Origin of the sequence: Novipirellula artificiosorum, assembly GCF_007860135.1 — a bacterium.
GTDB classification, from domain to species: domain Bacteria; phylum Planctomycetota; class Planctomycetia; order Pirellulales; family Pirellulaceae; genus Novipirellula_A; species Novipirellula_A artificiosorum.
Window position 1 is genome coordinate 167,875 of the sequence record NZ_SJPV01000011.1, and the last position, 57,671, is coordinate 225,545.

At 55.8% G+C, this 57,671-nt stretch carries 55 protein-coding genes (1 of these 55 running past the window's edge); 33 read left to right on the forward strand and 22 right to left on the reverse strand.

Translation table 11 applies throughout. From position 1 onward, the window contains the following. Positions 1–337: 337 nt before the first annotated feature. Positions 338–766, reverse strand: a complete 429-nt coding sequence (locus Poly41_RS25025) for a DUF2752 domain-containing protein (protein WP_146530070.1) — start codon at positions 764–766, stop codon at positions 338–340. A 225-nt stretch (positions 767–991) separates the two neighbouring features. On the opposite strand from Poly41_RS25025, the gene rpsJ reads away from it, so the two are divergent. The 22 genes from rpsJ to cls all read left to right on the forward strand — a co-directional run bounded on the left by rpsJ (position 992) and on the right by cls (position 15,721). Next, positions 992–1,318: a 30S ribosomal protein S10 gene (gene rpsJ, locus Poly41_RS25030; protein ID WP_146530072.1), complete on the forward strand. Its 327-nt coding sequence runs from the start codon at positions 992–994 to the stop codon at positions 1,316–1,318. Between the two features lie 319 nt (positions 1,319–1,637). Further along, complete coding sequence (gene rplC, locus Poly41_RS25035) at positions 1,638–2,291, forward strand: 50S ribosomal protein L3 (protein WP_231615928.1); 654 nt, start codon at positions 1,638–1,640, stop codon at positions 2,289–2,291. A gap of 6 nt (positions 2,292–2,297) precedes the next feature. Next, the gene (rplD, locus tag Poly41_RS25040) at positions 2,298–2,954 is read left to right on the forward strand and encodes a 50S ribosomal protein L4 (RefSeq protein WP_146530074.1); all 657 of its coding nucleotides are present in this window, start codon (positions 2,298–2,300) and stop codon (positions 2,952–2,954) included. Between the two features lie 60 nt (positions 2,955–3,014). Further along, a complete protein-coding gene (gene rplW / locus Poly41_RS25045) occupies positions 3,015–3,338 on the forward strand; it encodes a 50S ribosomal protein L23 (protein WP_146530076.1) in 324 nt (107 codons plus the stop codon). A gap of 76 nt (positions 3,339–3,414) precedes the next feature. Beyond that, positions 3,415–4,275: a 50S ribosomal protein L2 gene (gene rplB / locus Poly41_RS25050; RefSeq protein WP_146530077.1), complete on the forward strand. Its 861-nt coding sequence runs from the start codon at positions 3,415–3,417 to the stop codon at positions 4,273–4,275. Positions 4,276–4,303: 28 nt separating this feature from the next. After that, positions 4,304–4,576: a 30S ribosomal protein S19 gene (rpsS, locus tag Poly41_RS25055; protein WP_146530079.1), complete on the forward strand. Its 273-nt coding sequence runs from the start codon at positions 4,304–4,306 to the stop codon at positions 4,574–4,576. Between the two features lie 89 nt (positions 4,577–4,665). Next, on the forward strand, positions 4,666–5,025 hold the full coding sequence (gene rplV, locus Poly41_RS25060; protein WP_146530081.1) for a 50S ribosomal protein L22: 360 nt from the start codon (positions 4,666–4,668) through the stop codon (positions 5,023–5,025). 71 nt (positions 5,026–5,096) lie between these two features. Beyond that, a complete protein-coding gene (gene rpsC, locus Poly41_RS25065) occupies positions 5,097–5,807 on the forward strand; it encodes a 30S ribosomal protein S3 (RefSeq protein ID WP_146530083.1) in 711 nt (236 codons plus the stop codon). Further along, positions 5,746–6,162, forward strand: coding sequence for a 50S ribosomal protein L16 (gene rplP / locus Poly41_RS25070; protein WP_146530085.1), 417 nt, complete (start codon positions 5,746–5,748; stop codon positions 6,160–6,162). Before rpsC ends, rplP begins: the two co-directional genes overlap by 62 nt. 30 nt (positions 6,163–6,192) lie before the next feature. Next, positions 6,193–6,393, forward strand: coding sequence for a 50S ribosomal protein L29 (gene rpmC, locus Poly41_RS25075; protein ID WP_146530087.1), 201 nt, complete (start codon positions 6,193–6,195; stop codon positions 6,391–6,393). A gap of 44 nt (positions 6,394–6,437) precedes the next feature. Continuing rightward, a complete protein-coding gene (gene rpsQ, locus Poly41_RS25080; protein WP_146530089.1) occupies positions 6,438–6,773 on the forward strand; it encodes a 30S ribosomal protein S17 in 336 nt (111 codons plus the stop codon). A 95-nt stretch (positions 6,774–6,868) separates the two neighbouring features. Continuing rightward, positions 6,869–7,237, forward strand: coding sequence for a 50S ribosomal protein L14 (gene rplN / locus Poly41_RS25085; protein WP_146530090.1), 369 nt, complete (start codon positions 6,869–6,871; stop codon positions 7,235–7,237). A gap of 71 nt (positions 7,238–7,308) precedes the next feature. Then, complete coding sequence (rplX, locus tag Poly41_RS25090) at positions 7,309–7,659, forward strand: 50S ribosomal protein L24 (RefSeq protein WP_146530092.1); 351 nt, start codon at positions 7,309–7,311, stop codon at positions 7,657–7,659. Positions 7,660–7,708: 49 nt separating this feature from the next. After that, positions 7,709–8,287, forward strand: a complete 579-nt coding sequence (rplE, locus tag Poly41_RS25095) for a 50S ribosomal protein L5 (RefSeq protein ID WP_146530094.1) — start codon at positions 7,709–7,711, stop codon at positions 8,285–8,287. A gap of 74 nt (positions 8,288–8,361) precedes the next feature. Further along, positions 8,362–8,547, forward strand: a complete 186-nt coding sequence (locus Poly41_RS25100; RefSeq protein ID WP_146530096.1) for a type Z 30S ribosomal protein S14 — start codon at positions 8,362–8,364, stop codon at positions 8,545–8,547. Between the two features lie 28 nt (positions 8,548–8,575). Continuing rightward, positions 8,576–8,974: a 30S ribosomal protein S8 gene (gene rpsH / locus Poly41_RS25105; RefSeq protein WP_146400995.1), complete on the forward strand. Its 399-nt coding sequence runs from the start codon at positions 8,576–8,578 to the stop codon at positions 8,972–8,974. Positions 8,975–9,070: 96 nt separating this feature from the next. Continuing rightward, the gene (rplF, locus tag Poly41_RS25110; RefSeq protein WP_146530098.1) at positions 9,071–9,616 is read left to right on the forward strand and encodes a 50S ribosomal protein L6; all 546 of its coding nucleotides are present in this window, start codon (positions 9,071–9,073) and stop codon (positions 9,614–9,616) included. Positions 9,617–9,739: 123 nt separating this feature from the next. Further along, positions 9,740–10,108, forward strand: coding sequence for a 50S ribosomal protein L18 (gene rplR / locus Poly41_RS25115; RefSeq protein WP_146530100.1), 369 nt, complete (start codon positions 9,740–9,742; stop codon positions 10,106–10,108). Between the two features lie 65 nt (positions 10,109–10,173). Further along, positions 10,174–10,707 (forward strand): 30S ribosomal protein S5, encoded by a 534-nt coding sequence (gene rpsE, locus Poly41_RS25120; protein WP_146530102.1) that lies wholly within the window; start codon positions 10,174–10,176, stop codon positions 10,705–10,707. Between the two features lie 66 nt (positions 10,708–10,773). Next, a complete protein-coding gene (gene rplO, locus Poly41_RS25125; RefSeq protein WP_146530104.1) occupies positions 10,774–11,283 on the forward strand; it encodes a 50S ribosomal protein L15 in 510 nt (169 codons plus the stop codon). Between the two features lie 348 nt (positions 11,284–11,631). Continuing rightward, complete coding sequence (gene secY / locus Poly41_RS25130; protein WP_146530106.1) at positions 11,632–13,032, forward strand: preprotein translocase subunit SecY; 1,401 nt, start codon at positions 11,632–11,634, stop codon at positions 13,030–13,032. Between the two features lie 1,210 nt (positions 13,033–14,242). After that, positions 14,243–15,721, forward strand: a complete 1,479-nt coding sequence (gene cls, locus Poly41_RS25135) for a cardiolipin synthase (RefSeq protein WP_146530108.1) — start codon at positions 14,243–14,245, stop codon at positions 15,719–15,721. A 7-nt stretch (positions 15,722–15,728) separates the two neighbouring features. Here cls and serS read toward each other — a convergent pair whose 3' ends face one another. Both serS and Poly41_RS25145 read right to left on the reverse strand, forming a co-directional pair. Then, the gene (serS, locus tag Poly41_RS25140; RefSeq protein ID WP_146530110.1) at positions 15,729–17,006 is read right to left on the reverse strand and encodes a serine--tRNA ligase; all 1,278 of its coding nucleotides are present in this window, start codon (positions 17,004–17,006) and stop codon (positions 15,729–15,731) included. A 2-nt stretch (positions 17,007–17,008) separates the two neighbouring features. After that, positions 17,009–18,388 carry a dipeptidase gene (locus Poly41_RS25145; protein WP_146530112.1) on the reverse strand — a complete coding sequence of 460 codons (1,380 nt, stop codon included), beginning with the start codon at positions 18,386–18,388 and terminating at the stop codon, positions 17,009–17,011. Positions 18,389–18,646: 258 nt separating this feature from the next. On the opposite strand from Poly41_RS25145, the gene Poly41_RS25150 reads away from it, so the two are divergent. Together Poly41_RS25150 and mtaB are read left to right on the forward strand one after the other, a co-directional pair. Further along, positions 18,647–19,015: an ATP-dependent Clp protease adaptor ClpS gene (locus tag Poly41_RS25150; RefSeq protein WP_146530114.1), complete on the forward strand. Its 369-nt coding sequence runs from the start codon at positions 18,647–18,649 to the stop codon at positions 19,013–19,015. A gap of 112 nt (positions 19,016–19,127) precedes the next feature. After that, the gene (mtaB, locus tag Poly41_RS25155; RefSeq protein WP_146530116.1) at positions 19,128–20,450 is read left to right on the forward strand and encodes a tRNA (N(6)-L-threonylcarbamoyladenosine(37)-C(2))-methylthiotransferase MtaB; all 1,323 of its coding nucleotides are present in this window, start codon (positions 19,128–19,130) and stop codon (positions 20,448–20,450) included. Here mtaB and Poly41_RS25160 read toward each other — a convergent pair. Continuing rightward, positions 20,447–21,031, reverse strand: a complete 585-nt coding sequence (locus Poly41_RS25160; protein WP_146530118.1) for an RNA polymerase sigma factor — start codon at positions 21,029–21,031, stop codon at positions 20,447–20,449. The two genes, mtaB and Poly41_RS25160, sit on opposite strands and share 4 nt — an antisense overlap. A 542-nt stretch (positions 21,032–21,573) precedes the next feature. Here Poly41_RS25160 and Poly41_RS25165 point away from each other — a divergent pair. Beyond that, entirely contained in the window at positions 21,574–23,811 is a 2,238-nt protein-coding gene (locus Poly41_RS25165; RefSeq protein ID WP_146530120.1) for a sensor domain-containing diguanylate cyclase/phosphohydrolase, read from the forward strand. A gap of 26 nt (positions 23,812–23,837) precedes the next feature. On the opposite strand, the gene Poly41_RS25170 is transcribed toward Poly41_RS25165, so the two are convergent. The 8 genes from Poly41_RS25170 to Poly41_RS34355 form a co-directional block, all read right to left on the reverse strand. Beyond that, the gene (locus tag Poly41_RS25170) at positions 23,838–25,268 is read right to left on the reverse strand and encodes a phytoene desaturase family protein (protein WP_146530122.1); all 1,431 of its coding nucleotides are present in this window, start codon (positions 25,266–25,268) and stop codon (positions 23,838–23,840) included. Positions 25,269–25,328: 60 nt separating this feature from the next. Then, positions 25,329–26,021 (reverse strand): hypothetical protein, encoded by a 693-nt coding sequence (locus Poly41_RS25175; protein ID WP_146530124.1) that lies wholly within the window; start codon positions 26,019–26,021, stop codon positions 25,329–25,331. Positions 26,022–26,335: 314 nt separating this feature from the next. Continuing rightward, positions 26,336–26,536, reverse strand: a complete 201-nt coding sequence (locus Poly41_RS25180) for a hypothetical protein (protein ID WP_146530126.1) — start codon at positions 26,534–26,536, stop codon at positions 26,336–26,338. A gap of 12 nt (positions 26,537–26,548) precedes the next feature. Beyond that, a complete protein-coding gene (locus Poly41_RS25185) occupies positions 26,549–27,949 on the reverse strand; it encodes a purine-cytosine permease family protein (RefSeq protein WP_146530127.1) in 1,401 nt (466 codons plus the stop codon). Positions 27,950–28,083: 134 nt separating this feature from the next. Next, positions 28,084–29,361, reverse strand: a complete 1,278-nt coding sequence (locus Poly41_RS25190; RefSeq protein ID WP_146530129.1) for an L-rhamnose isomerase — start codon at positions 29,359–29,361, stop codon at positions 28,084–28,086. Between the two features lie 184 nt (positions 29,362–29,545). Next, positions 29,546–30,976 carry a pyruvate kinase gene (gene pyk / locus Poly41_RS25195; protein WP_146530130.1) on the reverse strand — a complete coding sequence of 477 codons (1,431 nt, stop codon included), beginning with the start codon at positions 30,974–30,976 and terminating at the stop codon, positions 29,546–29,548. 344 nt (positions 30,977–31,320) lie between these two features. Further along, positions 31,321–33,612 (reverse strand): tetratricopeptide repeat protein, encoded by a 2,292-nt coding sequence (locus tag Poly41_RS25200; protein ID WP_315853745.1) that lies wholly within the window; start codon positions 33,610–33,612, stop codon positions 31,321–31,323. A gap of 329 nt (positions 33,613–33,941) precedes the next feature. Then, positions 33,942–34,274 carry a hypothetical protein gene (locus Poly41_RS34355; protein WP_197231614.1) on the reverse strand — a complete coding sequence of 111 codons (333 nt, stop codon included), beginning with the start codon at positions 34,272–34,274 and terminating at the stop codon, positions 33,942–33,944. Between the two features lie 22 nt (positions 34,275–34,296). Here Poly41_RS34355 and Poly41_RS34360 point away from each other — a divergent pair, with 22 nt between their 5' ends. Further along, positions 34,297–34,512, forward strand: coding sequence for a hypothetical protein (locus Poly41_RS34360; protein ID WP_197231615.1), 216 nt, complete (start codon positions 34,297–34,299; stop codon positions 34,510–34,512). Positions 34,513–34,603: 91 nt separating this feature from the next. Here Poly41_RS34360 and Poly41_RS25210 read toward each other — a convergent pair whose 3' ends face one another. From Poly41_RS25210 to Poly41_RS25225, 4 genes are read right to left on the reverse strand one after another with little or no spacing between them, the layout of a single operon-like run. Further along, positions 34,604–35,401: a MotA/TolQ/ExbB proton channel family protein gene (locus tag Poly41_RS25210; RefSeq protein ID WP_231615917.1), complete on the reverse strand. Its 798-nt coding sequence runs from the start codon at positions 35,399–35,401 to the stop codon at positions 34,604–34,606. A gap of 2 nt (positions 35,402–35,403) precedes the next feature. After that, positions 35,404–37,275, reverse strand: coding sequence for a hypothetical protein (locus tag Poly41_RS25215; protein ID WP_231615918.1), 1,872 nt, complete (start codon positions 37,273–37,275; stop codon positions 35,404–35,406). Then, entirely contained in the window at positions 37,265–39,385 is a 2,121-nt protein-coding gene (locus Poly41_RS25220) for a hypothetical protein (protein WP_146530136.1), read from the reverse strand. The genes Poly41_RS25215 and Poly41_RS25220 overlap by 11 nt, the downstream gene beginning before the upstream one ends. 42 nt (positions 39,386–39,427) lie before the next feature. Next, the gene (locus Poly41_RS25225; protein ID WP_197231616.1) at positions 39,428–41,380 is read right to left on the reverse strand and encodes a serine/threonine-protein kinase; all 1,953 of its coding nucleotides are present in this window, start codon (positions 41,378–41,380) and stop codon (positions 39,428–39,430) included. A 344-nt stretch (positions 41,381–41,724) separates the two neighbouring features. On the opposite strand from Poly41_RS25225, the gene Poly41_RS25230 reads away from it, so the two are divergent. Then, positions 41,725–42,495 carry a PIG-L family deacetylase gene (locus Poly41_RS25230; RefSeq protein ID WP_146530140.1) on the forward strand — a complete coding sequence of 257 codons (771 nt, stop codon included), beginning with the start codon at positions 41,725–41,727 and terminating at the stop codon, positions 42,493–42,495. A gap of 15 nt (positions 42,496–42,510) precedes the next feature. On the opposite strand, the gene Poly41_RS25235 is transcribed toward Poly41_RS25230, so the two are convergent. The 3 genes from Poly41_RS25235 to Poly41_RS25245 form a co-directional block, all read right to left on the reverse strand. Then, positions 42,511–43,860 (reverse strand): sigma-54-dependent transcriptional regulator, encoded by a 1,350-nt coding sequence (locus Poly41_RS25235; protein WP_146530220.1) that lies wholly within the window; start codon positions 43,858–43,860, stop codon positions 42,511–42,513. 10 nt (positions 43,861–43,870) lie between these two features. Beyond that, the gene (locus Poly41_RS25240) at positions 43,871–45,544 is read right to left on the reverse strand and encodes a sensor histidine kinase (RefSeq protein WP_197231617.1); all 1,674 of its coding nucleotides are present in this window, start codon (positions 45,542–45,544) and stop codon (positions 43,871–43,873) included. 111 nt (positions 45,545–45,655) lie between these two features. Next, positions 45,656–45,958, reverse strand: coding sequence for a P-II family nitrogen regulator (locus tag Poly41_RS25245; RefSeq protein WP_146530143.1), 303 nt, complete (start codon positions 45,956–45,958; stop codon positions 45,656–45,658). A 280-nt stretch (positions 45,959–46,238) separates the two neighbouring features. On the opposite strand from Poly41_RS25245, the gene Poly41_RS25250 reads away from it, so the two are divergent. From Poly41_RS25250 to Poly41_RS25265, 4 genes are all read left to right on the forward strand, one after another. Continuing rightward, complete coding sequence (locus tag Poly41_RS25250) at positions 46,239–48,440, forward strand: NfeD family protein (RefSeq protein ID WP_197231619.1); 2,202 nt, start codon at positions 46,239–46,241, stop codon at positions 48,438–48,440. After that, on the forward strand, positions 48,440–49,030 hold the full coding sequence (locus tag Poly41_RS25255; protein ID WP_146530146.1) for an NfeD family protein: 591 nt from the start codon (positions 48,440–48,442) through the stop codon (positions 49,028–49,030). The genes Poly41_RS25250 and Poly41_RS25255 overlap by 1 nt, the downstream gene beginning before the upstream one ends. A 243-nt stretch (positions 49,031–49,273) precedes the next feature. Next, the gene (gene floA / locus Poly41_RS25260; RefSeq protein ID WP_197231620.1) at positions 49,274–50,341 is read left to right on the forward strand and encodes a flotillin-like protein FloA; all 1,068 of its coding nucleotides are present in this window, start codon (positions 49,274–49,276) and stop codon (positions 50,339–50,341) included. A gap of 18 nt (positions 50,342–50,359) precedes the next feature. Next, positions 50,360–50,818, forward strand: a complete 459-nt coding sequence (locus Poly41_RS25265; protein ID WP_146530147.1) for a hypothetical protein — start codon at positions 50,360–50,362, stop codon at positions 50,816–50,818. A gap of 226 nt (positions 50,819–51,044) precedes the next feature. Here Poly41_RS25265 and Poly41_RS25270 read toward each other — a convergent pair whose 3' ends face one another. Beyond that, a complete protein-coding gene (locus Poly41_RS25270) occupies positions 51,045–51,869 on the reverse strand; it encodes a FecR family protein (RefSeq protein WP_146530148.1) in 825 nt (274 codons plus the stop codon). 221 nt (positions 51,870–52,090) lie between these two features. Between Poly41_RS25270 and Poly41_RS25275 the strand changes: the two genes are divergently transcribed. Continuing rightward, positions 52,091–53,407 carry a Gfo/Idh/MocA family protein gene (locus Poly41_RS25275; RefSeq protein WP_146530149.1) on the forward strand — a complete coding sequence of 439 codons (1,317 nt, stop codon included), beginning with the start codon at positions 52,091–52,093 and terminating at the stop codon, positions 53,405–53,407. A gap of 122 nt (positions 53,408–53,529) precedes the next feature. Next, positions 53,530–54,732 carry a hypothetical protein gene (locus Poly41_RS25280; RefSeq protein ID WP_231615919.1) on the forward strand — a complete coding sequence of 401 codons (1,203 nt, stop codon included), beginning with the start codon at positions 53,530–53,532 and terminating at the stop codon, positions 54,730–54,732. Between the two features lie 48 nt (positions 54,733–54,780). Here the strand turns inward: Poly41_RS25280 and Poly41_RS25285 are convergent, their stop codons facing one another. Together Poly41_RS25285 and Poly41_RS25290 are read right to left on the reverse strand one after the other, a co-directional pair. Next, entirely contained in the window at positions 54,781–57,240 is a 2,460-nt protein-coding gene (locus Poly41_RS25285; protein ID WP_146530151.1) for a hypothetical protein, read from the reverse strand. Positions 57,241–57,407: 167 nt separating this feature from the next. After that, positions 57,408–57,671: the 3' end of a DUF1559 domain-containing protein gene (locus tag Poly41_RS25290; protein WP_146530152.1), read on the reverse strand. It continues 615 nt past the right edge of the window; only the last 264 of its 879 coding nucleotides appear in the window; the start codon falls outside the window, past its right edge; it ends in the stop codon at positions 57,408–57,410.

A 57,671-nucleotide genomic window follows, 5' to 3' on the forward strand; every position in this document is an offset into this window, starting at 1 on the left:
CGTAAATCATCCCGTCAACTCGGCGCCAAGTTGGCTCGATCGAGTCTCACCGCCCCCATCTCGACCAAAAGTGAACCGCTGGCCGTTGACGCTGCGCACAGCCTCCACACCTTCCGCGAATGTTTACCCAACCACCCCTGCCCGCGCAGCGGGAGGGGTCGAGCGCAGCGAGGGGGAGGGCCGGTATAGAAACCGTGCTGGAATTTCATGTTGTAATCGCAGCCCGTTATCCCTCTCCCTCGCTTAGGCTCGACCTCTCCCAGAGGGAGAGGTAAATCTTGTAAGTCTTTTTCAATCAACAACTTAAAACCTGCACGACCTCGTAGGGGGGAGGTCGCTATCCTGGGAACAGTCGCACCGCCCAGTCGACGAGCGTTACCGCGGCGATGGCGATCGCGATCCATGCAGCCGTCTTTTGGTGAGCCAGCAGTGGTGTCTGCGGTTTGGCGACGCACACTCCGCAAACGGCAATTGTGCCCCAGGCGGCAAACGCCAACAAAAAGCCGCCAAGATTGGTTGATGCACTTGCATACCACTGGCCGTGCATGAAATATGCCCAAGACGTGGTCATTCCGCACGAGGGGCAGCGCACGCCGAACAGAACACGTGAGGTGCAAGGCGGAAAACCGAGCTGCTGGTGGGTGCCCAAGCCGTCGGGGTCAGGGTGTAATTGGCTGGCCGTGATCAACAGCGACAACGGCATCGCTGCGACCAAAACAGCGAGGATACGGGTTTTGAGGGGATTGTGCCGCGTGGAATCATGCATTGATCAAAAATTACTCACGCAGAATTCAAAAAGTTTTTCACGAATCGTTCAACAGCCGTTGACGCATCGACGGCGGCAACGTAAATTCTCCGCCTCTCACCTGGGCGATTCGTTCGCTCCGGGACAAGTGTGTTCTAGCTTGCGACGCGTCCTCTATCAACGGGGAGTGTTTGTCTCGCTAGACTCAGTTCAATTCGCAACGTTATTTCGACGGATTAAGCCATCGTGTCAGCCGGTGCAAGTGAAGTTATTCGCATTCGTATGGAAGCATACGACCACTCTGTGCTTGATGTGAGTGCTCAGGAGATCGTCGACACAGTGAAGCGAACGCACAGTGAGGTTCATGGTCCGATTCCGTTGCCGACTCGGATCGAGCGGTACACGGTTTTGTCAGGGCCGTTTGTGAATAAAAAAGCTCGTCAGCAGTACGAGATCCGGACGCATAAGCGTTTGATTGATATTGTCCAGGCGACCGCCAAGACGATTGAAGCATTGAATAAGTTAAGCCTTCCGGCCGGTGTTGATATCAAGATTAAGGCATCAGCGCGCTAAACGGTCAACTGGTCAAGTTCCAAGACAATCTGCCTGCCCGATGTGGGTTTCTCGAGACTTCTCTTTGTCTCGTTGGTGGTTTTCTGGCTCAAATTGCACTCAGTCTAAGAAGCAAGCGGTTTCCGAATGAACGGAAGCCGAGGCGATAACCTGCAGGTCGTGTTCGCTTTACTGCCCGTGTTCGGTTAGTGAAGTGTTTCGGTCGGCTGTTGGTTCGTTTCGGCAAACTTGGGTTCCAACTCGAATGACGGACGTCCTGTGGAAGACATGGGGCGAAGTGAAAGATATGTCACCATCAATTCTCGGCCGCAAAGTCGGGATGACTCAGATTTACTTGGAAGACGGTACCTCCGTTCCTGTGACGGTGATCCAAGCGGGTCCGTGTCATGTGCTGCAGGTTCGCAGTCCAAGTCGTGACGGCTATCAGGCAGTTCAGTTGGGGTTCGAGGATAAGCCTCGTCGTTTGGCGAATCGCAGTGAGCGTGGTCATGTGGCGAAGTTAGAGAGTAAGCGTTCAAAGGATCGTGTTGCTGCCGGCGTTGAGTTGCTCCAGAAGGCTGATTGTGAGCCTCAGCGATTTATCCGTGAATTCCGTGGCGGTGCCGAGGTTGAGGTGGGTTCCACGCTGACGGTCGAGCAGTTTTCGGAAGTCAGGAGGGTTGATGTCACCGGGACCAGTAAGGGTCGTGGTTTCTCGGGTGTCATGAAGCGGCACAATTTTTCTGGCCAACGTGCGACGCACGGTGTGAAGAAGTGTCACCGCTACGCTGGCGGTACCGGTTGCAGTGCGTCGCCGAGTCGCGTCTTTAAGGGCACTCGGATGCCAGGGCAGTACGGTAACACTCAGACAACCGTGCGTAATCTTGAAGTGGTTCGTGTGGATGCCGAGAACAATCTGTTGCTCGTGCGTGGTGCGGTCCCAGGGCCAAACGGTGGGTTCGTTTCGGTTCAAGAAACAAATAAGGTTGGTTAGACGCAGATGGCAACGCTAACAATTTACAATGAAACTGGCGGCGAAGTTGGCCAGTATGAAATCGATACCGAGCAGATCGCCAATCGTGTCAGCAAGCAGTTGATGCACGATGTCGTGGTGATGTATCAGGCGAACAAGCGGCAGGGTTCGCACAACACGCGGACTCGCGGGCAGGTGTCGGGGACGACGAAGAAGATGTACCGCCAAAAGGGGACGGGGAATGCTCGTGCCGGCAGTAAGCGGACGAATATACGTCGCGGTGGTGGTGTCGCAAGGACGATCAAGCCGCGTGATTACAGCTATCGGTTGCCGAAGAAGGCGATTCGCTTGGCGACGCGGATGGCGATCCGTTCGAAAATCGATGACGGCCAGATGGTTGTGGTTGATTCGCTCGGTTTTGCTGAGCCAAAGACCAGCAAGATGGTCTCGGTCCTGAAGGCATTGGGGCTTGATGGCAAGACGACGCTCGTAGCGACAGCGGATCAGGACTTGATGGTTTACAAGAGCGGTCGGAATATCGACGGCGTCAGCGTCTGTCCGGTTCGCGAGTTGAACGCGCTTTCGGTTTTAGCTCCGAATCAAATGCTGGTGACGAAGGCTGCCCTTGATAAGATCAAGGATGGCACCTTTGCTGGGCAGCAAGCGTCGGATGAGAGCGAATGAGGGTTTCTGTGGAAGCCGCATTACGAATTGCAGTAGATTCAAAATAACAAGATACGACTCATGACAAAAATCCAACCACCACCGCAGGCTGAAGGCGCGATTCAGCTTGAGTCGCACCAGATCCTTATGCGTCCGCTTGTGACGGAAAAGGGAGTGCATCGAGCCACGCGAAACAATCAGTACGCATTTCAGATTCATCGGGACGCGACAAAGTTTGATGTCAAACGCGCGGTCGAAGAATTGTTCCACGTCAAGGTGGAAAAGGTGCGTACGCAGACACGTAAAGGCAAGATTCGCCGTTATCGCTATCGCAGCGGGCGGACGAACGATTGGAAGAAGGCGATCGTTCAATTGGCTGAGGATGATCGAATCGACTTCTTTTAACAGTCTTGACGCGGTTTTGGCCGCCTGACTGTTTAGCAAATGACAACTGTAAACTGTAACACTGTGAACTGAAAACATGGGAATCCGAGTCTACAAGCCGACAAGTGCTGGGCGACGCAACGCGTCGGTCAGTGACTTTGCCGAACTGACTCCTGGTTATGTGCCGGAGAAGTCGCTGCTTCGTCCGAAGCAGAAGACCGGTGGGCGAAACAACCAGGGGAAGATCACGGCGCGTCACCGCGGTGGCGGTCACAAGCAGAAGTATCGTGTCGTCGATTTTCGTCGCGCCAAAGATGGTGTGGACGCAGTGGTCGATTCGGTGCAGTATGACCCGAACCGGTCGGCGCGAATCGCGTTGTTGAAGTACGCCGATGGCCAGAAGGTTTACGTTGTTGCTCCGTCGGGTTTGAAGGCGGGTGATACCGTTCAGAACGGACCGGATGCTGCTCCCACATTGGGCAACTGCTTGCCGCTGAAAAACATTCCGCTGGGCACCAGTATCTGTTGCATTGAGTTGCGTGCGGGTCGTGGGGCGACACTTTGTCGTTCGGCGGGGACGCAAGCGACCTTGATGGCTCGTGAGGCAGATTGGGCACAGATTTCGCTGCCAAGCGGTGAGATTCGCCGTATCCCCAGTGTATGTCGGGCGACAATCGGCCAGGTTGGTAATAGTGATCACATGAAGGTTCGGCTAGGCAAGGCCGGTCGATCTCGTTGGCTCGGTCGTCGACCGCATGTCCGCGGGACCGCGATGAATCCCTGCGATCACCCGCACGGTGGTGGTGAAGGTCGAACCAAGGGTGGTCGTCACCCGGTCAGCCCTCAGGGCAAGAATGCCAAGGGTGGTGCAACTCGACAGAAGCGTAAGCCAAGTAACAGTGCAATCGTCCGCCGTCGCAAGAGTCGACGTTACGGCCAGTTGAAATTACACAAGTAAGATACAAAACACGAAATTGATTTGATTTATGAGCCGCAGTAGCAAGAAAGGTCCGTTTGTCGACCCGAAGTTGTTCTTCAAGGTACAGAAGCAACTCGACGGCGCACGGAGCGAACCGATCAAGACATGGGCACGTTCCTGCACGATCGTTCCGGAATTCGTGAACATTACGTTCATGGTTCATGATGGACGCAAGCATGTGAAAGTGTTGGTGTCCGAAGACATGGTTGGTCACAAGCTTGGCGAGTTCGCACCGACCCGAACGTTTCGTGGTCACGGCGGCAAAGGCGGCAAGAAGTAGTCGTCCTGCGGCATGGCTCGTAGGAAATCCTGATTCGCTAAATAAGACAACGCCCCGTGAACAGCGTCGCGGGACCACTGAGAAAAGATATGGCCAATTTCACAGCACATTATCGCAACGCACGCATCAGCGCTCAAAAAGTGCGTCTGCTCGCCAATTTGGTTCGTGGGATGTACGCCGACGAGGCACTGGATACGCTGAAGTTTCAGCCGCAGCGTGGAGCTCGGATGCTAGAGAAGGTGATCAAGAGTGCGGTGGGCAATGCTCAGGATCCGGACCAGAACGATGGTCGCAGTCATCGAATTGAGGAGTTGGTTTTGACCGACGTCCGCATCGATGGTGGTCCGATGCTCAAGCGGATTCGTCCGCGTGCCCGTGGGACTGCGTTCATGATCAAGAAGCGAAGCAGCCACATCCACGTGGGATTGACCCCGATCGACGAGATATAGTGGGAGCGCAGCCAGCAGGCTGTTTCCTGACCGAACATCACCTAAGAAAGAAAACAGACGAGTCCTAAATTATGGGTCAAAAAGTTAACCCGATTGCGTTTCGAACTGGCGTCACTCGCGGCTGGACCAGCCGATGGTATGCATCGAAACAGGACTTTGCGGATTTGTTGCTGGAAGATCGCAAACTGCGAGATTTCATCAAGAATCATCCGAAGAAGACTCAGTACAAGAACGCTGGGATTGACCGGATCGAGATCGAGCGTACTCGCGACGAAGTTCGTGTGATGATGTTCGTTGCCCGCCCCGGTTTGATCATTGGCAAGAAGGGTCAGGAGATTGAAATCCTGCAAGCAGAACTTCAAAACCTGATTGGTCGTCGAATCAATTTGAAGGTGGAAGAGGTAGGACGCCCTGAGTTGATGGCTCAGTTAGTGGCCGAAGATATCGCACAACAATTGTCAAAGCGATCCAGTTTTCGTCGTACGATGAAGCGCTCGCTCGAGACAACGATGGACGCCGGAGCCAAGGGCATCAAGGTTCAATTGGCAGGGCGTTTGGGCGGAGCGGAAATGGCTCGCCGAGAAAAGCAAATTGCAGGATCCATTCCTTTGAGTACCCTGCAAGCAAAGATCGACTATGGAACAACTGAAGCGGTGACGCCACAGGGGCACATCGGGATTCAGGTGTGGATTAATCAAGGTACTTACGGAGACGAATCCGATGGCGCTGATGCCCAAGCGGGTCAAGCATCGAAAAAGCCAAAGAGGTCGCATAAAAGGTAGCGCGACGCGCGGCAACACCGTCGTCTTCGGTGACTATGGTATTCAATCCCTCGACGCGGGTTGGATCAAGGCCACGACGATTGAAGCCGGTCGTATCGCTGCTCAGCAATACGTCCGCGGTGAAGGAAAGCTCTACATTCGAATCTTCCCAGACAAATCGGTGACCAGCACTCCGCTGGAAACTCGGATGGGTAAGGGGAAGGGTGAGCCGGACTTCTGGGCCGCGGTCGTAAAGCCGGGGACGGTTTTGTACGAACTCGGTGGTGTGACAGAACAACAAGCCAAGGTTTGCTTTGCCCGGTTGGCAAGTAAGCTGCCGGTTAAGGTTCGTTTTGTTGAACGACGTACGGCTTAATTGCCTCAATAGCTAATTCAAAGCATACCCATGACAAAAATTAATGAACTTCGCGACATGAGCGATGAACAACTGCAGGCGACGATGAACGAAGCGGGTGAGACCCTGTTTCGACTTCGTTTTCAATCGCAGTCGGAACGACTCAATACGCCCAGTGAAATTCGAAAGAACCGCCGCTTGATCGCTCGGATCAAGACGCTGCAAACAGAACGCGCTGCGGCGATTCAGTAAGTCATCCCCCTTTCCCCGTCAACCAAGCGGGATCAAGAAGAACTATGCCAAAGCGTGTCGTATCCGGAGTCGTCACTAGTGACAAGATGAGCAAGACTCGTCGTGTTGAGATCAATCGTGTCGTCAAACATCCGAAGTATAAGAAGTATGTCCGCCGCCGTACGGTTTGCCACATGCACGACGAGAACAACGAGTCGGGCCAAGGCGATCTTGTAGAGTTGATTGAATCCGAACCCCTGAGCAAGTTGAAGCGTTGGCGACTGGTTCGTGTGCTGCAAAAGAGCACCGAAGTGGACGTGGCAGCCCTGCGTGCTGCTCGCAAAAGCGCGGAAGCCGAAGCTTTGGAAGCGGCTCATGCGGGTGAGGGATCCGAAGGCTAGACAGAACGCGTGATGGGCGTCAGTGCCTGTCGACCCAAAGCAGTAACAACACAACCGATAGAAACACAAAGGGCCTGCAAGCGGCCACGTAAACCATGATCCAACAAGAATCCCGACTCGAGGTTGCCGACAACACCGGTGCTCGAGAAGTCATGTGCATCAAAGTGCTTGGCGGCTCGCGTCGCCGATTCGCCAGCGTTGGTGACGTGATTGTGTGCAGCGTGAAAAGTGTGATTCCTGGCAGCGATGTCAAGAAGAAATCGATCGTTCGTGCGGTCATCGTTCGGACCAAGACTCCGACGCGACGGGCCGACGGCAGTTACATTCGGTTTGATTCCAACGCAGTGGTTTTGATCGACAAAGATCAAACGCCTCGAGGGACACGTATTTTCGGCGCTGTCGCTCGCGAACTTCGCGAACGCAACTTTATGAAGATTGTTTCGCTCGCCAATGAAGTGGTTTAGGTAAGGCTGGGCATTGCCGTTCGAGCCGAAATTCAAGTTAAATTAAATCAGAAAACAAGTACGAATCGACCATGTATTTTCGCATTGATGACGAAGTTCAAGTGATCGCCGGGGCCGATCGAGGCCATCGCGGCAAGATCTTGAAGATCGACCGTAAGAAGAACAAGCTAGTCGTCGAGGGTGCTGGTCGTGTGTGGAAGCACGTGCGAAAGAGCCAGAAGAACCCGCAAGGGGGGCGACTCAATAAAGAGATGCCTATCTCGGCGAGCAACGTCATGTTGGTCGATCCGACAACCGGAACACCCACCAAGGTGGGTGTTCGGTTCTTGGCAGATGGCAGCAAAGAGCGTTTTGCGAAGAAGAGCGGTGCGACGTTGGGCAAGATCGCCCCGGCTCGTGCTGCTCATGTGACGAAGAAGTAAGTAGTTCAGACTAACCACCGACCATCTATTAGACGCAGTAAGAGCCAACATGGCTGATACCAAAACACGAATGCAAGTCCGCTATGATGAGACCATACGCCAAGCGTTGGTCGAAAAGCATGGCTACAAGAATCCTCACCAGGTTCCGCGAGTCGAGAAGATCACGCTGAACATGGGCGTTGGCAGTGCGACGGGTGATAAGAAGATCCTGGATCTGGCCTACGACGCGATGACTCAGATTGCAGGTCAAAAGCCCGTGATCACCATCGCTCGAAAGTCGATCGCGGGTTTTCGCCTTCGCGAAGGGATGCCGATCGGTTGCATGGTGACCCTGCGACGACAACGGATGTTCGAGTTTCTTGACCGCTTGGTTTCGATCGTTCTTCCGCGAGTGCGTGACTTTCGTGGGATCAATCGCAACGCGTTTGACGGAAATGGGAATTACACACTCGGTTTGACTGAGCAGTTGGTGTTTCCTGAGTTGAACCCGGACAAGTTCACTCGCCCGCAAGGGATGAACATCACGATCGTCACGTCGGCGACCAATAATGACGAAGCTCGTGACCTGTTGGCGCTGTTCGGTATGCCTTTTAAGGCCGCACCGACGAAGAAGACGGACGCAGCTTAGGTCAGGTGCAACCCTGGCGAATTGAATACAACAACCTTTAAAGACCCCTGAATTAACCAACGGAACGTTTCCTCGTGGCAAGTAAATCAAAAATCGCGAAGGCCGGTCGAAAACCGAAGTTCAGCACGCGGCGGGAAAATCGCTGCAAGTTCTGCGGACGCCCGCGCTCGGTGTATCGAAAGTTTGGCTTGTGCAGAATCTGTTTTCGCGAGAATGCGAACATTGGGTTGATTCCCGGCGTTCGTAAGGCAAGTTGGTAATTGAGCCTGTTAGGGGAGAATACAAATTATGATGACTGACCCAATTGCCGACATGCTGACTCGAATCCGTAACGCGGTTCGTGTGGAAAAACCCTTCGTGGATGTTCCCAGCAGTCGGGTGAAGCGTGGTGTTGCAGACGTACTGAAGCGAGAAGGTTTCATTTGGGACTGGAAGGAAGTTGACGAGGAGAACCCTTCGTCAACGCTTCGACTGGAACTGAAGTACGGACCGAACGGCGAACGTGTGATCCAAACGATCAAGCGGATCAGCAAGCCGGGGCGTCGTTTGTACACACGCAGCAAAGAACTGCGTCCAGTGCTGGGGGGGCTAGGTATTAGCATCATCAGTTCAAGTAAGGGTGTGATCAGCGATCGCGAAGCCCGACGAGATAACGTCGGCGGCGAAGTGCTTTGCGAAGTTTCGTAAGCCGTGACCCCACCCAAAAACGTAAATATTTAAACAAGTCGTGTTAGACAAGTTGCAGGTCGAGAGATCTGTGGCGAACCAAAACGAAGTCAAACCATGAGTCGTATCGGAAAGAAACCGGTCCCCGTTGTTGACGGCGCGAAAGTGTCGGTCAGTGGGCGTGTGATCGACGTCGAAGGCCCCAAAGGCAAGTTAAGCTTCGAGCATCGCCCGGAAATTACGGTAGCGGTCAGCGAAGACGGTAACGAAGTGGTGGTCACTCGCGGCGATGACGAACGTACTTCGCGAGCCTTCCACGGTTTGACCCGTGCGATCATCAACAACATGGTCGAAGGGGTCACGAAGGGCTACGAGAAAAAGTTAGAGATCGTGGGCGTGGGTTATCTGGCTGCAATCAGTGGCGACACGTTGCAGTTACGGGTCGGCTATGCGAACGAGTTGCATCGAAAGATCCCAACGGGATTGACGGTGACCTGTCCGGACCAAACGCATGTGGTGATCCAAGGCTGCGATAAGCAAAGCGTTGGTCAATTTGCAGCGGAGATTCGAGCCCTGCGAAAACCGGAACCCTACAAGGGCAAGGGCGTTCGCTATCAAGGCGAACAGGTTAAGATCAAGGCTGGTAAGTCGGCAACCAAGTAAACCTTTAAGCGGGTGGTCTGACCCGGTTGAATCGGTAATCGAAAACAGTATTTGCATTTGACAAGCGAGTGGTTCAGGAAAGGGTCAGACCCCTTTCGGAATCGAACTCAAGCGAATAAGACGATGGATAAGAACAAGAAGCTTCTCAAGAAACGCATTCGACGGCGACAGCACGTTCGCAACAAGTTACGTGGCGACGCGGAACGACCGCGGCTTTGTGTGAGTCGGTCGTTGAAGCATTTCAGTTGCCAGCTTGTCGATGACGAAGCGGGCAAGACCTTGGTCAGCGCAAGCACCTTGGATCAATCCGTTCGCGGAGATGTCGGTTACGGCGGTAACAGTGAGGCGGCAGCCAAGATCGGTACGTTGATTGCCGAGAAAGCGACGGCTGCGGGAATCACGAGTGTGCGATTGGATCGTGGACATAATCGGTACCACGGCCGAGTGAAAGCATTCGCCGACGCGGCACGCGAAGCTGGTTTGCAGTTTTAATAGACGCACCTGCCGTTAGGGCGGGTGGATTCAGAAAAGACAAATCCTAATTCGAGGACAGAACCATTAGTAACGGACCACGAAACAAGCGGAACAAAGGCGAAGAAAATTCGCTCGGCGACTTGCTCGATCGCGTCGTCAAAATTAAACGTTGTGCGGCCGTGGTTAAAGGTGGTCGTCGGTTTAGTTTTGCTGCGATGGTGGTTGTCGGTGACGGCAACGGCAAAGTCGGCTGGGGCTATGGCAAAGCCAATGAGGTTCCACCGAGCGTCCAGAAAGCTCAAAAACAAGCCAGTCATAGCATGATCGACGTGCCCTTGGTCGAAGGCACGCTTCCGCACCAAGTGTGGGGGCGGTATGGAGCGGCCAAGGTGCTGTTGATTCCGGCAGGTGCGGGTACCGGTATCATTGCCGGACAAGCGGTTCGCGCCGTTTGCGAAGCCTGTGGCGTGCACGATATTTTGACCAAGTCGTACGGCACCAATAACCCGGTGACACTTGTCAAAGCAACCGTCGATGCATTGTCCAAGCTGAGGACACGCGAGCAAGTCGCGGCGCTTCGCGGACTCGAGGTCGAAGAGTTGACCGCTGCAAAGTAGTTCAATTCGTACGATCCCAACCAAACATCACCATTCAATCTAAACGTATTTGATCCAGGTTTCGTTATGAACCTTAACGACGTCCATCGCGGGATAACCAAGCACCGCAAACGCAAACGCATCGGGCGTGGTCCCGGTAGCGGTACGGGTAAGACATCCGGCCGTGGTCACAAGGGGCACAAGAGCCGTAGTGGGTACAGTCGAAAACCCAACTTCCAAGGCGGTGCGATGCCGATGTTCCGGCGCGTTCCCAAGCGAGGCTTTAACAACAAATGGTCCGTCGACGTGTTCGCGGTCAACGTTGGCAAGTTGAACGAAGCATTCGATGACGGTGCCGAAGTGACCCTGCAAGAATTGGCGGCCAAGGACTTGGCAAAAGGTAGTTTTGATGAGGTGAAGATCCTCGGCGATGGCGAATTGACCAAGAAGCTGACCGTTTCGGCTCATCGATTCAGCAAGAGTGCCGAAGAGAAGATCACGGCTGCCGGAGGGACGATCAATAAGTTGGCCCCAAAACGAGAGCCAGCCGAACGCGTTGCGGCGCTCAAGCAAGAACGCGAAGCTGCGAAAAAGTAGCGTTTGCGTCGGACCACCCGGTCCGATCGTTGACCGCCGCGGGTTGCGGCACCGCTCTTTTTCAATCGCGGTCTCCCCACAAGGAGCCGCACACGAGGCAACCGAGAGGGCCAACCGCCCGGCCGACTGCGAGTTGGCCGGGCGGTTGGCCCTTATTTATGCCCCTGTCCCACTGGTGGCGCGGGTCGTTCAAATAAAATCATTTCCAGCCTTCGGATTACCTACATTCCTATCGCCCAGAACCTGCACAAACGGTAAACTTCGCCTAGGAATCGGGTGTGTCGATCGACTCACCGGGTATCACATACCGGCATTTTACGCCCTGCCAAACACGAGACAGTTTGACGTATGTTTGAGAAACTACGAATCATTTTTTCGATTCCCGAACTTCGTAAGAAGGTACTTCTGACGATCGGCTTGTTGGCCGTTTATCGGATCGGTTTCCACATCCCGTTGCCGATGATCGCAACCAATATGGGCGATACGGTGGGCGGTGGAGCCGCCGACTTCTTTGAGAAGGTCAGCGTGTTTGCTGCCAGCGATCTACGGCAAGCGACCATTTTTGGTCTCGGCATCATGCCCTATATCTCGGCATCGATTATTTTCCAGCTTCTCGGCAGCGTCTACAAGCCGCTCGAGGAACTCAAGAAAGAAGGCGAAGCTGGACGCAAAAAACTCAACGAATACACCCGTTATTTGACCGTCTTCATTTGTGTGATCCAGAGCTACATGTACTTGAAGTTCATGTTGATGGCGGGTGGCAGTACGGGCTACGGAAACATCAACCCCAACTTTTTGAATGCTGATGCAACCGGCTTGTTTTTCGGTTGGCAAATTGTCGCCGTCTTGGTGATGACCTGTGGTACGGTGTTCTTGATGTGGCTGGGTGAACAGATTGACGAATACGGGATCGGCAATGGGATCAGCCTGCTGATCATGGCGGGGATCTTGGCTCGAATGCCTCAGGCGTTGTATGAGCTGATTCGAAACATGAAGACCGAGTTGACCGGGTTGAGCCGGGGGCAAGTCGGGATCGAAACCTTGATTCTGCTGGTCCTGCTTTTTGTAGGCGTCGTTTTTGGTGTCGTCTTCATTACGCTTGGTCAACGCAAGATACCGACGCAATCGGCAAAGTTCACTCGAGGTCGCCGTGTCTATGGTGGGACTCGCCAACATTTGCCGCTTCGTATCAATCAAGCAGGGGTCATGCCGATCATTTTCGCAAGTAGTTTGCTAATGATTCCCGGTGTGATGTTCGGTTTTCTGGCTGCTCGATTCGAAAGTGGAGGAACCCTGTTTAACTTCTTAAACCTATCCAGTTTGACGCTGAGCGATCAGTCCTCGTACATCTTTAACCTGCTGTACGTCGCCCTGATCTTCTTCTTCTGTTTCTTCTGGACAGCGATTACCTTCAACCCGAAGGAAATGTCAGACAACCTGCGAGATAGCGGAACGTTTATCCCTGGTTATCGGCCGGGCAAGCGAACGACGGACTACCTTGAAAAGGTGATGGTTCGAATCACCTATGTCGGAGCCGCGTTCTTGTCGATCGTCGCGATTGTTCCGACCATCGTTTACGGATCGCTTGGTGTCCCCTATTCGATCGCCGGTTTTTACGGTGGGACAGGCTTGCTGATTGCCGTCAGCGTGGCCTTTGACCTCGTACAAAAGATCGACTCGCATCTCGTCATGCGAAACTATCGTGGCTTGCTCGAAGGTGCGGGTGGCGGAGTCACGCCGGTCGTATAGCTCCCCATCGCTTGGCTGGCCTGATGAATCGATGTTAAGACGTATCGAAACGTTGGCCGCGCGTTCTGGGCCCTTCTCCTCGCTGCGCTCGACCCCTTCCGCTGCGCTGCTCGTTGTACCGCGCATCTCGGGTGGTGTCTAATACATGTGCGGGGTAGGTGACGAGATTTCGCTCTGGACTTTCGACAAACCGCTGCGAATGATTGTTGCCTTGCGGTTCGCGCTGGTGCTGCGAACATGGGAAAGCCTGTTGCACGGAGGTGCGGTTCATGGGTGCGGTGGCTCTCGGACTCCTCGGTCAAAAAACCGGCTCATCCGACCGAAGCGCGCGGAACCCAGACTCAAGGTTTTTTGGAGGTATGGCTCCGGTGTCCAATGATCTCTTAGAAAAGAGTCCCCGACGGTCGGTCGTCCGCAGGGAACCGGTAGCACCCTTGGCGCACCGTCGACCGGGATATCCCTTGTCAAGTTGCAACTCTGCAGAGCTCGACTCCGTTTCTACCGGCAACTGCACGATAACAAGTGAAAATAGCTCCTGCCAGCAATGATGGGACACCGGAGAGATGCCTCGAAAACCTCCTGCGCACGCTTCCGCCGGATGAGCCAAAAAACCTAGGTGCGCAACAGCCTCAGCAAGCTTACACCTTCGCAAAAATCGGACAAGCGACGCAGTCCCCCCATCTCCGAGGTCGTGCAGTTTTTAAGTTGTGACTGCTGAAGTGTTTAGGTATCCAACCACCCCTGCCCGCGCAGCGGGAGGGGTCGAGCGCAGCGAGGGGGAGGGCCGGTATAGAAACAGTGCTGGAATTTCATGTTGTCATCGCAGCCCGTTTTCCCTCTCCCTCGCTTAGGCTCGACCTCTCCCAGAGGGAGAGGTAAATCTTGTAAGTCTTATTCAATCAACAACTTAAAAACTGCACGACCTCCAAGCGGGAGGGGTGGTTTGCCTCGCCCTTTGGGAGAGGGTTTCTTGGGACCCAAAATGGGTTGCTCCCTACGACCCCTTTCGAATCGGTGATACTTCCCATCGGTCTCCAAACCCCCACCGATTCGTCAGGTCACCGCTTGGCCGTGAAGGTGAAGGGTCCTACGCCCTCTTGTTGACCTCCGAGTTCAGGATGAGGGCGTTTTTCGTTGCTGACACGTTTTTCGCAATTGCCTACGCTATAGTGATCGAGGTAAGCTTTCGCGGAAGGTGGCGAACGAGTTGATGGAAACCGTGCTTGATTTTTTCCGAAACTGGTCAACGCTCACGACGCTTTCGGTCGTTGTCTTGGCGATCCAGGTTTTGGCGATCTGGTCGGCTTTTCATGCTCTACGATACGTTCGTACCTCTCAAGCGGTCGTGGCCTGGGTGGTGGCCTTGATCACCTTGCCGTTCTTGGCACTGCCACTCTACTGGGTTTTTGCGCGACATCGTTTTGAAGGGTATCGCGAAGCGATCCGCGACACCGGTGAGCGACATCTGATGTCAGTGAAAGCCATCCGTCGCGAATTGCTAACGCCGACGGATACGCAGTCGACGAAGCTCGATTCGCCACTTGAGCATGTTGCGGATGTCTTGGACACGCCGATATCGCACGGCAATCAGTTTCAATTGATCGTCAATGGCGATGCCTTTTTCGACGAGGTGGACTCGCAGATCCGCACTGCGCAGCGCTACATCTATGCTGCTTTCTATATCATCCGCGATGATGAAGTGGGTAACCGTTTTGCGGACGCATTGATTGAGCGTGCCGAAGCGGGAGTGGCCGTGCGTTTGTTGTACGACGAGGTTGGTTGTTTGCGGTTGTCAAAGCACTACCTTGCTCGGCTGAGCCGGGCGGGGGTCGATGTGCGAGCGTTCAACACGCGTCAAGGTTTCGTGAACCGCTTTCAAATCAATTTTCGAAATCATCGAAAAATGTTGGTCATTGATGGTCTTCGGGCGATTGTCGGTGGTTTGAACGTTGGCAATGAGTATGTGGGGAAAGCCAGCTGGATTTCTGATTGGCGTGACACGGCGGTTCTGGTCCGAGGCAGAGTCGCTCGCAAGGTCCAAGCGGTCTTCGCCGGTGACTACTACTGGGCCGCTCGCTGTGATCTGCCAGAAGCCGATTGGAGTGAGGATCTGGATGCCGGCGATTCCGCGACCTGCTCAACTGGACTGGCAGCCGTTTGTGCAACGGGCCCGGCCGATTTGCGGCCGCGAGCGACGATGATGTTCTCCGCAGCGATCGGTGCGGCTCGTCAGCGTGTTTGGATCGCGACTCCGTACCTTGTGCCAGATGATGCGTCGATGGTTGCACTTTCGATGGCAATCGCACGTGGTGTGGACGTCCGGATCCTGATCCCGTCGGTCGCGGATCAATGGCCGGTCTATCTGGCGGGGTTCTACTATGAGCGCGAACTGGCGGAAGTTGGCATTCCCGTTTATCGCTACAAAGAAGGGTTGATGCACCAGAAATGCATGCTCATCGACGACGCTTTGGTCTTGGTGGGCTCAACGAACTTGGATAACCGATCGTTGTACTTGAACTTTGAGCTAATGTTGGCGATTCAAGATCCAGAGTTCATTAATGAATTTCGAACCATGTTGGAAAACGACTTTGCGGAGTCGACCCATACCAACGGTTCGGGGAAACCACTGCGTCCTTGGCTCTCGCGGGTCGGCACCGCGATTGCCAGGTTGTTCAGCCCCGTACTCTAAAGCCTGATTATGCCTTGAGCGAATCGCATCCGACCCAGGGACGCAAGACGTTCGGGATATTGATCGAACCGTCGGCTTGTTGCTGGTTTTCTAGGATCGCGATCATGGCCCGACCGGTTGCGACCGCCGTTCCATTGAGCGTATGGACAAACTCTGTTCCTTTTTGTCCGGGGCGTTTAAATCGGACATTCAAGCGACGCGCTTGGTAATCGGTGCAATTGCTCGTGCTGGTGACTTCGCCCCACTCACCCCCCTCACCGCGGCCCGGCATCCATGCTTCCAGATCGTATTTGCGGTACGCTGGGCCACCGAGATCTCCGCTGGCCGTATCGATCACACGGTAGGGAACCTCCAGAGCATCGAAGAGCTCGCATTCCAGCTGTCGCATTTCTTCGTGAAGGCTGTCGCTTTGGTCGGGTGCAGCAAAGGCAAACATCTCGACCTTGGTGAATTGATGGACGCGATACAAGCCTTTTGAAGCCCGTCCGGCCGCCCCGGCCTCGGTGCGGAAACAATGACTTAGGCCACATAGCCGAAGTGGCAAGGTTTCGACATCGAGGGTCTGCCCGGACATCATCCCACCGAGTGGTATTTCGGCGGTTGCAACCAAGTTCAACTCGGTGTTCTCGATGCTGTAGATTTGAGTTTCCGGACCCCGAGGATTGAACCCGGTTCCCTGCAGCACGCTGGTCAGGGCCAAGTCAGGCGTCGTGACGGGCGTGAAGCCGCGGTCGGCGAGAAACTGGATCGCAAACTGCTGTAGCGCCAAATCGATTCGGACTGCGGCGTTTCGCAAGAAATAGAAGCCGGCCCCGGCCACCCGAGCGCCCGATTCAAAATCGAACAAATCGTGCTTTTCACCGATTTTCAAGTGATCGAGAGGTTGGAAGTCAAAGCGAGGCTTCGGCGTTTTTCCGAGCGACAACTCGTTGGCGTCTTCCTCACCACCGGTTGGTGCGTCGGGATGCGTCAGGTTGGGGATCACGGTTTGAAGCTCGATCACTTGAGCCTCCAACTCGTCTTGCTCCCGCTGGGCTGCGTCCTTTTGATCACGCAGCTCTCGTCCTTTCTCGATCCATTGCTGGCGTTCCGCAGCATCCTTGGCGGGGCCGATCTTCTTGCTGACCTCGTTGGCTTGGCGATTCAGATCTTGAGTGAGCTGCAGCTTCGCAAGCCGCTGTTCTTCGAGCGAGACGATTTTTTCGATGTCGCAATCGACACCTCGGCGACGGCAATTTTCGGCAACCGCTTCTGCGTTTTGAATAATGTATTTTCGGTCGAGCATGTTTACGCTTGGTTTAGCTTTCCTAGTTCAGCCCAAAGCATCGCGGACGCTTTGATGCCACGGTAGTAGTCTTGGACGCAAAATTTTTCATTCGGGCTGTGCGTGTTGTCGTCGGACAATCCCCAACCAAGGAGCAGGCAGTCGCACTGGAGGACGTCTTGAAAACGTATCACGATGGGGATCGAGCCACCTTCACGAATCATGACGGGGGCCGTGCCGAAGGCAGACTCAATCGCACGAGCCGCCGCTTTGGCATATCGGCTTTCGGGGTCCGCTGCCATGCCGGGGGCACCGTGATCGGGTTTTAAGCTCGCACGCACTCCGACGGCAAGGTGCTTCTCGATGTGTCGCTCGAGCGACTCGGTGAGCTTTTTCGGATCTTGATGGGGGACCAATCGGAAGCTGATCTTGGCCGAGGCGGTTGCGGGAATGATCGTTTTGACTCCCTCGCCTTGATGGCCTGAGGTGAGACCATTGATGTCGAAGGTCGGACGTCCCCACCGTCGTTCGTCGGTCGTGAACCCCGCTTCGCCAAACAACGCATCGACGCCGACTTCCTTGGCGAACTGCTTGTCGGATTGAGGTAACTTGGCCCAGGCCGCGCGTTCTGCATCGCTCAGTGGGGCAACGTCGTCATAGTAGCCATCGATTTGAATTCGCCCGCCGTCATCGACCATCGACGACAGCAAATGACACAGTGCGATGGCCGGGTTCATCACGGCACCCCCAAACGAACCACTGTGCAGGTCCTGAGTGGGGCCCTGGATTTTTAACTCGTAGGTTGCAATGCCTCGCAGCCCGTAAGTGATGGCTGGCTGGTTTTTGGCATACTGGCTGCTATCGCTGATCACGACGCAATCGCAGGCCAAACGCTCACGTAGGCTGGGCATCATCCGTTCCAAATTCCCGCTGCCGACCTCCTCTTCGCCTTCGATCAGAAATTTGATTTGTAGCGGCAGCGGTTGCCCGGTCGCCATCCAATCGCAGACACTTTGGATGTGTGTCAGAACTTGGCCCTTGTCGTCGGTCGCGCCACGGGCGTACAGATTCCCGTCACGAATCGTCGGTTCGAAGGCTCCTGAAACCCAGTCCTCCAACGGTTCGGCCGGCTGAACATCATAGTGTCCATAAACGAGCGCGATCGGAGCCCCAGAAATCGCGGGGGTTTCAGCAAGCACCAGAGGATGGCCATCAGTGCACATGGTTTCAGTAGCAAGGCCCGACGCTTGCAGCTTGTCGGCGACCCAGCGGGCGGCGGCGGCGGTCTCGGTTTTTCGCGTCGAATCGCTGCTAACACTAGGGATTTTCAACCACTCAATCAACTCAGCCAGGTGACGATCTTGGGCCGAGTCTAAAGCGTCTAAGATGTTAGAAGATGTCATTCGTCCGGATTGGGTTGATTTGGAAGGCGTCGGATGCCGGTAAAGGTTACCATAGAAGGGCCGATTCTGGCGGTATCAGGGTTAAAAACCTGATATTCAGCCCTGCCGATCGGAACCCGCGTGCGCTACAATATAGGCTGAGTCGTTAAAGACGAAAACGTCCTTCCCTCTTATCCAAAGGTTGCCGCCGTTTCTGCCCAATTGGAATCGGTCCCAACCAAGACAATTCTATTTAGTTTTCAAGGAGTATGGTCAGCAATGGCAGATCATCAAGCAGCAGTCGCTGAGCCGGAAATTACCGAACCCCAAGTGGCTCGTCCGAAGTACGCGAGTGAACAAAAGCAGGAAACCAAGAAGCAGCCTCGTTACAGCGTGCTTCTGTGGGACGACGCCGACCACAGCTACGATTATGTGGTGCTGATGATGAAGAGTCTGTTCCGCCATCCCATCGAGACCGGTTTCCAAATCGCCAAGGAAGTGGATGCCTCGGGTAAGGCGGTTTGTTTGACGACGACGTTGGAGCACGCGGAACTTAAGAGAGACCAAATTCACGCTTTTGGAAAAGACGAATTGATCGCGCGTTGCAAGGGCAGCATGTCGGCGACGATCGAACCCGTCAACGAGTAGTCTTTTTTCCTCGCGGCAGGTCCGACGTCTGCTGACCGCCGTGCCCAACGTGCCCGCGTTTCTTCCCAGCCCTGTGCGGTTTTTGTCACAGGGCGACCCAAATGATTGTTGAATGAGCGCAAAGCTTCGAGTTGCAACGCTGGGGTGCAAAGTCAACCAGTACGAAACGGAATTGGTTCGTCAGGGACTCCAGCGGATCGGGTTTACCGATTGCAGCGACTCCGAGCGGGCAGATGTCTGCGTCGTCAACACCTGCACCGTCACCGCCGAAGGGGATTCAAAGAGCCGTCAGATTGTCCGACGGTTGGCCCGGCAAAATCCGCAAGCGAAAATCGTGGTGATGGGGTGCTACGCGACGCGTGCTCCCGAGGAGGTCGGCGCCTTGCCAGGAGTGACCGAGGTGGTCACCGACAAGCGAGAGATTCCCGATTTGCTGAGTCGATTTGGCGTGGTCGACGTCCCAACGGGATTAGATGGTTTTTCCGGTCGACATCGGGCTTATGTCAAAGTTCAAGACGGGTGCCTGCTGCGATGCAGTTACTGCATCATCCCCTACGTGCGACCGAAGTTGGAGAGTCGTCCACTGGAACACATTGTTGAGGAAGTGCGACGGTTGGTGGATGCGGGGCACCGCGAAGTGGTTCTTACGGGCATCCATCTCGGACATTACGGTGTCGATTGGAATCGCAACAAGCCCAAGCCGCAGTGGATTCGCTTGACCCATTTGTTACGCCGACTTTGTCAGCTTTCGGGGGATTTTCGGATTCGATTGAGTAGCATTGAGGCGACGGAAGTGACCCGTGAATTGATTGCGGTGATGAAGGATCATGGCGATCGCATCGTTCCTCATTTGCATCTTTGTCTGCAAAGTGGCAGCGATTCGGTGCTGCGCCGGATGCGGCGGCGTTGGGGAACGAGGATGTTTCTTGATCGCTGTCGGTTGTTTCGTGAAGCAATCGATCGTCCTGCTATTTCGACCGATGTGATTGTCGGTTTTCCTGGCGAAACGGAGGCTGAATTTGAGCAGACGCTCGAAACATGCCGCCATGCTGGATTTTCAAAGATCCACGTGTTCCCCTACAGCCAACGTCGTGGAACGCCAGCCGCGGAGATGCAGGACCAGGTTCCCAAGTCGCTGCGCAGCGAGCGCGTCGCAAGCTTGGGAGAGGTCGAACGGCAACTTCGAGCAAACTACTTTAAGAGCTTGGTTGGTTCGGAGGTGGAACTGTTGACCGAGTCGCAAAAGCCGATCGTACGAATCGGTAACTCGATCGAGCGGGAGCAACTACTGCGAGGAACGACGTGTCGTTATGCCGCTGCGGAGTTGGTCGAAAGGGCTGGGCATGATTGCCACAGCGAAACGGGACGATTGGTGAAGGTTCAGGTCACCGATTCCGATAGCGATCGATTGATCGTCACCCGGACCCCGGGCTAGGACTGGTTTTCGCTGGCGCCACGCATCTTCGCCCTGGCTCGGCTTAAAACGGGGCCGATGCTGTTTTCCGCCATGCCAACCACTTGGCTGATCTCTTGGTACGTTTTGCCTTCTAAATGGTACATTCGCACCACGTTGGCTTCTTGCGGATCAAGACGAAGCATCAGTTGCTGGACTTGCTCGCGGTCCTCCATTCTGGCCTGGGCTTCGACTCGCCCATGGTGACCATTTCCTCCGGAAGCGACCGAGTCCAAATGACTCGCCGGCAGCGGAGTTCTCTGCGAAGCGGCCAGTCGCCGAGCGATGACGCGTCGCGAAATGACGGTCAGGTAGGTCGCCAAAGAACAGTTGCGACGGAAACGTCGGAGCACTCCAAAGTCATTGGCAATGATTTGCAGGAAGACTTCGGAGACCAAATCATCGCGGGTCGATGCATCGAGTGAAACGCCTCGTGATGCCGCAGTGTGGTTTGCAACGTGAACGACAAGCCCAAGAAATCGATCAGCAAAGTTTTGCCACGCGCGCGGAGCGCGATCCAAGCACCTCTGAAGAAGCTGACGGTCAACCTCGGAAAGACTCACAAGTACGGCACCTGAGCGAAACAATGAAATAGAACACCAACTCAATCAATAGTAGGTGCGGGAGGCCCGAATCGCAAGCATTATCCGTAGAGTCCTCAAGACTCTTCCGAACGGACTCCGGTATTTTTGTCGCAAATCACCCAGAATGCGTGTTTCGAGTCGAGATTCGATCGGGACGCCGGCAGAGGGCGATTGAGATTGCGGTGATCTCGGAAATGCAATCGTCTGGCGGAAGCGAGGAGTCCCTTCTTAGCTGTCCCCTCTGTGGGGTGGAGTGATGTGTTTCCTAGTGGACCGTCAAGGTTAAGACTGCGAGTTGGGACGTAGTGGACTTCGCCAGAAGTCCCGAAGAACATTTGAGTTACGGATTTCTGGCGCAATCCACGATCCTAAAATTGAATGCTGACGGTCCACTCGTGTGGTGGCACGAGTGTTTCGTGAAAAAAACCTGGGGTTTTGCGGTAGCGGTTCCAACGAGGCACCTTTTCCCAACCTAAGTTTTTCTAACAGCACTTCATCGCACGCGTCCCCATGAAGCTCGAATGACCGAAATCCTTGCTCCCACCGTCGCATTCGCTCCCACCGCTGTCGTTGGCCCGTCCGCCTCGTCGCTTGAGGACTCGCAAGGGAACGAAAACCAGATCAGCAGATTGCTGGAGGGTTTGCGGGAAGCTGCGCCCGCAGCCGAAGAGAATCCCAATGCCAAATCGGTGGACTTGAAGTTCGAAAACCGGTTGGCGATGGTCCGGCTTGGGATTGCGACCTCGCTATTTTATTCTTTGCGAGCCAAACACGTCGCTACTGCGGCCCATAGTTTACGCGTTGCGCTGTCTTGCTCGACATGGGCCCATCGTCTCGGACTGCAAGAGTCTCAACGGGACCGAATTGAGGTGGCGGCATTATTGCATGACTTGGGGAAAATTGGGATTCCCGATCGAATCCTTCGCAAGCCCGGCAAGTTGACGGTTGAAGAGCAATTGACGATGGATTGTTGTTCACGCCTCGGCTGCGAGATCCTTCGCGGTTGCACCGATGATGCGGAATTGTTGGATATCGTCCTTCACGCCAATACGTGGTTCGATAGTCGGCGATACGAAGACGGGCCACGTCACGACGCTTTACCGCTTGGGTCACGAATGCTGGCGATCGCCGACGCATTCGATGCGATGACGACCGATCATGTTTATCGAAGTGCGATGAGCCGGGAACGCGCGGTGCAGGAATTGTCCCAGTCCAGCGGCACTCAGTTTGACCCCGAGCTCGTGATCGATTTCAGTCGCATGCTCGAAGACCGTCCTGAGATGCTGCATGGAATCGTTGCCGATCGATGGCTGAAGCAGCTTCAAGGGGATCCGAACACCTCGTTGTGGACGTCGACGACGAACGATTTCAACGAGGCGATCAATCCGAACGCCAAAAGTGAGTCCTACTTCCTCAATCATCTCACCGGAAAGCTCCGAGACGGTGTCGCGTTTACCGACAACGAAGGAACGATCACTCGCTGGAACGATGCGATGCGACGGGTGACTTCGATTGCGGCCGATGCGATGCTGGGCAAGTCATGGTGTGATGAGAGCATCCGGCTCCGTGAGCGAGATGCATCGCGGCAAGAAAACGCTTGCGTCGTCTTCGAATGTCTCCGCACAGGAGCATCCGTTTGCCGAGGAATGTTGCTCGAAAAACCAGGGTCGTCCCCGGTTCCCGTTCATGTTCAAGTCTCGCCGGTTATTAGCGACTCGGGAACCTCGTTTGGTTCGGTGATTGTCATTCGCGATCTCAGTGACCAAGCATCCCTTGAAGAAAAGGTTGAATCGCTACACCATCAAACAACTCGGGATTCTTTGACCGGAATCTACAATCGCTCGTACTTTGACGATCAGCTTGCCGCATCGACGAAAAGAACCGCAGAGGGTGGAGAAACCTTCAGTCTGATCATTTGCGACATCGATCACTTCAAACGTGTCAACGACGTACACGGGCATCCGGCTGGGGACGAGGCGCTGATTCGTTTTGCTTCGATCTTGGAAAGCCACAGTCGTGAAGCCGACGTCGTGGCCCGCTACGGCGGCGAAGAGTTCCTTTTGATTGCCGCGAACTGTGACAATGCAACCGCGACCAAACGCGCCGAAGTGATTCGAGCGGCTCTCGAGCAGACGCCATTGCCAAGCCTTGGTGGCGAGCCGGTGACCGCCAGTTTTGGCGTGACGGAATTCCAAGCGGGCGACTCCCCCGAGACCATTCTGGCCCGAGCCGACCGCGCGCTGTTGAAGGCAAAGGACAACGGGCGAAATCGCGTCATTCAGCTCGGAGCTGGCAACTGCCCGTCACTGAGAGCGGAAACGCCGAAGCGTGGTTGGTTTGGATTTTTTGACCATGGGGTAAGTCGCCAAAATAGCGAAGTCGATATCTTGACGCCGGTACCGGTTGATTTGGCGATCGAAAAATTACGAGGCTTCATTGCCGATCATGATGCCGAGATCATCCGCGTCACCGAAAACCAGGTGTCACTCAAGGTGAATGCCGTCTGCACCACCAGCGGACGTCGCCGCATCGACCACTACATCACGCTCGACGCCCAATTGACCCTCAGCGAACAGCAACGCAATGATCGTTCGGGCATGCCCAGTCGGAAATGGCATGGAACCAAGGTGCATGTGGTCGTTCGGCCGATTCGAAACCGGGACCGTCGCAGCCGAGCACTTCATCCCTGCATCGCCCAATTGATCGCGAGTCTAAAGAGCTATTTGATGGGCGAAGTGATCAAGGACGTTGCGCCGTAAATCGCCTTCGCCGTGGCGTTTTACCGTTAGACCGATGCCGCTGTCCGGAGCAGTTGCTGGTCGACTTCGTTACTGACAATCACTCCATAGTTGATGGCACCTAACCATCCGCTCATGATGATGCCGACGCTGCCAGCGTGGTACATCCCGCCAACTTGTTGCGGCAGCTCGCGGCTGATGCCGAGTCCTTCGAATTTGGTCCCAAAACTTGCGCCTTGCTCGTGCAGCGTGTAGTGGTTGAACGTTCGTGGCGTCGCAGCTTCCACCCACTCGATTTTCGAGCGAATGCCTGGTAGGTACTTCTCCAGGGCATCGAGGGTCGTTTCGATCAGGTCCTGTTTGCTTGCGTCGTAATCCGTCTCGTTCAGATCAGCCCAATCCGACCAATTCGCATTCGTGCTGCTGACAATCGCAAAACGTTCCTTTTTCTCAGGTCGCGTCCGTGGGTAATAGAAACTGAAGGTGCGGCTGGTGATGTCGCGGCTGAGCAGCAAGTCCGTTCGAAACTCCTTCGCCGTGCTCGTGAAAAACAAATCGCCACTCGATTCCTCGATTTGCTCACCTGCTTTGAGTGCCATGTAGACTTGCGTGCTGCTGTTGTTGAGCCGTACGTCTTCGGTGCGATCGACAAAGTCCCGGTCGAGCAGGTTTGGGTCCAGCATCTTCAAGACCGTTGTTTTCAAGTTCGCATTGCTGACCACGGCTCGGCAACGAATGGTTCGGCCATGGGTCTCAACCGATTCGACTTGGCCACCACGAACGTTGATGCGGTCCACGCCACAACGAATGCGAACGTCGACGTTGTTGGCTTGCAACTCCTTCTTCATCCGAGCAACCAAATCCTCGGTGCCGCCTTCGTAAATGAAGACACCTTTGCTCATGAAATTGCTGAAGACGATGCCATACGTGATCGCAGGGTCTTCCAAGGTCGAGCCATTGGCATAGGTGATGGGTTCCATCAACAACCGAACCACGTCGTCTCGGCCAGGGAAGAACCGATCGAATAGTTGTTTCGTGGTCAGTTGTTGGTCATCATAGAAATTCATGCCTCGAGCGGTATCAAAAAAGTCGGAAACGGTTTGCTGTTGGAGCCCAAATTTTGTCGTCAACAAACGAGTGAAGTCTTCGCGATTGAAGGTCGTCGTCAGCGAGAATTGCGGGTTGTCGAAGCGAATGTTCTTCAGCTGGACAATGCGGTCAGCGATATCGCGGTTCCAGTAACGGCGACACGATTTGATCATCCCGTGGGGAAAGCCGTGCAAGGAAACATCGAAAATGTGCCCGCCGGGCCGCAGGAACCAAGTCGCCAAGCCACCCAGTTTGTAGTGCTGTTCAAGTAACAGCACGCGATGGCCGGCGCGGCCAAGGATATTTGCGGAGGTCATCCCGGCAAGTCCGCTGCCGATCACCACGACATCGTATTGGTCCGCGGCACCTTTCAGGAAATCACGTGGCATGGGAAAAGGAGCATCAAGGGTGAAAGGAAAGAGGGAATGGGGGGCTTGCTGAAACTTTCATCAAATCGGTCCCTGATCGACTTGCAACTCAGCAAAGACGCCGACTTGGTCCGCTTCGGGGGGCCTATCACCGTACAAAAAAACGCCTCCCTCGCCGACCAGCCAACGTTCATCCAAGAGCCGAATTGTCTGATTTTTTTCCGCCAGCACGGTTTCGAACCCAATCCCCGCTCGAATCACGTCTTTGGACGAACGCAAAATCGAGACTTGTTCGCTCGGTAGTGTCGTGGCGATTCGTTTGGTCCCCAACGGGCTCCGCGCGATCGCCGAGATCTTCCATTTCGAATCGCGTTGATCGGGCTCGATGGTGAAGGTCAGAACCGACTCACCGGGCGGCAAATCGAGTGCCGCGAACCATTTGGGGTGTGCAGCGTTTTGTGGCCACAGGGTGCTGTAGCAGACGCGGTAGCGAGGTTTTTTCGGAACCCGCACCCTGGCTCGGTACGTGAGCGGCTGGTCCGACGGTGCGCGTGACGCTGCGACTTGACCCTCGTCGCTAGGAGCCAGGTACCCGTGTTCGGCTCGAAGCTGTGACAACTCGGACTCGCTCGCCCTCAAACGGGCAATGGTGATGGCGAATCCGACAACCAGCATCAAGATCGTGACCAGCCCAATAAACTCGCGTAGACTCAGCCGCCGTGACGGCCGAGGCACCGAGAGGGAATTTGCGTCCTGATTGCGTTTGTTGGGCATACCAGGATTGTAGGCACAAGGCCAACGGTCAGGGAGCCCGTTTTTCACGCCACGCCGCTCAGAGTGTAACGCTGTCTATTTTTTCCAGCAGACGGTATGTCGTCAGGTCACCATGGCGAGGGCTCCCCCCGCACGCCCCAAAGCATACGGGAACCATCGGTGCGTTGCGGCACGAGTCGCGTGAGCCCCCAGTGGACCGTCAAGTATAAACAGCGAGTTGGGACGTAGTGGACTTCGCCAGAAGTCCCTAAGAATATTTGAGTTACGGATTTCTGGCGAAATCCACTACCCTAAAATAGAGTGCTGACAGACTTCTAGATCTCAACTTCTTTCGCATCGACTCGCACTTCACGCCCCATCCACCACGGGGTCGAAGCAAACCAGATGATCGTGCCGACGAGCGCCATCAGCGTCACGGCGCTGTGGCCGATGACACCGGTGAAATACAGCAGGCAGGGGAGGATGGTTGCACACAACGCAACAACCGATAGTACCTTGAGATAGGATGACTTCATGGAGATACCCGCCTATTCAGTAATTGGAGATTGAACGGTTTTGCTCAGTGCGAGATAAATCGCCCCGCACGCAACCCAGCACGGAATCACAGCGTACGCCGCGAACAGGTCTTGCCAAAAAATCAAGTAAAGCCCAACCGTGACGGGCAAAACCCAAGCGATCAGCACGGCGACATTGACTTTCTTGCCTCGATGCATCGCATATTCGTCTTGTAACCCAAAGTGCTTGAGCAAGTAATAGTCGACGAAAACCACGGCCCCCATCGGTCCCAGTACCGTCCCGTAGGTTCCAACAAAGTCGAGCAGTTGCTCCGATAGCTTTGGAAACGCGCCTGCCGTGGTGGCGACCGCTCCGGCCACCAGCGTCATCGCGATACGGGAACTCTTTGGCGATACCCCTTGGAATGCCAATCCGGCTCGGTAAATCGTCGGATTTGCGGTGGTCCAACCTGCGATCACCACACAGATGATCCCTGTCCAACCGAGTGCCCCCCAAGCCAAGGCTCCTGGGTTTGGAGTGGCATCTTGTGATAGTTTGATCTGTGCCGCCATCAGTAACGCTGCCGAAATCCAGGCCATGTAGTGTCCCAAAAACATTCCGATCGCGGGTGCCCAGCCCGATGACGGACTGCGGGCGAAGCGGAAAATCGAGAGGTCGGCCATTCCGAAGTGCATCGCTCCGTTGCACAACCAAGCGAACACCACAATCTGCCAAAAACTGAATTCCTGAACCCCTTTTTCTTCCTGCACAAACGCAATCGCGTCGCTCCAGAATTTGCCTTCGGATAGAGCGGAAAAGCTGTTTGCATCCATCTGGACAAGCGACACGATGCCACAAGCCGCAAAGATCGAAATCATCCAGGGCGCTGCGATATTCGCAACGCGCGCGACCATCTGGTAGCCTGCTGCAGCGATCACCGCCATCACAACGCCAACGAGAATGACCAACGCCGTAAACGAGGGTGCACCCAAGGCGAAGGTCGATTCGGGGACCTCGTAGAAGATCCCAAACGGAACGCCCACCGCGCTGGCCGACACCGTCACCATCGCTCCGGCAAGGAAACAAAACAGCACACCGTTGACGACGTTGTAGAGCTTCACCAGCGAACCGCCGGCGATCCGTTCCAGTTGGTAGTAAAGCGTCATTCGTTTGCCGATGGCAATGGGCGTCACGAGGAAACGCCACGTCAAGACGGCAAGCACGTTGCCCAGCAGCAACCCAAAGATCAAATCTTGCAAGCTCGCACCTGCCGCCAAGAACAGCGGTCCGATCATGAATTCGGTGCCCGCGGCGTGTTCGCCCGCGTACATGCCCCAGAATTTGCCTGCGCCGAGCAAGGCTCGGTCGGGAACCCGCTCGCGTTCAAATTCGCCGCCGGCGTCGTTTCCGTTTTCGGTATGCTCTTCACTCATCAAACATTCTCACCGTTAAACCTAACTAAGCGTTAAACCAAGTCATCGCTAAATCCACGTTTCGTGAAACCGATCCTCGCGAACCAAACGGCTCGCTAAGCATCGAGCGAAAGACGAACAAAAGCCGCGTGATGCTAAACCGGTTCTGACTCACGGACGGATTGCACCGCCGTTTCGTAGGCTTTAACTTTTTCGAGCCACTCGATACCAACGGGGACCCCCATGCTCTCGCAGTATTGATCCCAAACCGCCGCGAACGGCATCGATTTCAATTCTTCCATTAATGCCAAACGCGACGTGAAGTCCCCTTCGCACTCAAACTTTTGCAACCTTTCGGTCGGTTCCAACAAGGCAACCAGCATGGCTTTGACCGCGTTTCGCGTCCCGATGGCCCAGGCAGCCACTCGATTGATGCTGGCGTCAAAGAAATCCAGACCGATATGAACCCGATCGATGAAATCACCTCGAACAATCTCCTGCATGATCGCCTGCAACTCGTCGGTAAACGTGACCACGTGATCGCTGTCCCAACGAACGCCGCGGCTGACGTGCAGCAGCAATTCAGGTACATACATCAGTACGGACGAGATCTTATCCGAAATCACTTCGGTCGGGTGGAAGTGGCCAGCGTCTAAACAGAGCAGTTTTTGCCGAGAAATCGCATAACCGAGATAAAACTCGTGAGATCCGACCACATAGCTTTCCGAACCGATCCCGAATAGTTTGCATTCGACGGCGTCGAGCACGCAGGCAGGGTCCAAGGTTTCCGCAAAGATCGCATCGAGCGACTCGGCCAATCGGGCCCGCGGCAGCTTGCGACTCGCCGGCATATCTTTGTAGCCATCCGGAACCCAGATGTTGTTGACGCAGGGAGATTGTTGAGCTTTTCCCATTTCCGCCGCGATGTTTCGGCACGCGATCCCATGATCGATCCAAAATTGACGGATGCCAGGGTCGCCGTGGGACAACGTAAAACCGTCGTCCGCTTTGGGATGGGAGAAGTAAGTGGGATTAAAGTCCAACTTCACGCCTTGTTGCTTTCCCCAATCGATCCATCCGCGGAAGTGCTCGGGGCTGACCTGGTCACGGTCGACGGCCCCAGAGAATTCGCCGTACGAGGCATGCAAATTCAAACGATGTGTTCCGGGGATCAGCGAGTAGGCCATTTCCAAGTCACGACGGAGCTCGTCCGGGGTTCGAGCTCGTCCGGGATAGTTGCCCGTGACTGCCAAGCCGCTGCCCAGTTCCGCGCCGGTTCCCTCGAATCCAGAGACATCGTCGCCCTGCCAACAATGCAACGAGATGGGGATTGTCTTGAGTCGATCAAGCGCAGCGTCGACGTCGACGCCGAGTGATTCGTATCGTTCGCGGGCAAGTTGGTAAGCGTGATCAAGGTTGGCGGTGCGCGTCATGTCCTGAAACCTTTTCCGTGGGCTGCTCGAATGATTTGTCCCCCAACAAAGTAGGGGGCCAATGACAACAATTGACCAAGATACCCTCCAGGGATGGGTGATAACCTTGACGATCGTGCCGTGAACTAGCACAATCGTGCCAATTGCGGGGCTTTCTTGGATCGCGGAATGGGCCACGTCCTGCCTATTCCACCTGGCGTAGCTGCAAGGAGTCGACGATCGAATCGTCGGACAATGCGTTGGTGATCACGACCAACCACGTTCCTTCGGCGACCCACTTCTTGACTTTGAGGATTTCCAGCGAGTTGGCGATCGTTTCGGAAGGATCGTCAGAAAACTTCATCAGAAAAGGTTCAACGCCCCAGGGCAACAACAGTTGGCGAAACAGCGTCTCATCGTCCGTGAAGGCGTAGATCGGAATGCCTCGAGCGCGGAGGGCACCAAGCACATAGGCCAAGAATCCGCTGCGAGTAAAAACGACGATGCCGGATTGGCCCAAGTCTTGCGCCAAGACGGCCGCAGCGCGAAGCATCTTTGCCTTGGGCGTTCGAAGTGCGATCGTGTCGTTCAATTCACATCGAAGCGTTGGTTCGGTGCTTCGAATGATTGACTTCAGCACTCCGACGGATTCGAGCGGGTAGGAACCGACCGTTGTTTCGCCTGACAACATGACCGCGTCGGCTTGTTCGCGCACCGCATTGCAGACGTCCGAAATCTCGGCTCGCGTTGGCATCGGCGATTGGATCATGGATTCGAGCAGGTGGGTCGCGATGATCACCGGTTTTCCCTCGGCCTGACACACATCCACCAATTGCGTTTGCACCAAAGGCAATTTGTGGAAATCGATTTCGATTCCCAGGTCGCCGCGCGCGACCATGATCGCATCCGCCTCACGAACGATTTCGACCATGTTCCGAACACCCGCAGAATCTTCGATTTTCGCAACAATACGGGCTCGCGATCCCAGTTCCTGCAAAAAGGTCTTTAGCACGCGCACGTCAGCGGCTTCGCGCACAAAGGACAAGGCGACGAAATCGATTCCAGCTTCGATCCCTGCACGCAAATCGGCTCGATCCTTATCCGTCAAGGACGGCAAGCCAACGTTCACCCCTGGCAGATTGATGTGTCTGCGCGAATGCAAAACGCCCGGCGTCAAAGCCTCGCACAAAACCGTATGTTGATCTTTCTCAAGGACTCGGAATCGAAGTAGCCCGCTGTCCACCAGCATCACGGTGCCGACCTCGACATCGTTGGGAAGATCCGCATAGTTCACCGTCACGGAAGTGATGCCTGCGGGGCTGGGCAACTCATCGCGTGTTCGTAGGTGAAGCCGCGATCCGACCACCAATTCGACCGCGGGGTCGACAAGCCCGGTTCGAATCTCGGGGCCTTTGACATCCATCATCACGGCGACCTGACGCCCGACGTTCGTCGAGACTTCGCGAATGCGCCGGACCGTATCGGTGACCCATTGCTCGGTGCCATGAGCCATGTTCAACCGTACGACATCGACGCCGTCTGAAATCAGTTGAGAGAGCTTTTCCTTCGATTCGGTCGCTGGCCCCACCGTGGCGATAATCTTGGTGTGGCGAAACGTATAGGGAGTCGAATGCATCAGCGTGGTTCCGCAAAAGAAGAAAAGTAGATCCAATCGAATTTCGACCGTGCGTGTCCGCCAACAAAGCAACGATGAAAAGACATTGCCAAATTAGAAGGAATGGGCGGAGCGATGAGGAGGGGGAACAGCGGTGAAATGGGGAGAAGCTCAGTGTTCCGATCGCCTGGAATCGCTTCGGTTTTGCAAACCCGCCTCAGGTCGATGTAACGGAGCAAATGACGCTCTAGCGATTCGCTGCGAAACGTTCCGACACGCTCCCGGGCAATCCAGAGTCCTCCACCACCTGCCACGGAACATCCCGTCGCGTTCGAGCCGGATCGCGAAGCCATTCCCGATTACCGTTATTGCTTCTGAAGTGCGTCCTTCTGCAATTTATCCATCAGCAGTTCGTAGGCCGTTTGGAATACTTCGGTGCTGGGTTCGAGCTCGCTGGCAGTTTTGAGTCTTTCGAGTGCCGCGTCGAACTCGCCGCTTAAGTAAAGGGCCAAACCGTAGCGATACTGGACGAACGCATTTTCGGGGGCCAATTTGGCATCGCGAGCCAGAAGCGGCAACTCTTGCTTTCGCAGTTGTTCGGCTCGCAACATCATTTCCATCGCCTGTTGGCCTTGGGTTTGAGCCGCCATGCCCTCCAACAACGCCGCCAGGTTGGTTCGGGGGCCGGTACTTTTGGGTTCCACTCGAATGGCGGTTTCGTAGGCCTCGATGGCTTCGCGGTAGCGGCCTTGCTGTTCGAGCAAAATCGCCCAGCCCATGTGGGCACCGCCACGATCCGCTGCAACCATCAACGTATCGTGGACTTCTTGGGTCGCCATTTCAATCTGAGTTCGTTTCGAACCTGCCAATTGCTGATACGCCCCGGACGAGACCAGCACGCGGACCGCTTCGGTGCGAAGCAGTCGGTTGGGATGTTCTGCAAAAGGCACCAAATCGGCAATGGCTTGTTTCGGCGTGGCATTCATGTAGACACCGATGGCGGCAGCCCGAACCAGCGGATGCTCCGATTCGTTCTCCAAGAGCTCTTTCGCCTTGGGCAAGGCTTCGCGGATCCCCGCTTGGCCGAGTTCCGCGAGCGCCGTTGCACGGGCAATCTCCGGCGCGTTTTCGTTCGGCTGAGTGACCAAACGCAACATCTTGCTGACCCCCTTCGCATCCCCACTGCGAAAGGCTGCCAAGGTTTCTGCAAAGTGTGGAGGTGTCAAACGTTCCTCGCCGTACCATTCTTCGCAGGCCTCGTCGCACCACCGGTCGGTTTCGGCAATCACATCCGCAACCGGTTGATTGCCCTGCTCGGCCATCAACAGCCAATTTGCATATTCGTGCAACTGGTCCTGAGTTTCTTGCGGGAGTTTTTCCTTGCGGTCTTCCACATGACAACCGCTGCACGAATTGGGGGTCCCAGTTTTTACGGACAAATCAGGCCGCGGTACCCGCATGCTGTGGTCACGCCGTGGATCGATCGCCATGTAGGATGTTTCCGGCATATGACAATCGACACACATGGCACCCGGCGTACCGGGATCGTGATGATGATGCGATGGGACGTCATACTTGCCTGCGGCATGTTGATGACACGAGGTGCAGGTTTCGTTATCAGGATGCTTCAGCTTGAGCGAGTGCGGGTCGTGACAATCGGTGCAGCGAACCCCTTGGTGAAACATCTTGCTTTGGATGAACGATCCATACACATAGACCTCATCTTTGATTTGGCCGTCGTCGTAATAGGTTGACGGTTGCAGTAGTTCCAAGTTGTAGAAGTCGTGGTACTTGTCGCCTGGTCGAAAGCTTTCGTTGAGTACACCGCGACGGCTGTGGCATGGCGCACAGGTTTCGATTTGTGGATGGCTGTCTTCGCCCTTCAACGTTGCGAGTCCGTAGCCATAGTTTCGGTCCCAAAAGATCGACTTGTTGTTGGCTAATTCAACATGCAAACTGCCAGGACCATGGCAGGCTTCACAACTGACGTCAATTTCAGAATAGGTCGTGTGGTAGCGAGCGGTTTTGGGGTCAAACTTTTCTTGCAGGTTGGTGGAGTGGCATTCCGCGCACATGGTTTGCCAGCGTTGGGCGACACCGGTCCAATGCAGCGGATCATCCGGTTCCAACTTCTCAGGGACGTCTGGCGGACGGAGGTAAAACCATTCTTTTTTGACGGTATCCCAGGTGATTCGTAGTACCTGAACTCGAGCGACTTCATCCGCAGGCTGGTCTTCGGCCCGATCAAATTCAACCATGTAGTTTTGCAGTGGCCGAATGCCGAACACATACTTGACTTCAAAGTCCTGCATTTGCCCGTCCTCGCCTTCGGTATGAACCATGAACCGCTCGCCATCCCGATATAGCCGATTCACCAGTCCGTCGTGTTCAAAGGTCGCATCGTTGAAATCGCCCAAGACCGTTTCTTCGGTCGCAAGGTCCATCGCCATGTCATGGTCCGAGCCGATAAAAAGCTCGGATTCTTGCTGGTGACAATCGATACAGGCGGCGCGACCGACGAACGTGGGGTCGATTCCGAGTGGTTTTGCTGACCAGTAGTCCGCGAAAACCGCTCCGCCAACAAGCAGAACAAGAACGCTAAGGATCAGCCGAACGACAGGCCGTTTTTTTGCAGCAGTGGGGGTGGATTTGGACAACAGAAGAAGCGGTAGAAAACCGTTTTAGGAGGGGGGACAAAAAGAAACAGCAATTGGGCAAGGGCAGCCTGATGACTGTCTTGGCAAGTGGACCTTCAGCATTGAATTTTAGGGTAGTGGATTTCGCCAGAAATCCGTAACTCAAATGTTCTTAGGGGCTTCTGGCGAAGTCCACTACGTCCCAACTCGCAGTTTTAACCTTGACGGTCCACTCGTGCGACAAACAATCTCTCAGGACGCATCTACCCCGCGTCGGACGACCCAGGGTTTTGTGCAGTTCTGACGATTATACATCGCCAGTCGAAAAAGGGCGAAGCCTGTTTGAGGGCCTATTCCAAAATCCTGACCGCTTCTTGCCTCATTTCCTTAACCAGCCCGACCGTTGATTCGTTGTCCGAGTCCAATTTTTCGAGCAAGCGTGCAGCCTTCAGCAAGCATTCGGCCGCTCGCGCGCGTCGCGTGACCGATTCCTGAGAGCCTTGTTTGACAACGGGATTGCCATAAATATCCAGATTCGGATCCAATGACGATCCGTCCAAAACGCTGTCCTGAGCGACGAAGGCTTCAGCAAAACTCTTGGCGATCGGGTCTTCCGTTTTGTCTGCGGCTCCGTGTAACTCTGGCATCACGGGCAAATCTGGCATCACGGGCAAATCTGGCATCACAGGCTCAAGAGGTCCCGGAATGGTGGCTGCTGCGGGTGCCGGATTCATGGTGGGTGCCGGATTCATGGTGGGTGCCGGATTCATGGTGGGTGCCGGATTCATGGTGGGTGCCGGATTCATGGTGGGTGGTTGTGCGACCACGATCGAAATGGCGGTGACCAAGCCGAGTGTGACCCCAAACGGGAAGAATCGTTTCGAAGCAATCATGACGGTAAAGGATGGTTTAAAGTGGTGATTCCGGGGACGGCCTAAAATTTTGGCGAGTTCCGCTACCCCAAAAGCAAGACGGGATGATGCACTAGGGCTTCGACGTCAATATGGATGGGTTAGCGTCCCGTCTCAGGAGGGGCGGGGGGTTTGCCGCCTGGTGGCCTGGGCCCAGGCTTCGGCGCCGGTTGCCTCGTTCGTGCCGTGGGGCGTCGCTTAATGGGGGCCAATGCATGTTGTGCCTGATAGGCGACCTGGGCGATCAGCGAATCGACGCGATTTCGACAAATCGCATAGGCAGCGAGCGCTGGAATGGCAACGACCAAACCACCAACGGTGGTGACGAGTGCTTGATAAATTCCCTCGGCCAGATCTCCTGCTCCGGCGGCGCCGCGAGTGGTTGCGACTTGCTGGAAGGCAAAGATCATCCCTGTGACGGTGCCAAGCAACCCCACCATTGGGGCGATATTGCCGATCACCGACAAGTATTCGATTCGCCGCATCAAACGCGCGGCTTGTTCGGCGAGCGAATCCTCGACCGCCTTTTCAACTTCGCGCCATCCAAACTCCAGTTCGGTCAGCCCCGACAAGAGTACCACGCTCAATACACTCGGCTGACGCCGACACGCAGCATCGGCCTCGGCAGGTCGGCCGTTGAGCAACGATTGCCGAACGGCGTCACTGACCCCTTCGGGAAGAATTTCCGTTCGACGAAGCGTCATCAGTTGATCAAACACCAAGTAGGCCGCTGCGACGCTGAGTGCAACGAGGACAAGCAGGATCATCAACCCCACGACACCACCGCTAAAAACAATCTCGAACAGCCCGGCTTGCTCGGGTGGCGACGGTTGTGATTCGTTGGGGTTTGTTTGGGCCAGCACTGCGACCATGCGGATCGAGTGAAGCGTGACATCCATGTTCATTCCTTCTCCGATTTTTCGGCGGCGCCGACCGACAGCAAAAATTCGGCATCGGCCAAGAGGGGATCCTCCCAGCGTAAACGCAACACCCCCTGTTTTTGAAGATGGCTAATGGCGAAATCGTGTTTTCCGCGAATTCCTTCCTCTGCCCTTTGAACTCGCCGGCGGCCTTGAGAGTAGGACAGGACCAGCATCGAGAAAATTGCGGTGGGAAGCAAGGACAAGAGCAGACTGGTCAACATCATCGCCAAGTCAGGGCGTGGGAAGCTCTCGAGATCCCCCTGCAAATTCCGCAGCGTCATGAAGCTGGCGTCGAAGTAGCCTCGGTAAAGCGCGACCACGGGGCCTGCCATCAACCCCCAGAACACCATGGTACCGATCAAGGCGAACAGGAAAGCGGTGAACCGCGAAATCGACACGCGTTCGACCTCCTCGTCAAAAATCCGCTGCGACATCTCCTGCAGCGAATCGATCCCGCCTAAGTAGGCGACCTGAGTCCGCGAATCGTCGTCGAGCGTGGGTGTCGCGGACGCCGAAGGGGAGCCCTGTTTGCGTAAATCTGCCAACTCGCTACGAAAACGTGAAGCGAGCGGGCCGAGTCGATCCGAAACGGCTGCGGCGCTGCGTTGACGAAGGCCCTCGCGAATATCTTGTTCGGCACCTTGTTGAGCGGTCAAATTCTTGGTGCTGGTCCAGACCGCGCCGATCAATGACGGCAGGGAACCCGACAGTGAGATCATCACTCGGTCCCATGCTCCATGAGTCAGATTCAATAACCCCAACTGGGATCGATAGGGAAACCAAATGGCGGACGTTTCCGCCAGCAGTGCAAGCCGCAGCCTCGCTCGTACCGCCGCGCGCAACGGGCCACCACCGCCGACGAGTGTCTCGGCGACCTGCGTCGGGATTTCCCTCGCTTCACGGTTAATCCGTCGTACCGCCGAGGTTAACCCAGGCAACTGGTCACTCATCACGCCATGGAGTGCGTTTCGGAAGCGAGCGTCGAGTGCTGACAAACGAGCGCTGCGGCGCCGGTCGCCTTCCCATAATTGACCGAGTTCCGTTTCCAATCGTGATCCGATCTCTTCCGCAGCCGCGGCTGCAACCTTGGATTCGCTGCGCCCTTCGATTTCAAAGTCTTCGATCACGATCGGTCGGGCGATCATGCTGGTGGGCGCCAATTCTCGCATCCGTCGCGAAAAAGCTTCCATGTCGGCGTCAAGCAAATCGTCGTGGTCTCGAACGGCGTTGACGAGCGGGATGACCACGCTGCCCTCACTTGCTTCGGCCAACATGCCAACCGATTGGCTGCGAAGTTGATCACGGCGCACGACCAGCAGGATGGCGGACGCGAGCGATATCGCTCGAGCCGCAACGGCCGCGATCTTTTGACGATCGTCGGTCGCTCCCGGCGCATCGACCATCATGTAGGGCATCCCGATCGGTTGCATGTGCTTCGCGTCGCAATGCAAGTACAGTTCGAATCGCGAATCCAAATCGGCGGGTGGACTCGGGCCGATCCAGACCAATTTCTCGGTGGCTTCGTCCACGTTGTTACCGCTGCGAATCGATGCTGCGACAGGCGATTGGCGTACCATTTGACGCACCAACCACGACTTGCCTTGTCCGGTCGCACCGACAATCGCCACCACGGTTGCACCCCGGTTGCGATCCTCCAAGATCATGCGTCTCGCTTCGGCGTGTTCATCGCAAAGCTCGAGTACCTCACGCCCCGCCGGGCTGTCGGCCAGCACATGGCTTGCACTCTGTCGAACGCGGCGCAGGAAATGATCCCCCGGTTGATGGGTCCATCGGTCTTCTCCGGTTGAGTCGATGGAATCCAGAGGGACATGATTGGATTTAGGTTGCACGAGCAGAACCTTCACTACGAGGCAGACGCTGCTTCAATTCTTCTCGAAACTCGTCTCGTATACGATACACTGCCAAGGTTGGCCCGACCGCCTCTCGACGAACAATCTGAGAAAGCGGCAGGGTCACGTTCGACTGGCTGACTTTGATGGTGACGGGTTCTTCCAGTCGGTTGACACCCAGCGAATCACTCAGTGCTGCATGAAAGTCGGCCAATTGTTGCTTGGCCGCTTGTTGGCCCACGTTTCGGGTGTTCGCACCACCGGCCCAGAGTGCGGATAACGTGGTCAAGCCGAGGGCGGCAAACAGTTCGGGAATCGATGCGGATGCAAGCACCATGGTTCCACCAAAGTCGATCGGTATCATCAACACACCGCCAAATGCTGCCAACATGGCCGCCAGCGGCGTCAATCCCGCAGCCAATTTCTTGTGCATGGGAACCTCGGCCCACATCTGGCGAACGGCTTCATCGAGCCTTCGTGGGTCGAGGCTGGTGAAGTCGTCTCGTCCAAACCGCGAGATCGCTGCTTCGGATGCTTCCGTCAACCGTTTGATATCCGGATCGACTTCGTCGCCAAACCAATGGGGTAACGAACTGGTGCCACCGAACCGATCGATCGCGACGTTCAAACGTTCCGGTGTCATCAATCCACCGTACTCGCCACGACGGAATTTATCCTTGATCTCCGTTGCCGTTCGTTGTGCGAGCGCCGACGGAGTCAGTTGGCGAATGAAATCTCCTGCACCGCCAAGTATCCGCCGCATCCTCGCATTCATCCGTACTCCCCAACGAGCGTACCAGGGCGCCGTGATTGCAAACGACTCGGAAAGCTGGCGGACGATGCGTTCGGATTGGTGCAATCTTAACTCGATCACTTCGCCACCGACCTGGCGATGCGCAAAGAATTCGAGCGCTGCCTGCATCAAGCAATGTTGAGCCTTCGTCGTCGCCGCGATCGACTTGTCCGCATCTTGATCGATCAGGGTCAGCCCACGGTTCCAAATCACCGCGCGCAGACTCGATTGCAAGGCAATTCGGAATTTCTCAAACAGTTGTGCTCGATCTAGCCGACTCGGTAGCGCTTGTAGCAAGCGTTCCTTGGGAATGGCCGCTGGCGGATTGTTGTCGGGATTCGATGTCACGGAAAAGAACACCGGTAACAGTTCCGCATCTGGGTCGATTGCGACTGATGGGGTGGATTCATCGACGGTCGGAATAAACGGACGGCTTGCGGGGACGTCAAAGTCGTAGGCTGCATAGATCGTTTCAATGCCGTACGTTTTGCTTAGCGACGAGAACGTTTCGTACACTTGATCCGGTGTTTGCCGAGGGCGAACCTTGTTGACCGCTAACATCCTCGGGACTCCCGGCATCAGATCCGATGCAATTCGCAGTAAATCACCAAGGGTTGCATCGCGAGACGATTCAGCGGATGTGACGATCAAAAAAGCGGAACAGAGCGCCGCGGCTCGTCCCAACAACTCACGTCGGATCTCAGGGGATCCCAGACCGAACGCTTCGTCCGAAACGATGTCAGGGCAATCCAACAACCCAACTCCCGCTTCGTCCAAACCCGAATCGGTAGCGATCAGAGGGACGCCGAGTGAATCCGCATTGCCACCTTGATTGTTGTATTGGCGATGAGCGTCACGCGGGTCCTCCGCCAACATCTCGGGGGGATTGCCGATAGCGTCGCCAATGCGGCTGAGCAGCAGTCCCCAAAGCTCGGCGTCCTGTTGCCATTGTTTGGGGAGCCATAACACGAAGCGATGTGTGCCTTGATCATTACTAGGCCCGCGAAGTGTTCGCGTTCGTCCGGCTTCGCTCAGGTAGGTCGCCACCAAGCTCGTTTTGCCACTATTGAGCATTCCTGCAACCGCGACGACAGGCCAATTGACCAATTGTGATGCGGAATGCACTTGTCGGCCGCAGGCAAGGATGTCGTGGACCACCGAGGCGTCGACCCGCCGAACCGATGCCAAGTAGCTCTCGCGCGACTCGGCGGGGAAGCTGCACTGTGCCGCGGCCCGTCGGTCGTCGTCTTCAAGTAACGACAGCAAGCCCGGCCAGTCGATCGGCTGTTCTTCGATTTTGCGTCGTTTACCAAACATGAAAAGTACTAAGAACGTGTCTTGAAAAGCGGCACGACCTCCCTACGAAGGGAGAACCGGTTCGATAGGCTTGGTGAGGGTCGGTCCGTCAAAAACATTTTGCCACCAACGCATCGCGTCCGCATTGGACCAATGGTCGTGGTCTCGACAATGTCGAAGTGTATCAGCGAGGTCGGCCATCGACATAGGGCGCTCCGCCGCATCTTTTCGCAAGCAGCTCATCAGCACGTTCTGTAGATCCTCTGGCAAGTCCGCTCCTGTTCGCTCGGACGGCCGCAGGGGGGCCTCGTTGAGCTGTTTCAGACAAATGTCGACCGACGGTCCGCTGTCGTACATGGGGAGCCCCGTCAGTAGTGCGTAGCCAACCGCGCCGACCGAATACAGATCACTGCGTGCATCGGCCGAGGATGCATCGCGAACCGACTCGGGCGACATGTACATCGGCGTGCCGGTGATTGAATCCGTTTGCGTCAATTCCGTCGTTTCACGTGAGATCTCTTTAACCAGTCCAAAATCGAGTACCTTCACCATGTCGTAGATCCCCGCCTGGGCCGTCAGGAAGACATTCGATGGTTTGATATCGCGATGGACGATCCCGTGATGATGGGCCTCGGACAACGAGCCGCAAATCTGCAACAGGATTGCAATCACCCGATCTGCCGGTTGCCGACCATAATCATCGATCAGTTCTTGCAGCGTGATGCCGTGCAAAAACTCCATCACATAGTAAAACGTTCCTTCATCGCTGCGGCCGTAGTCGTAGATCGCGATCGTGTTGGGATGTCGCAATTGGGCGGTTAATTGGACTTCGCGGGCGAACCGCGATGCGGTGGTCGATGTCCATTTGTCCCCTTCGAGTACTTTGATCGCGACCTGGCGACGAAGCAATTCATGCGAGCCTGAATAAACGGTTCCCATCGCTCCATGACCAATCCGTTGATTCAGTTGGTACCTGCCGAGTTGGCGGCTTTCAAGCTTTGGTCCCAACCGCTTTGTCAACCAGGGAGTCAGCATCACCGAGCCGATCAGCCCGGCGGTGGTCGCAACCCACAACCCGATGGCCACCCATAGGGTCCAACGCAACCAACGCAGCGGCGCATAGACGTCGGCAACCTCCATTTCCGTTGCCACACCGAGTGCTTGCTCGGGTAACCATCGCCAAGCGCCGATCACTTGGATGCCGCGAAAGTCACGGTATCCCGACACATTTTCGCCCGTTGCCCCCCGTGTCGCTTGGTCCGCCATCTCGGTCAGAGGCCAATCGGAAACCTTGTCCGTGATTCGCCCACCGCGTGTCAAATCCGCACCGGGGTCTCGTAGTTGAACACTCAGAATGCTGGTCGACGACGGTTCCTCGCCAATCAGTCCGATGCGTCGGAGCTCTGGTTGGTGTCGAGAGGGGCTAAGCATCACAGCTTGCCGGTCAAATGCATAAGTGGAGCAAGCCGTGTCCTCATTCACCGTAGGCATGACTTGGCGGAACTCGTCGTGAGGGTCTACCAGCCATGCTAAACTGCCCAGGACCCGAGCTTCCTCGGTGATCGGAACCAGAACCGCGATCACGGGAGCCTTTGCTTGAGAGAGCCGACCCGAACGCGTTAAGGCGACGGGGCAACGAAATGGCCGCGTTACAGAGGGCTTTCGCTGTATGATCTTCTCAAATGCATCGGTTGGCAACGGAAGATTGACGGAATCGAGTGAACCAAGATCACTGTGGAGCACGCGTCCATCGATATTGAGCAGCGCCCAGCAGACGCATTGATCGTCGATCGGGTGCATCGCCATCGATGCCACCAGGGACTCCACGTCCGTCGCTTCCTCCTCAGCGACCGGTGATGACACTTGCGGCTGCTGACGATTGAGAATCGCAACCGCTGTCCGTTGAACGTCCGGTTGCGTTGCAACGGCCAACGCCTCGACCAGGCGTTGATTTTGCCAATGTTGCATCGAATCAATACTCGACTGCAATCGGACGCGAAGCGATCGGCGTGTCATTTGTTGCATCGAGTGGCGAACAGCGACATCGAGACAGCCAAGCAAGAGGGTCGCAATTCCAGAGAGCAGGATAAGAGAGATCAGCACGGACTGCCAAGAGCGACCGAACGCCCCATGAATAGCAGTGCGGAATTGGGACAACGGGCGGTGGGACAAGGGAAGCATTGTGAAATGGAGTGGTGAAGGAAGAACGACTACCTGAATTCTAGCATTTCGCAGTGGGGATCGCATCGCGGCTAAGTCACGGCCTCTGGGTAGGTGAGGTCAAGGCGAATTGGCGCAGAGACGTGGGATCGGTTACGCTTTTTTGAGCTGACCCGATCGCAATACCGGAGAACCTCACTTTGAAACTGCCCGAACCGCTCGACCTGATCGCAGTCGGAGCTCACCCTGACGATGTCGAAATCGCCTGTGGCGGAACCCTCGCGAAGCTATCGAGGAAAGGATATCGCGTTGGCATCATCGATCTGACCGATGGGGAACCGACCCCCAATTCCCCGGGGCCGGACGTTCGGCTGCGGGAGGCGGAAGCGGCAGCTCGGGTCTTGGGGGTTCAAAAACGAATCCAGCTTGATCTGCCCAACCGGCGACTGTTTGATTCGTTTGAAACTCGCGTCGCTTTAGCCAAAGAGTTTCGTCGGTACCGTCCGAAGTTGGTGATTGGTTTTGGAGAGAAGACTCCGATGGCGTCCCCTGACCATTGGCAGGCGATGCAAATCACCGACGCAGCCGTGTTTTACAGCCGATTGACCAAATGGGATGAGTACTTTCCCGGATTGCCCGTGCATCCGATTCGGAGGCAGCTGTATTACCGATTGGCGGTCGATCCGGACACGATTGATGGCAACCCTTACCACCAAATCGTTGACATCAGCGATACCCTTGAGGCGAAAATCGAATCCATCTGCTGCTACAAGACGCAGTTCGAGCACAAACCGAATCTTGTCACTCGCGTGCGAGCCGCAGCAACCGTGACGGGAGCCGCGGCGGGCGTTGTTGCTGGCGAATCGTTTGCGGCTGCCAAACCTTTTGCCGTCGATGACCTGATGATCACCCTTGCGATCGGTCATGAGGGAGTCAATCAGGGCGTTGCCGAGGTCGGACCGGCCCGGTGAGTCGACGCGTGACGACTATCCCGCTTGTCGTTTGTCTTCGGCGGAATTCAATTTGTTGTAGAGTGTCTTCAAACTGACGCCGAGTTCCTCCGCTGCGGCGGGTTTGTTGCCATCGTGACGGGCGAGGGCTCGTTCAATGGCCAGCATTTCGAGATCGCGCAGTGGCATCGGCTCGGATTCACGTAGCTCTTTGCGAAGTTGGCGCTTGCCGAAATGCCGAGGCAGGTTCTCGGTGCCGATCGGAAAGGAATCGCAGAGAATGGCAGCGTGTTCGATCACGTTGGCTAACTCGCGAACGTTTCCAGGCCAGAGGTGCGATTTCAGTTCTGCGATTGCCTCGGCAGTAAACAGCTGATCGTCGCAGCCGTCGGTGCGGTGCCGACGGAGCAGGTGCATGGCCAAAGGAATGATGTCGTCGATTCGCTCGCGTAACGGGGGGACGTCGATTTCGAAGGCGTTGATTCGGAACATCAAATCTTCGCGGAAGGTCCCTTCTTCGACCATCCTTTCGAGGTCACGGTGAGTTGCACAAATGACACGAACGTTGACATGGACGGTTTGATTGTCACCGAGTCGTCGGATATCTCCGGTTTCGAGAACACGCAGCAGTTTCGCCTGCATCGCTAACGGCAACTCGCCGATTTCATCTAAGAAGATCGTCCCCCCATCTGCGACTTCGAACAGTCCGACTCGTGCCGCATCGGCTCCTGTGAACGCCCCTTTGCAATGTCCGAACAGCTCGCTCTCGATCAGATTTTCGGGCAGGGCGCCACAATTGATGGCGACGAGTGGCTCGTCAGCTCGGAGGCTCGAATCGTGAACGGCTCGAGCGACCAGTTCCTTGCCGCATCCGGTTTCACCACGAATCAACACGGTGCTTTCGGTTGGCGCCACTTTGGCAATCAGCACACGAACGGACTGCATCGCCGCGGCCTTACCGACCATCTTGTTGTCACCTTCGGCCCGGGCGAGTCGATGCTGTAACGCCGCAAGTTGACGTTTGGTTTGGCGGCGTTCGGCCACTCGGCCAAGCAGTCCCGCGATGTCGGCCAAACGGCACGGTTTCGTCAAGTATTCGAAGGCTTGATAGTGGACCGCAGCGATCGCCGTTTCGGTTGTTGGTTTGCCCGTCATGATCACGACCTCGATCTCAGGCCGCAGTTCGCGTGCCTTGGCGATCACTTCAATGCCGTTAAGTCCCGGCATATTCAGATCGACTAGTAAACAATCGAACGGATCTTTTTCGAGAGCCGCAACGGCGGTCAAGCCGTCGGGGCAAACCGTAACCTCGTACCCCATTCGAGGCAACTCGGATCGCATTAGCTCTTGCAGGTTCTTTTCATCGTCTGCAAACAGGATACGCATCTTTTGGCGTTTAGGCTGCTTTGATTGACTCATGGTTCCATCCCATTGAATGACGATTGCTCGTCGATTGATCTTCGTTTTCTGAAACCGCCGGCAGCAACAGCTGCATCCGCGATCCACATCCTTCGCCATCACTCTGTGGAATCAAGGATCCACCGTGCTGCGAAACAATACGGTAGGTAATGCTGAGTCCCAATCCCGTTCCGGTGCCATCGCGACGCCGGGTAAAGAAGGGTTCAAAGAGGTGCTTCAGAACGTCGGCCGACATGCCGCATCCGTTGTCCATCACGGTTACCTTGGCGCCGTCGTTGTCACCGTCGACATGAACGTCTACGGCGCCATCGGTCGAGACGCTCTCGAGCGCGTTGGTGATAAGATTCAAAATAACTTGGCGGATTTCTTGAGGGTTCACGTGCGCGAAGACCGGACCGGAGGCATGAGTTCGCAAGGACTTGCAGCGGAATTTTCCCACCTTGCTGACCATCGATACGATTTCTTCGACCAACTCGGTCAAATTGGTGGAAGAACGTCTCACTTCACCGAGTCGGCTGAAGTCGAGCAATCGTTCCGTGATCCCCTTGCAGCGGAAGGCCTCTTCTTGGATGCGTCTCAAATTACTTCGTGTCGTGGTCAGCAATTCGTCATCGAGTGCGATCGATTCGCCACCAAAGCAAACCGCTTCTTCGATACGCGATTCAAGCGACTCGGCGCTCCAGGCAATGGTTGCCAAGGGGTTGTTGATTTCATGGGCAACGCCAGCGGCCAAAAATCCAACGCTGGCGAGTTGTTCGTTTTGAATGACTTCTCGCGTGCGTTGTTGCACCTGGCGATCCAAATCGGAACAAACCGCATTGAGCTTGGCGTAGGTGTTTTGAAACCGCTTGGTCATCCCGTTCATCGCAACCGCCAATTCACTCAGTTCGTCGTCGGTGCCTAAGTCAATGATGTGATTCGTTTGCCCTTTGGCGACCAAACGCGATCCATCGAGCAGGGTTTGAAAAGGTTTGACCACCAAGGAATGAAACGACCAGACCAGCAAGGCAACCATGATGAGCGAGACGATCGCGCTGAACCAGGCAATCCCGATCCATGCTCGGTACTGGCCGCCGACGTTGCGACTAAAATCGGTCATTCTGCCTTCGATGAGTTGCAAATGAGCCTGGGTCAATCGGTGGATCAAGCTCAATCGTTCGAGCATTTCTTCGCTGCGGGAGTAATCGAATGCATCAGGGTTGCGTCGAAACGAATCGAGGTCATTGACAGCTGTTTCGATCGCGGCGAGGCTGCGGCGATGATCGCTCGAGCCGATCAGCGGGTCTGAATGCGTTTCGATTTCCGAAACCGCATGTTGGTACATCTGAAGATGCCTCTTCAGGGTATCGAGAGTCTCGTTGTATTGAGCTTGTTCATGTTCGATGAACCGGTTCGTAAGCAGCCCCGAGTCGATCATTCCGCCATGGTTGCGATATTGGGTGATCCGTGCGTTGCTCTCCTTGAGCGCATTGGCCAACCAATTCAATTCATTGGCATTTTTGATCTCGTAGGCAGCCTGGTTGACGGATTTCGCGAGCCGTTTGTACCGATAGAGCCCCCAAAAGCCGCTGAACGCTAGCAAAAGGACAATCGAGGTCAAAAGTCCTAGGGAGAGGAAAAGTTTGGTACGAATCTTTCGTCGACGCAGCATTGAAGCACCCTCCATGGCCTTGGTTGCGTGAAACATCCCGCTTAACGCATTTCCAAGCCTATCGAGAACGGAGCGAGGCGGCAAGACGAACCGCGGAGAATGTCAACGCGTTCAAAAATGCTCGGTGACCGGTAACACCAAGATTTTGCCGTCACCGATGCGTCCAGTGCGTGTGACGGAGACAATTTTTTCAAGGATTTCTTCGCAGCGGGAATCGTCCACCCACATCGTGATTTCCACTTTCGGAACAAAAGCTTGCGAATACTCGGTCTCTTGGTACTCGTCCAAGTAGCTCTTTTGGCGGCCGTAGCCTTTGACTTCCATGACGCTGAGGGCTTCCAGCGGCGCGCGGCGAAGGCTTGAGAGCACCTGCTCTGCTAAATGGGGGCGTACGGTCGTAATGATCTGTTTCACACCTGTTTCCCGATAATCCCATCGTCTTGGCCCACTCGATGGTCTCAGCCTACACCGCATCAACGGGTGCCATCAATCACGTCCCCCCTCTCTGGCACCCGGAATACCAGAAAATCAATCCCCGCGGGAGCGAAGAACCATGAATACTTCTTCTCTGCAGCAAATTGATTCTATAATGAAGCGGCAGGACAATCACTTGATCTAGGCTTTCCAACAGGAGATGCGTGTGGAGAACACGACGAGATATCGGTGCGCATTTCCGCGGTGTCGTTCCACGGCATTGCCCGCAAACGCGAACGGATGGGCGCCGCTGGTCGGGGTGGCGTTTTGCATCACCGCGTTCTCGGTTTGCTGCTCGAGCGCTTCGGCTCAGCAAGCGACGGAATCGGCCGATTCGCAAGCGAACAGGGTCAAAGTGGGCTACATGGTTGAAGTCCCAGATCCATTGTCGGCGGATGGCGTTTCCAATATTTTGGCGCAATTGAATCGGTTGGCGCAATCGGCAGACGATGGTTCTCGAGTCACGGTGGTTCTTCGTTACGACAACGCGAATGAATCGGGCGGCGGCACGACCTTTGAAGACGCATTGCGGTTGGCGCGGGCGATGACTCAGCCCGAACTGCGCCGCGTTCGTGTGGTGTCATGGGTACGTACTGAGGTGTCGGGGCACCGAGTGTTGCCGATATTGGCGTCCGATTTGTTGATCGTTTCGCCTGCGGCCGTGATCGCGGACGCGACGAAAGACGAGACGGCCGCGGATGAGACGATTCGGGTCAGCTACCAATCCATTGCCGCCCGACGCGGGTTGTTTCCTGCGGAGGTGGTCACGGCTTTGGTGGATCCAGCGGTGGAGTTGGCGAAAGTCACCCAAGGCGATGGCAGTGAAGTGTTTGCCTCTGGCCAAGAACTTGCCAGACTTCGTGCCGCGGGCCAGGTCGCTGGTGAGTCGATTCTTGCTGCGGAGAATGCTCCGTTGCGCATGAATGCATCGCAGCTGCGCTCATCCCGCATTGCTGCGGGGATGGTTGCCTCTGACGAAGCGGCATCCGAATTATTGGACTTGGCAGCGATCAACCCGGTTGACAACAAAGTACTCGTCGGCGAACCAGTGGGGGTGGTTCTTGAGCTGGTCGGTTCGATTACGGACAGCCGCTCACGCCGCTGGCAAAGTAACTTGGCGGCAACGCTCGAATCAAACGAGGTCAACACATGGGTGATCGCCATCGATTCGCCTGGTGGTAATTTGAATCAAAGCGCAACGTTGGCCGGTTGGTTCGCCCAGCCAGACCCTCCGTTGCACACGGTGGCTGGGTTTGTTCAAGGTGAAGCACGAGGGGATGCGTCGTTGGTGGCCTTGGCGTGTCGGCCGCTGATGATGGGTCCAAACGCTCGCTTGGGAGGGCCGGGTGCGGAATCGATTACATCCGAGGACGTCATGCGTAACGATGAATTGATTGAACAAGTCGCACGATCCACCAAACGACCAGCCGCTTTAATTCGTGGGTTGCTTGATCCCGGTCTCCAAGTGTATCGCTACACCAACCGAAAAACGGGACGGGTTCGCTATGCGACCGAAGAAGATTTGAATTCCGACCCGCTGCTCGACGCGGAGTTTGCGGACGCCGATCGTGACCGTTGGGAACGAGGTGACCGGGTTGAATTGGCGGAGGGTTTAACTGCTGCCGAAGCGATTGCGTTGGGGCTGGCGGACGGTCAGGCGGCTTCGGTCGATGATGCCTCACGCAGAATCGGGTTGAGCGGCACGCCGCCACCGGTGACGGATCGCAGCGTGGTCCGTTGGGTGGAGCGATTGGGGCGGAGTCATGGGTTGGCCTTCCTGTTGCTGTTCATTGGATTTGCGGCATTGTCGACGGAAGCCAATGCGCCCGGGTTGGGGGTTCCCGGGTTCGTGGCGGTGGTTTGTTTTGCCCTCTATTTTTGGATTAAGTTCTTGGCCGGCACGGCGGAGTGGCTTGAATTGTTGGCCTTCGCGTTGGGGTTGATTTGCATCGCGATCGAGGTGTTTGTGATTCCTGGGTTCGGTATTTTTGGTGTCGGTGGCCTTGCGTTGACCGTCTTAGGGATTGTCTTGATGAGTCAGACGTTTGTGATCCCACGCAACGTCTACCAGGTGGAGGTGTTGACGCACAGTTTGTGGGCGGCATTGGGTGGGGTGATTGGCTTGATCGCCGGCTTCATTGTCATTCGTACGCTGATGCCACACATCCCCTTGCTGAGTGGTTTGGCGATGGAGCCAGCGGATCTCGTTGCGGTCAACGAGGCGGAGAAATTGGCGGACTTTACCCACCTGCTCGGCCAAACGGGAAGCACCACGACGCCGCTACGCCCCTCTGGGAAAGCGAGGTTCGGCGATTCGATTGTGCAGGTCATCAGTGATGGGACGTCGATTGCTTCGGGGGAAGCGGTCCGCGTGAGTGAGGTCCATGGAACGCGCGTCATCGTTGAGGCAATCGAAGGCTAATGCCGCTTTACTATGCTTACGGATTGTTGTGCCTCTTCTATTTCCTGCTGGTTCTCGAGTTCTTTGTCCCCAGCGGCGGGTTGGTGGGCGTTGCCGCCGTCGTCTCGGTGGTCGCTGCGATCGCGGTTGCGTTTGCTCATAGTGCTTCGGCAGGATTAACGTTGTTGCTGATTGTTGCCGCCACCACTCCGATGGTGTTTATCGGCGTCATACGCGTTTGGCCGCACACGCCGATTGGTCGCCGTATTTTGAATCGTCGGCCGGGTCAAGTCTCTGCTACGGGGACCCAGCGCCGCCTGCCTGACGGAACTCCCCTGGATCAGTTGGTTGGCCGCATCGGTGTGGCGAAAACCGATTTATTACCGAGTGGGTTGGTCTGTCTCGGGTCGCAGCGTCTTGATGCGGTCAGCATGGGGATGCCGATTGATGCGGGATCTCGCGTCAGGGTGACGAAGATCGAGGCTGGCAAGATTCATGTCCGTCCGGTCAGCGACGAAGAGGAAAGGGACGGTTCCGGAGTTGTGCCTCAGTCACCCCCGTCGCTCGAAAACCCACCAGAATCGTTTGATTTTGACTCGCTGACGCCCTGACCCTCTGGGTGAGTGTCGCTAAACAGTACGACCTCTCAGGAATAGGGGTAGACGGTTGTTTTGGAAGGAGGCCATGACTTTTCCTGGCAATCGGTCGGTCGCCAGCCCCCGTCCTGGCCCAAGCCGAAAAGGGAACCTGGATGACGCACGAGGTTGACATGCGCTTCGTGGATCGGGACATTAGAGGTGCCGGCGATCAAAAATGCTTCGCCACTGTTCGTCTCCTTGATGGAACCGCATCCGATGTTACACCTCGCTTTGATGGCTCAGCAGATACCGAAATCAGCGATGCCGCTTTTGATTGGCGCCTTGGTCGTCTTTGGATTCTTGTTGGTGTTGCTGTTCGTCTTCGCGAACTACTTTGGTTTGTGGATTCAATCGCAATTGACGGGTTCGAACGTTTCGATCTTCAACCTGCTCGGCATGACGTTCCGAAAAGTGAATGCGCGCACGATTGTGCGAAGCAAGATCATGGCAACGCAAGCGGGATTGGACGATCCGGAGATCAGCAGTGAGGCTTTGGAGGCTCACTATTTGGCCGGCGGCAATGTGCAGCAAGTCATTCGGGCCTTGGTTGCCGCTAAGAAAGCGAAGACGATTTCGTTGACGTTCCGTGAAGCAACGGCGATCGATCTTGCAGGTCGTGACGTGTTGGAGTCGGTGCAAACCAGTGTCTATCCCAAGGTGATCGATTGTCCCCCGCGAGGTTCGGTCAAACCATCGCTCGACGCCGTTGCAAAGGATGGGATTCAATTGAAGGTCAAGGCACGCGTGACGGTGCGAGCCAACTTGCAGCAGTTGATCGGTGGAGCGACCGAAGAAACGATTATTGCTCGCGTCGGTGAAGGGATCGTCAGTGCCATTGGTAGCGCGGCGGATCACAAGGCGGTCTTGGAGAACCCTGATGTCATCAGCAAGGCGGTTTTGGCGAAGCGGCTTGATTCGCAAACCGCTTTCGAAATCGTCTCGATTGATATTGCCGACATTGATGTCGGAGCGAACATTGGTGCTCGTTTGCAAGCAGATCAAGCGGAAGCAGACACGCAGGTCGCCCGCGCTCGTGCCGAAGGAAAGCGTGCCTCGGCCGTCGCGGAAGAACAAGAAATGCAAGCAAAGATTGAAGAAAGCCGAGCTTCCTTGGTGTTGGCCCAAGCCTCGGTCCCCGAGGCAATGGCGGAAGCGTTCCGCAGTGGCAATTTGCATATTCTTGACTACTACAAGTTGCAAAATGTGAGTGCGGATACGGAGATGCGGAAATCGATTGCTGGGAACAGCCGCGGTACCGTTGAAACAAACTACGACAAAACTTAGTCCAAAAGGGGGGCCGCCATGTCAGGCGACCTTGAAGATTTCCTGCGACGTGCGGCTCAGCGGCGGCAAAACAAGGCGGCGCAGCAGCCCCCAGAGGGCGCGGCTCAGCGGTCTGCGGCCCGACCCAAGCCCCAGTACAGCGATAGCCGAACCGAACGACGCCCGCGTCCACCGCTTGATGAAGACGTCGTGGTTGCCGAGGTGGTCGAGGATGTCGATGCTCAGTGGAGAGGTCGGGCTCAAAAGGTGGAACAGGCAAAGCGAGCGGCGAAACTCGCCCAAGCCGAGGCAGCGAAGGAGTTGTCGAAGCTGAAAAAGAAAAAATCGACGTCGCGGATTCCTCCGCTGGAACCGCTTGCCCCGGTTGGAACGGGACACGCGATTGAGGACCTGTTGAACATGTTGCATCGCCCCGGGGGGATCCAGCAGGCGGTGCTGTTACGCGAGATCCTCGAACGCCCCGAACACCGCTGGTAGGAGTGCGATCGGGGGATGGCCGTGGTGGTGGCCTGACGTCTCGGTGTTTAGAGCATTTCCATAAAACACGTAGGTCCGGTTCCCACCGGACTGCCTCGATTCGGCCGGTAGGAACCGGCCCTACATCCCATGTCAAATTTTGAAATGCTCTAGACGGATCGAAAAGTGGGCCGCGCGTTCTGACCCCTGCTTCCTCCTCCGTCTACCCCGCTGCTTACTCGCAGGATTAGGGCGAGTTCAGACGTTTCCGATAGGCAACCTCGAGCTTGTCTAAGAAGTCGACCACTTTTTCATGCACTTCCTCCATCGCGCTGACGACCAAGACGTTGTCGATTGATTCGGCCGAGCACGATCCACCGAGCGTGTCCCACGTATCGGGCGTGACCGTCTTTTTCAGGACGTCAACGACCTTGTCACCTTTGTCGGCTAGCCCAGCGGGAAAGACATACGTTCGGAGAATAAGATTGTTCTCGGCGGCCTCTTGGGTCGTGATCATAAGCACTTCGTTTTTAACCACGTAGGTCAGGTCCAATTCGCGCAAGGCAAGCTTTAAAAGGCTGCGCAGCGAAACGTTTCGAAGCGACAGGTTCACGGGGACGTCGGGCGTCAGTCCGATCTCCTCGAGCGCGCGGCGATCCAAGACGATCGGAACGTTGTGTTCGCGTGAGAGCCAAGCAGCCATTTCTTCCAACGGCATTTCAACCGCTACCAAGGACGCATTTGCAGCCAACGTTTGTCGGATCTGATTCTCCAAGTCCGTAGAGGGATGCTGGTTCGGTGGTGCGGGGCGATCCGGTGCCGCGAAAGGATCCGCAGGATGAGCGTTTGGTTGAGCAAACGGGTCGCTGCTCCTATTGCCCGGATGCGGAGTCGTCCCCGCGCCAAATGGATCGTCCGCCATATCCGGCGGGGCGGCACCAAACGGATCTTGTTGGGGAGCGGAGCCGAATGGATCCGAGGATTGAGCAAACGGGTCTGATTGTTGAGCGACGGCAAAGACAGCCAACCATGAAGCAATACCGACAAAATGAGCAAAACGTAAGATAGACATCGATTAATCCTTACCTAGAAGAGAAGAGCAGACCGGAAAGCTATCAGTAACCACTGCTCCCAAGGTCCCATACGGACGGGGCGAAAGCAAGCGAATCGCCCCCTGCGTTTAAGTGATCCTTAGTGGATTGGGCTGGCCGCAGCTGCTATTCTATGGTGAGCTGAGCCTCAACCGGTGGATCTCCGTCGGTTCCTTCCCTCCTACCCCACTCGCTTTCCGCTATGCCACGAAAACAAAAAAAACTGTTGAACAACGTTAATCGTCGCAGCTTTATCAAGACCACAACGGCCCTGTCGGTCGCAGCAGGCGTATGGAGTGAGTTACCGGCTGCGGAATCGGACTCAGCGAACGAAAAGTTGAAGGTGCTTTGTGTGGGGACGGCCAATCGTGCGGCAGAAGACGTGCGTGGTGTCCAGGGAGAAGAAATCATCGGCATCTGTGACGTCGATTCGAATTACCTCGATCGTGCAGCAAAGACATTTCCTGATGCGAACAAATACGCAGACTATCGCGAGATGATCTCGCAAGAAGCCGACAAAGCTGACGCGATCGTGATTGCGACGGCCGATCATAATCACGCACCTGCGGCGATTCGAGCGATCCACGCGGGTCTGCATTGCTACTGTGAAAAACCGTTGACCCACACGGTTCAAGAAGCTCGGATCCTCACCGAGGCGGCTCGGGCAAGAGGTCTTGCAACGCAATTGGGAACGCAGATTCATGCCCAACCGAATTACCGCCGCGTCGTCGAGATGATTCAGGCCGGTACGATTGGCGATGTGAACGAGGTTCATGTTTGGGTGGGCAAAGGATGGGGCGGTGGCGACCGCCCAGCGGTGGGTCAGGAACCGCCAGCGAATTTGAATTGGGATTTATGGTTAGGCCCCGCGCCGGAACGTCCTTATGCGGCCGGTCGCTATCATCCGGCGCAGTGGCGACGATGGTGGGATTTTGGGCAAGGAACGCTCGGCGACATGGCATGTCATTACATGGATCTTCCCTTCTGGGCGCTCGACTTGAAGTACCCAATCGCGTGTGAGGCCGAGGGTCCTGAAGTTCATCCGGAAACGTGTCCGATGGGATTGACGGTCCGCTACAAGTTCCCAGCCCGTGGTTCCAAACCAGCCGTCGACTTGACTTGGTATGACGGCGACCGCACTCCTCGTGAAGTGGCCGGTGAGCGCGTTCCCGGCAGCGGCGTCATGTTCATCGGTTCGGAAGGCAATCTGTATGCGGATTACTCGAACTACAAACTGTTTCCAATCGATAAGTTCGTCGGTTTTGTCCCTCCCGAAAAAACGATCCCCGATTCGATCGGCCACCATGCCGAGTGGATCAAAGCGTGCAAGGATGGATCGCCGACGACTTGCAACTTTGACTATTCTGGGCCGTTGACCGAAGCGGTCTTGTTGGGGAATGTCGCCTATCGAACGGGCAAGTCGTTGGATTGGGATGCGACCCAGCTTAAAGCGACCAATTGTCCCGAAGCGGACATGTATTTAGCGAAAGAATACCGGCCTGGCTGGGAAGTGGCTTAGGGGCAGCGTCCGTGGCAGCGAAGTCGGTTCGGCTTCGAGTTTTGGCAGTGGGTCGCTTTTTCGACTGTTTTGCTACAATGGCCTCGGTCTCTCCTTTCGTTCCGCCGCTTCTAAAGAAACGCATGTTGCTCTGTTCGCTGCTTGTTCGACGCTTGCTCACTCTGCTTGCCGTGCTTGGCATTGGCCTTGCATGCGATTCACTCGTTTCGGAGGGGATGGCCGCCGACGAAAGGGTGCCTGCTGCGCAGGTGTCCGGCATCAGTCAGAAACAGCTCGGACAAGTGCGCCAATGGATTGAGCAACTTGGCGCCGATGAATTTGCGGTTCGTGAACGTGCGGCGTCCCAATTGGTCGAAGTGGGATTGCCCGTCTTGCCTTTGCTTCGTGAAGCGTTTGCGGAGACCCGAGACCCAGAAAAACGTCTCCGTGCTGAACAATTGATGCGTCAGTTGAAAGCGGGCGACTTGCAGATCAAGATCGACCGGTTCTTGGCAGGAAACGAGGTGTCGTTTCAAGGCTGGGAACAAACGCAAGGGGTGATGGGCGATTCGCTCGGTGTCCGTCAGCTGTTTGTGGAGCTGATGGTCGCACATCCCGAGGTTGCCATGTCGTTGGCAGGGACACCACGCGACCAGTATGTCGCGATGGAGGTGGCCGTGGGGCGAGTTGAAACGCGAATGCACGAACAATTGAAAGCTCCGACTCGGGCGGATGCAATCGCTTTGCTGTTGCCTGCGAGGGATCCCAAGGTGCCGGTTAGCGAAGCCGTGGAAGGCTTGATGTTGACGGTGCTGAATCAGGCCGCTGCAAACATGCTGCATAAGGATGTTCAAGTGGGTGGCCCGTTTGATGAGGTGGTGGCAGATTGGATCAATCGCAGCAGTGTCAACAATCGAGCGGAAGTGCTCTTTTTTGCTCAAGAATGGCGTTTGGCACGGGTGCTTCCCCTTGCGCGTCAGACCTTGTCGGAAGCCTCGGCAGTTCAATCCCTGGGGATCGCAATGCAGTACATTGCTGTCTTCGGCAGTCCCCAGGATGGCGAGCTTGTGGCGCCCTTCTTGGAAGATTCCCGGGTGCTCAGCGAGCAGGGCGGGTATGGAGTCGATCCGGTCGAAACCCATTTACAAGACGTGGCAATGGCAACGATTGCGATGCTCAACAAAGTTAAGCTCGATGCGATTGGATTCGAAGGTGCCACTCCACATCCGCTGCGAGGTTTTGTCTTTGAAGAAATCGGCTTTGCTGCCTCCAAATCGCTGAAACGAAACGAGATCCGCCAACGCGTCAAGAAACGACTCGAAGGTGATTTGCCCTCCGAGCAGTAGCTCGCAAATCGCAGCTTCGCCGCACGGCGGCCATGTCTCTGCCAAACACTACGGTGTTTGCCATTGAATATCACCCTTGCGTTGACGCGCTTCCCATTTCTTGATCGCTTGCGCTCGCCGCAGCGAACTATCTTGTTCTGGGCGATAGCCCAAGGTGGCCCCGTCAGTGATGCGACGCAGGTTTTCGAGTGCCAGAGCGCGAACCGCCATCGAGGGAGAATCCAAGCTCGCGACCAGTTCGGCATCTCCTCCTTCACTCAGCTGCTTCGGTGAATAGCCCACTAACAACTGATACAGTGCCCTTGCATTTGCCGAATCCATTCGACTCATCGAATCGCGAACCCTTTCGGCCGACTCGGGGTCATGATCAATGACCTTGGTGAGCGCTTGATAGTGGTCGATCCAATACAATCGCTGCTCTGGGTTATTCAACATTCCGTCACCCCCGAAAAACACATCTGCTCGGCCTAAGGACAAGAGTGTCCGTGCTGCCAAGGCACCGACTTCCGCACGGCGAAACATGGTCGCTTCCAAGAGTGAAAGCTCAGCGGGTTGACCCTCAACCATCAAGCTGAGCAAAGCGTCTCGCGCCGATGATTCCAAGCTTCGGTCGTTTGGATCGGGAGTGAGAATCCAATCGGGCATCGTTTCCGCCGTCGAGGTGACAGCGGGTTCGATCCCTCGTTTGATCCATCGCTGTCCGGTGGTTAACGACGTCGACTCTGCAGCCAACTGAATCTCGGCTTCTCCTTGCGGCACGAGCACCCCGATGGTAGTCAGATGGTTCTCAGGAACACTCGGGTCGAATCCCGGAGCACGAAATACGGCGACGGACAAGGCAACGAGTGTTTCGATACTGGGGAAAGTGATTGACATTTGCGATTCATCGACAACGATCTCTGCCGTGGATCCCGCCTTGGTGGCTTCTAAGAGGACGCGGCCTTGCAGCAGGTGCAAAACCGTCTGTTCCTCACCACCGCCGGTCCATTTCACCCGCGCCGGACCGATCATCGTCACCGCGACATCGGCTGTCGAATCAATCCGGCACCGATACGTTGGTGAACAAACCACGTTCTGGCCTGGTCCCACCACGTCACTGCGATTTAGCGGGGTCGGTGTCTCCGCCTCGTCGAGGACAAAGACAAGTCCCGAGTCACTATTGACAACCGCGATGCCCAGCTTTTCCTCGGCGGGAGGCTCCGCTGGTACCGTATCGGTTGCGGTTTCAGGCTGCTCCTCCGCGCTGTTGTCTAACACGATTTCTTCGGATGCGGGTTTTTCCATCTCGACGGTTGGCGGAATGGGCGGCGCGTTGGCATCACTCGAATCGGTCTGCTCTGAAACGCTCGAATCAGCCACTGCCGATGGTGATGTCTTTGCCTGGTCGACGTCTTCCATCACCACCGCGGATTCTTGATCTGGCCCAGCTGATGCATCAAGATCCGCTTGAGGTGTTGGCATCGGTAATTCCTCCGCATCCGGCAGTGCCGCCACGTCGGATGGATCCGATGGGGTTTCAGGCTTGATTTCTTTCGCCGGTTGCCCCACGGGAACCATCGGCGGAGAGTCTTTGGCGCTGACTTCGATTTCAGCCGTCGTTGAGCTGCTGGCGGAATCGGTCTTGCTCGGTTGGACGCCTGAGGCACCATCGTCGGTCGAGGGGGAATCAACCGTGTCGTTGTTCTGCGCTAGTTTTCCACGGTCAAGCAAGGGCTCAAAGATCTGCACCAGAGCAAATAGCAGCAGCCCAGCGAGGGCCAGCGACACCAGCCATGGTGCGATACGGCTCGTGCGGATGGACCCGCCGTAAAGTTGAGCCGCCTCGAGTGCCGAACGGGGGCGGCTTCCGGCTAAGCTTCCCGCCCGCACGGCATCAGACGCAGCCGCTTCATCGGATTGGCGGATTCGGGTCGGAGCATCTGCCACTCCGGAGTCGCCTGGGCCAACCGGTTGAACCGCATCGGGACGTTGCCCGGCGTCAAGCGTTTCCGACGAATCGGCACCTGCCGCGCCCGGTTGGAGGGAAGCGTCTAATCCCGCCAAGTCATGCACCGCACCGTCGGGATCGACACTGGGTAGCGTCACCGACGAAAAACTTCCTGCCGCGGCGATGTCCGCGATTTCGCGATCGGGCAGCGTGTAAATCCGCTTCCGCAACTCGGGGCTGACCTCCGCTGTTTTCCCCAAAACCATCGTCAAAATTTGGTGGCAGGCCGCAGCTTCTGCTAGCTGGGTGTCGGATTCCAGGCAAGCCCGCTCGATCTCGGCCACCTGTTCGGCCGGCAAGGTGCTGTCTAAGAACTCACTGATCGCGTTCGCTTCTTCAACCGGTCCTGCTGCATCGGGGGCCGGTGCTCCGAGATCGCCGCGGGATACCGAGGTTCGAATTCGCTGAACCAATTGCCCGGCGAAACCACTTTCGGCCACCTTGGTCCGCAGGGTCTCGGCATCAGCAGGATCAAGGGTATTGTCAAGATAGGCCAGCAGCGTACGGAGTGTCAGTCGCATTGTGGATGTCTAAAAACAGGAACAGGGAGGTATTTAGGAGTCGTTCACTGCTTTAATTGTGGCGCGACAGGGTACTGTCCGTTCAGAAAAACCGGAAAATTTACCGAGCCGCATTCGATGCGTGCCCACCGGTCTCTCCGCGTGGGGCTGGTGGGTGTCATGCACTGCTACCAAAACCCGCGTTTCAACAGCTCTCCGTCGGCTCGGTTCCCCAATTGCCGAAACAACTCGGTATCAATCGTTTGGGTCAGAAAACGGACGGAACCATCGGCGAAGGCAAAATTGCCACCGCCGATGTGACAGCTTGCAAACCCGCCGACTTTTAACGATCCCGTTTCAAAGCCTTTGACGACACCGGCTTCCACTTGGTCGCTGCCACCGATGGGGGAGCCGGTATTGCGAAGTGACGCTCGCGTGCCTGAGGCCCATCC

Bases quoted from the DNA above. Each gene is read 5' to 3' on its own strand.
- rplD (WP_146530074.1), top strand. From the start codon at position 2,298: ATGGCAACGCTAACAATTTACAATGAAACTGGCGGCGAAGTTGGCCAG.
- rpsC (WP_146530083.1), top strand. From the start codon at position 5,097: ATGGGTCAAAAAGTTAACCCGATTGCGTTTCGAACTGGCGTCACTCGC.
- Poly41_RS25165 (WP_146530120.1), top strand. From the start codon at position 21,574: ATGACCGAAATCCTTGCTCCCACCGTCGCATTCGCTCCCACCGCTGTC.
- Poly41_RS25225 (WP_197231616.1), bottom strand. From the start codon at position 41,380: ATGACACGCCGATCGCTTCGCGTCCGATTGCAGTCGAGTATTGATTCG.
- Poly41_RS25175 (WP_146530124.1), bottom strand. From the start codon at position 26,021: ATGCCCAACAAACGCAATCAGGACGCAAATTCCCTCTCGGTGCCTCGG.
- rpsS (WP_146530079.1), top strand. From the start codon at position 4,304: ATGAGCCGCAGTAGCAAGAAAGGTCCGTTTGTCGACCCGAAGTTGTTC.
- cls (WP_146530108.1), top strand. From the start codon at position 14,243: ATGGAAACCGTGCTTGATTTTTTCCGAAACTGGTCAACGCTCACGACG.
- rplO (WP_146530104.1), top strand. From the start codon at position 10,774: ATGAACCTTAACGACGTCCATCGCGGGATAACCAAGCACCGCAAACGC.
- rplP (WP_146530085.1), top strand. From the start codon at position 5,746: ATGGCGCTGATGCCCAAGCGGGTCAAGCATCGAAAAAGCCAAAGAGGT.
- Poly41_RS34360 (WP_197231615.1), top strand. From the start codon at position 34,297: ATGGTGGCTGCTGCGGGTGCCGGATTCATGGTGGGTGCCGGATTCATG.
- Poly41_RS34355 (WP_197231614.1), bottom strand. From the start codon at position 34,274: ATGCCAGATTTGCCCGTGATGCCAGATTTGCCCGTGATGCCAGAGTTA.
- rpmC (WP_146530087.1), top strand. From the start codon at position 6,193: ATGACAAAAATTAATGAACTTCGCGACATGAGCGATGAACAACTGCAG.
- rplW (WP_146530076.1), top strand. From the start codon at position 3,015: ATGACAAAAATCCAACCACCACCGCAGGCTGAAGGCGCGATTCAGCTT.
- Poly41_RS25210 (WP_231615917.1), bottom strand. From the start codon at position 35,401: ATGGATGTCACGCTTCACTCGATCCGCATGGTCGCAGTGCTGGCCCAA.
- rplB (WP_146530077.1), top strand. From the start codon at position 3,415: ATGGGAATCCGAGTCTACAAGCCGACAAGTGCTGGGCGACGCAACGCG.
- rplV (WP_146530081.1), top strand. From the start codon at position 4,666: ATGGCCAATTTCACAGCACATTATCGCAACGCACGCATCAGCGCTCAA.
- floA (WP_197231620.1), top strand. From the start codon at position 49,274: ATGTTACACCTCGCTTTGATGGCTCAGCAGATACCGAAATCAGCGATG.
- rplN (WP_146530090.1), top strand. From the start codon at position 6,869: ATGATCCAACAAGAATCCCGACTCGAGGTTGCCGACAACACCGGTGCT.
- serS (WP_146530110.1), bottom strand. From the start codon at position 17,006: ATGCTCGACCGAAAATACATTATTCAAAACGCAGAAGCGGTTGCCGAA.
- rplC (WP_231615928.1), top strand. From the start codon at position 1,638: ATGACTCAGATTTACTTGGAAGACGGTACCTCCGTTCCTGTGACGGTG.
- rplE (WP_146530094.1), top strand. From the start codon at position 7,709: ATGGCTGATACCAAAACACGAATGCAAGTCCGCTATGATGAGACCATA.
- Poly41_RS25280 (WP_231615919.1), top strand. From the start codon at position 53,530: ATGTTGCTCTGTTCGCTGCTTGTTCGACGCTTGCTCACTCTGCTTGCC.
- Poly41_RS25190 (WP_146530129.1), bottom strand. From the start codon at position 29,361: ATGACGCGCACCGCCAACCTTGATCACGCTTACCAACTTGCCCGCGAA.
- Poly41_RS25025 (WP_146530070.1), bottom strand. From the start codon at position 766: ATGCATGATTCCACGCGGCACAATCCCCTCAAAACCCGTATCCTCGCT.
- secY (WP_146530106.1), top strand. From the start codon at position 11,632: ATGTTTGAGAAACTACGAATCATTTTTTCGATTCCCGAACTTCGTAAG.
- Poly41_RS25255 (WP_146530146.1), top strand. From the start codon at position 48,440: ATGCCGCTTTACTATGCTTACGGATTGTTGTGCCTCTTCTATTTCCTG.
- Poly41_RS25270 (WP_146530148.1), bottom strand. From the start codon at position 51,869: ATGTCTATCTTACGTTTTGCTCATTTTGTCGGTATTGCTTCATGGTTG.
- Poly41_RS25185 (WP_146530127.1), bottom strand. From the start codon at position 27,949: ATGAGTGAAGAGCATACCGAAAACGGAAACGACGCCGGCGGCGAATTT.
- pyk (WP_146530130.1), bottom strand. From the start codon at position 30,976: ATGCATTCGACTCCCTATACGTTTCGCCACACCAAGATTATCGCCACG.
- Poly41_RS25275 (WP_146530149.1), top strand. From the start codon at position 52,091: ATGCCACGAAAACAAAAAAAACTGTTGAACAACGTTAATCGTCGCAGC.
- Poly41_RS25145 (WP_146530112.1), bottom strand. From the start codon at position 18,388: ATGACATCTTCTAACATCTTAGACGCTTTAGACTCGGCCCAAGATCGT.
- rplR (WP_146530100.1), top strand. From the start codon at position 9,740: ATGGATAAGAACAAGAAGCTTCTCAAGAAACGCATTCGACGGCGACAG.
- Poly41_RS25220 (WP_146530136.1), bottom strand. From the start codon at position 39,385: ATGTTTGGTAAACGACGCAAAATCGAAGAACAGCCGATCGACTGGCCG.
- Poly41_RS25150 (WP_146530114.1), top strand. From the start codon at position 18,647: ATGGCAGATCATCAAGCAGCAGTCGCTGAGCCGGAAATTACCGAACCC.
- Poly41_RS25240 (WP_197231617.1), bottom strand. From the start codon at position 45,544: ATGCTGCGTCGACGAAAGATTCGTACCAAACTTTTCCTCTCCCTAGGA.
- Poly41_RS25170 (WP_146530122.1), bottom strand. From the start codon at position 25,268: ATGCCACGTGATTTCCTGAAAGGTGCCGCGGACCAATACGATGTCGTG.
- Poly41_RS25265 (WP_146530147.1), top strand. From the start codon at position 50,360: ATGTCAGGCGACCTTGAAGATTTCCTGCGACGTGCGGCTCAGCGGCGG.
- rplF (WP_146530098.1), top strand. From the start codon at position 9,071: ATGAGTCGTATCGGAAAGAAACCGGTCCCCGTTGTTGACGGCGCGAAA.
- rpsQ (WP_146530089.1), top strand. From the start codon at position 6,438: ATGCCAAAGCGTGTCGTATCCGGAGTCGTCACTAGTGACAAGATGAGC.
- Poly41_RS25180 (WP_146530126.1), bottom strand. From the start codon at position 26,536: ATGAAGTCATCCTATCTCAAGGTACTATCGGTTGTTGCGTTGTGTGCA.
- rpsH (WP_146400995.1), top strand. From the start codon at position 8,576: ATGATGACTGACCCAATTGCCGACATGCTGACTCGAATCCGTAACGCG.
- Poly41_RS25285 (WP_146530151.1), bottom strand. From the start codon at position 57,240: ATGCGACTGACACTCCGTACGCTGCTGGCCTATCTTGACAATACCCTT.
- rplX (WP_146530092.1), top strand. From the start codon at position 7,309: ATGTATTTTCGCATTGATGACGAAGTTCAAGTGATCGCCGGGGCCGAT.
- mtaB (WP_146530116.1), top strand. From the start codon at position 19,128: ATGAGCGCAAAGCTTCGAGTTGCAACGCTGGGGTGCAAAGTCAACCAG.
- Poly41_RS25235 (WP_146530220.1), bottom strand. From the start codon at position 43,860: ATGCGTATCCTGTTTGCAGACGATGAAAAGAACCTGCAAGAGCTAATG.